This window comes from Photorhabdus akhurstii, assembly GCF_019090985.1.
GTDB classification, from domain to species: Bacteria; Pseudomonadota; Gammaproteobacteria; order Enterobacterales; family Enterobacteriaceae; genus Photorhabdus; species Photorhabdus akhurstii.
This window is the reverse complement of the sequence record NZ_CP020335.1, coordinates 1-57,671: the sequence shown is the minus strand read 5'-3', so window position 1 is coordinate 57,671 and position 57,671 is coordinate 1. Positions and strand designations below refer to the sequence as shown.

At 41.3% G+C, this 57,671-nt stretch carries 59 protein-coding genes and 2 pseudogenes (1 of these 61 running past the window's edge); 42 read left to right on the top strand and 19 right to left on the bottom strand.

Translation table 11 applies throughout. The annotated features are described in order from the left end of the window. Together B0X70_RS00295 and mdtD are read left to right on the top strand one after the other, a co-directional pair. On the top strand, positions 1-165 hold the end of the coding sequence (locus B0X70_RS00295; RefSeq protein ID WP_036814845.1) for a FadR/GntR family transcriptional regulator. The gene continues 525 nt to the left of window position 1, outside the view; 165 of the gene's 690 nt are visible here — the last part of the coding sequence; its start codon lies beyond the left edge, outside the window; the stop codon is at positions 163-165. Positions 166-234: 69 nt separating this feature from the next. Continuing rightward, positions 235-1,626 carry a multidrug transporter subunit MdtD gene (gene mdtD, locus B0X70_RS00290; protein WP_046396714.1) on the top strand — a complete coding sequence of 464 codons (1,392 nt, stop codon included), beginning with the start codon at positions 235-237 and terminating at the stop codon, positions 1,624-1,626. Here mdtD and rbsR read toward each other — a convergent pair. The 6 genes from rbsR to rbsD all read right to left on the bottom strand — a co-directional run bounded on the left by rbsR (position 1,623) and on the right by rbsD (position 7,445). Further along, entirely contained in the window at positions 1,623-2,624 is a 1,002-nt protein-coding gene (rbsR, locus tag B0X70_RS00285) for a ribose operon transcriptional repressor RbsR (RefSeq protein WP_036814841.1), read from the bottom strand. The genes mdtD and rbsR overlap by 4 nt on opposite strands. Positions 2,625-2,626: 2 nt before the next feature. Next, positions 2,627-3,556, bottom strand: coding sequence for a ribokinase (gene rbsK, locus B0X70_RS00280; protein WP_036782053.1), 930 nt, complete (start codon positions 3,554-3,556; stop codon positions 2,627-2,629). Positions 3,557-3,619: 63 nt separating this feature from the next. Continuing rightward, positions 3,620-4,510: a ribose ABC transporter substrate-binding protein RbsB gene (gene rbsB, locus B0X70_RS00275; RefSeq protein WP_217470621.1), complete on the bottom strand. Its 891-nt coding sequence runs from the start codon at positions 4,508-4,510 to the stop codon at positions 3,620-3,622. Between the two features lie 24 nt (positions 4,511-4,534). Further along, positions 4,535-5,506: a ribose ABC transporter permease gene (gene rbsC, locus B0X70_RS00270; RefSeq protein ID WP_036814838.1), complete on the bottom strand. Its 972-nt coding sequence runs from the start codon at positions 5,504-5,506 to the stop codon at positions 4,535-4,537. 6 nt (positions 5,507-5,512) lie between these two features. After that, positions 5,513-7,018 (bottom strand): ribose ABC transporter ATP-binding protein RbsA, encoded by a 1,506-nt coding sequence (rbsA, locus tag B0X70_RS00265; protein ID WP_217470620.1) that lies wholly within the window; start codon positions 7,016-7,018, stop codon positions 5,513-5,515. A 7-nt stretch (positions 7,019-7,025) separates the two neighbouring features. Continuing rightward, positions 7,026-7,445 carry a D-ribose pyranase gene (gene rbsD, locus B0X70_RS00260; protein WP_036782045.1) on the bottom strand — a complete coding sequence of 140 codons (420 nt, stop codon included), beginning with the start codon at positions 7,443-7,445 and terminating at the stop codon, positions 7,026-7,028. 264 nt (positions 7,446-7,709) lie between these two features. On the opposite strand from rbsD, the gene ravA reads away from it, so the two are divergent. After that, complete coding sequence (gene ravA, locus B0X70_RS00255) at positions 7,710-9,209, top strand: ATPase RavA (protein WP_036814832.1); 1,500 nt, start codon at positions 7,710-7,712, stop codon at positions 9,207-9,209. A gap of 4 nt (positions 9,210-9,213) precedes the next feature. After that, positions 9,214-10,671: an ATPase RavA stimulator ViaA gene (viaA, locus tag B0X70_RS00250; RefSeq protein WP_217470619.1), complete on the top strand. Its 1,458-nt coding sequence runs from the start codon at positions 9,214-9,216 to the stop codon at positions 10,669-10,671. 5 nt (positions 10,672-10,676) lie between these two features. Here viaA and asnA read toward each other — a convergent pair whose 3' ends face one another. Continuing rightward, complete coding sequence (gene asnA / locus B0X70_RS00245; protein ID WP_036782040.1) at positions 10,677-11,669, bottom strand: aspartate--ammonia ligase; 993 nt, start codon at positions 11,667-11,669, stop codon at positions 10,677-10,679. A gap of 166 nt (positions 11,670-11,835) precedes the next feature. On the opposite strand from asnA, the gene asnC reads away from it, so the two are divergent. The 19 genes from asnC to B0X70_RS00150 all read left to right on the top strand — a co-directional run bounded on the left by asnC (position 11,836) and on the right by B0X70_RS00150 (position 29,386). Further along, positions 11,836-12,297 (top strand): transcriptional regulator AsnC, encoded by a 462-nt coding sequence (gene asnC / locus B0X70_RS00240; protein WP_011144463.1) that lies wholly within the window; start codon positions 11,836-11,838, stop codon positions 12,295-12,297. Between the two features lie 91 nt (positions 12,298-12,388). Further along, positions 12,389-12,829, top strand: a complete 441-nt coding sequence (gene mioC, locus B0X70_RS00235) for an FMN-binding protein MioC (protein WP_036814828.1) — start codon at positions 12,389-12,391, stop codon at positions 12,827-12,829. A 379-nt stretch (positions 12,830-13,208) separates the two neighbouring features. Next, the gene (gene mnmG / locus B0X70_RS00230) at positions 13,209-15,098 is read left to right on the top strand and encodes a tRNA uridine-5-carboxymethylaminomethyl(34) synthesis enzyme MnmG (RefSeq protein ID WP_217470618.1); all 1,890 of its coding nucleotides are present in this window, start codon (positions 13,209-13,211) and stop codon (positions 15,096-15,098) included. Between the two features lie 13 nt (positions 15,099-15,111). Continuing rightward, positions 15,112-15,732 carry a 16S rRNA (guanine(527)-N(7))-methyltransferase RsmG gene (rsmG, locus tag B0X70_RS00225; RefSeq protein ID WP_217470617.1) on the top strand — a complete coding sequence of 207 codons (621 nt, stop codon included), beginning with the start codon at positions 15,112-15,114 and terminating at the stop codon, positions 15,730-15,732. 610 nt (positions 15,733-16,342) lie between these two features. Continuing rightward, a complete protein-coding gene (gene atpI, locus B0X70_RS00220; RefSeq protein ID WP_036814862.1) occupies positions 16,343-16,720 on the top strand; it encodes a F0F1 ATP synthase subunit I in 378 nt (125 codons plus the stop codon). 30 nt (positions 16,721-16,750) lie between these two features. Then, the gene (gene atpB, locus B0X70_RS00215) at positions 16,751-17,575 is read left to right on the top strand and encodes a F0F1 ATP synthase subunit A (protein WP_105397418.1); all 825 of its coding nucleotides are present in this window, start codon (positions 16,751-16,753) and stop codon (positions 17,573-17,575) included. A gap of 53 nt (positions 17,576-17,628) precedes the next feature. Then, positions 17,629-17,868: a F0F1 ATP synthase subunit C gene (gene atpE / locus B0X70_RS00210; protein WP_000429386.1), complete on the top strand. Its 240-nt coding sequence runs from the start codon at positions 17,629-17,631 to the stop codon at positions 17,866-17,868. Between the two features lie 58 nt (positions 17,869-17,926). Further along, positions 17,927-18,397 carry a F0F1 ATP synthase subunit B gene (atpF, locus tag B0X70_RS00205; protein ID WP_105397419.1) on the top strand — a complete coding sequence of 157 codons (471 nt, stop codon included), beginning with the start codon at positions 17,927-17,929 and terminating at the stop codon, positions 18,395-18,397. A 12-nt stretch (positions 18,398-18,409) separates the two neighbouring features. Beyond that, complete coding sequence (atpH, locus tag B0X70_RS00200) at positions 18,410-18,943, top strand: F0F1 ATP synthase subunit delta (RefSeq protein WP_046396704.1); 534 nt, start codon at positions 18,410-18,412, stop codon at positions 18,941-18,943. 14 nt (positions 18,944-18,957) lie between these two features. Then, positions 18,958-20,499, top strand: a complete 1,542-nt coding sequence (atpA, locus tag B0X70_RS00195) for a F0F1 ATP synthase subunit alpha (RefSeq protein ID WP_036814820.1) — start codon at positions 18,958-18,960, stop codon at positions 20,497-20,499. A 58-nt stretch (positions 20,500-20,557) separates the two neighbouring features. Beyond that, positions 20,558-21,421, top strand: coding sequence for a F0F1 ATP synthase subunit gamma (gene atpG / locus B0X70_RS00190; protein ID WP_036814819.1), 864 nt, complete (start codon positions 20,558-20,560; stop codon positions 21,419-21,421). A gap of 34 nt (positions 21,422-21,455) precedes the next feature. Then, positions 21,456-22,838: a F0F1 ATP synthase subunit beta gene (gene atpD, locus B0X70_RS00185; protein WP_011144453.1), complete on the top strand. Its 1,383-nt coding sequence runs from the start codon at positions 21,456-21,458 to the stop codon at positions 22,836-22,838. A 21-nt stretch (positions 22,839-22,859) separates the two neighbouring features. Next, positions 22,860-23,282: a F0F1 ATP synthase subunit epsilon gene (locus tag B0X70_RS00180; RefSeq protein ID WP_011144452.1), complete on the top strand. Its 423-nt coding sequence runs from the start codon at positions 22,860-22,862 to the stop codon at positions 23,280-23,282. Between the two features lie 128 nt (positions 23,283-23,410). Further along, positions 23,411-24,784: a bifunctional UDP-N-acetylglucosamine diphosphorylase/glucosamine-1-phosphate N-acetyltransferase GlmU gene (glmU, locus tag B0X70_RS00175; protein WP_217470616.1), complete on the top strand. Its 1,374-nt coding sequence runs from the start codon at positions 23,411-23,413 to the stop codon at positions 24,782-24,784. A gap of 107 nt (positions 24,785-24,891) precedes the next feature. Next, the gene (gene glmS / locus B0X70_RS00170) at positions 24,892-26,721 is read left to right on the top strand and encodes a glutamine--fructose-6-phosphate transaminase (isomerizing) (RefSeq protein WP_036814815.1); all 1,830 of its coding nucleotides are present in this window, start codon (positions 24,892-24,894) and stop codon (positions 26,719-26,721) included. 147 nt (positions 26,722-26,868) lie between these two features. After that, positions 26,869-27,123, top strand: a complete 255-nt coding sequence (locus B0X70_RS00165) for a type B 50S ribosomal protein L31 (RefSeq protein WP_036814814.1) — start codon at positions 26,869-26,871, stop codon at positions 27,121-27,123. An 18-nt stretch (positions 27,124-27,141) separates the two neighbouring features. Beyond that, on the top strand, positions 27,142-27,282 hold the full coding sequence (gene ykgO / locus B0X70_RS00160; RefSeq protein ID WP_012776225.1) for a type B 50S ribosomal protein L36: 141 nt from the start codon (positions 27,142-27,144) through the stop codon (positions 27,280-27,282). Positions 27,283-27,707: 425 nt separating this feature from the next. Next, positions 27,708-28,751 (top strand): phage tail protein, encoded by a 1,044-nt coding sequence (locus B0X70_RS00155; protein WP_052739508.1) that lies wholly within the window; start codon positions 27,708-27,710, stop codon positions 28,749-28,751. Further along, complete coding sequence (locus B0X70_RS00150; RefSeq protein WP_181148258.1) at positions 28,751-29,386, top strand: tail fiber assembly protein; 636 nt, start codon at positions 28,751-28,753, stop codon at positions 29,384-29,386. The genes B0X70_RS00155 and B0X70_RS00150 overlap by 1 nt, the downstream gene beginning before the upstream one ends. 430 nt (positions 29,387-29,816) lie before the next feature. On the opposite strand, the gene B0X70_RS24910 is transcribed toward B0X70_RS00150, so the two are convergent. Beyond that, positions 29,817-30,077, bottom strand: a complete 261-nt coding sequence (locus tag B0X70_RS24910) for a tail fiber assembly protein (protein ID WP_256448192.1) — start codon at positions 30,075-30,077, stop codon at positions 29,817-29,819. Between the two features lie 90 nt (positions 30,078-30,167). Further along, complete coding sequence (locus B0X70_RS24905; RefSeq protein ID WP_246593391.1) at positions 30,168-31,166, bottom strand: pyocin knob domain-containing protein; 999 nt, start codon at positions 31,164-31,166, stop codon at positions 30,168-30,170. A 91-nt stretch (positions 31,167-31,257) separates the two neighbouring features. Between B0X70_RS24905 and B0X70_RS00135 the strand changes: the two genes are divergently transcribed. Continuing rightward, positions 31,258-31,830, top strand: a complete 573-nt coding sequence (locus B0X70_RS00135) for a recombinase family protein (RefSeq protein WP_036783315.1) — start codon at positions 31,258-31,260, stop codon at positions 31,828-31,830. Between the two features lie 289 nt (positions 31,831-32,119). On the opposite strand, the gene B0X70_RS00130 is transcribed toward B0X70_RS00135, so the two are convergent. After that, positions 32,120-32,734, bottom strand: coding sequence for a phage repressor protein CI (locus B0X70_RS00130; protein ID WP_036783318.1), 615 nt, complete (start codon positions 32,732-32,734; stop codon positions 32,120-32,122). A gap of 395 nt (positions 32,735-33,129) precedes the next feature. On the opposite strand from B0X70_RS00130, the gene B0X70_RS00125 reads away from it, so the two are divergent. From B0X70_RS00125 to B0X70_RS00090, 9 genes are all read left to right on the top strand, one after another. Next, positions 33,130-33,294 carry a hypothetical protein gene (locus B0X70_RS00125; protein WP_167337845.1) on the top strand — a complete coding sequence of 55 codons (165 nt, stop codon included), beginning with the start codon at positions 33,130-33,132 and terminating at the stop codon, positions 33,292-33,294. Positions 33,295-33,576: 282 nt separating this feature from the next. Beyond that, positions 33,577-33,780 (top strand): tail protein X, encoded by a 204-nt coding sequence (locus B0X70_RS00120; RefSeq protein ID WP_036783320.1) that lies wholly within the window; start codon positions 33,577-33,579, stop codon positions 33,778-33,780. Positions 33,781-34,134: 354 nt separating this feature from the next. Next, the gene (locus tag B0X70_RS00115; RefSeq protein ID WP_036783343.1) at positions 34,135-34,911 is read left to right on the top strand and encodes a phage baseplate assembly protein V; all 777 of its coding nucleotides are present in this window, start codon (positions 34,135-34,137) and stop codon (positions 34,909-34,911) included. Further along, positions 34,911-35,252 carry a GPW/gp25 family protein gene (locus tag B0X70_RS00110; RefSeq protein ID WP_036783323.1) on the top strand — a complete coding sequence of 114 codons (342 nt, stop codon included), beginning with the start codon at positions 34,911-34,913 and terminating at the stop codon, positions 35,250-35,252. Before B0X70_RS00115 ends, B0X70_RS00110 begins: the two co-directional genes overlap by 1 nt. Before the next feature lie 4 nt (positions 35,253-35,256). Then, complete coding sequence (locus B0X70_RS00105) at positions 35,257-36,255, top strand: baseplate assembly protein (RefSeq protein WP_046397841.1); 999 nt, start codon at positions 35,257-35,259, stop codon at positions 36,253-36,255. Further along, the gene (locus B0X70_RS00100) at positions 36,248-36,862 is read left to right on the top strand and encodes a phage tail protein I (RefSeq protein ID WP_036783328.1); all 615 of its coding nucleotides are present in this window, start codon (positions 36,248-36,250) and stop codon (positions 36,860-36,862) included. The genes B0X70_RS00105 and B0X70_RS00100 overlap by 8 nt, the downstream gene beginning before the upstream one ends. Then, the gene (locus tag B0X70_RS00095) at positions 36,859-37,797 is read left to right on the top strand and encodes a phage tail-collar fiber domain-containing protein (RefSeq protein ID WP_418889048.1); all 939 of its coding nucleotides are present in this window, start codon (positions 36,859-36,861) and stop codon (positions 37,795-37,797) included. Before B0X70_RS00100 ends, B0X70_RS00095 begins: the two co-directional genes overlap by 4 nt. Continuing rightward, positions 37,721-37,981 carry a hypothetical protein gene (locus tag B0X70_RS25835; protein ID WP_418889077.1) on the top strand — a complete coding sequence of 87 codons (261 nt, stop codon included), beginning with the start codon at positions 37,721-37,723 and terminating at the stop codon, positions 37,979-37,981. The genes B0X70_RS00095 and B0X70_RS25835 overlap by 77 nt, the downstream gene beginning before the upstream one ends. A gap of 134 nt (positions 37,982-38,115) precedes the next feature. Then, positions 38,116-38,712, top strand: coding sequence for a tail fiber assembly protein (locus tag B0X70_RS00090; RefSeq protein ID WP_046397181.1), 597 nt, complete (start codon positions 38,116-38,118; stop codon positions 38,710-38,712). Between the two features lie 228 nt (positions 38,713-38,940). On the opposite strand, the gene B0X70_RS00085 is transcribed toward B0X70_RS00090, so the two are convergent. Both B0X70_RS00085 and B0X70_RS00080 read right to left on the bottom strand, forming a co-directional pair. Beyond that, positions 38,941-39,471 carry a tail fiber assembly protein gene (locus B0X70_RS00085; protein ID WP_046397180.1) on the bottom strand — a complete coding sequence of 177 codons (531 nt, stop codon included), beginning with the start codon at positions 39,469-39,471 and terminating at the stop codon, positions 38,941-38,943. A gap of 15 nt (positions 39,472-39,486) precedes the next feature. Then, positions 39,487-40,419 (bottom strand): pyocin knob domain-containing protein, encoded by a 933-nt coding sequence (locus tag B0X70_RS00080; RefSeq protein ID WP_181150222.1) that lies wholly within the window; start codon positions 40,417-40,419, stop codon positions 39,487-39,489. 434 nt (positions 40,420-40,853) lie between these two features. Here B0X70_RS00080 and B0X70_RS00075 point away from each other — a divergent pair, with 434 nt between their 5' ends. The 9 genes from B0X70_RS00075 to asd all read left to right on the top strand — a co-directional run bounded on the left by B0X70_RS00075 (position 40,854) and on the right by asd (position 48,607). Further along, positions 40,854-42,026, top strand: a complete 1,173-nt coding sequence (locus B0X70_RS00075; RefSeq protein WP_036782415.1) for a phage tail sheath protein — start codon at positions 40,854-40,856, stop codon at positions 42,024-42,026. A 10-nt stretch (positions 42,027-42,036) separates the two neighbouring features. Then, entirely contained in the window at positions 42,037-42,552 is a 516-nt protein-coding gene (locus B0X70_RS00070; RefSeq protein ID WP_105396541.1) for a phage major tail tube protein, read from the top strand. Between the two features lie 26 nt (positions 42,553-42,578). After that, positions 42,579-42,896 carry a phage tail assembly protein gene (locus B0X70_RS00065; RefSeq protein WP_036782409.1) on the top strand — a complete coding sequence of 106 codons (318 nt, stop codon included), beginning with the start codon at positions 42,579-42,581 and terminating at the stop codon, positions 42,894-42,896. 14 nt (positions 42,897-42,910) lie between these two features. Continuing rightward, complete coding sequence (locus tag B0X70_RS00060; RefSeq protein WP_200868805.1) at positions 42,911-43,030, top strand: GpE family phage tail protein; 120 nt, start codon at positions 42,911-42,913, stop codon at positions 43,028-43,030. Next, positions 43,023-45,449, top strand: a complete 2,427-nt coding sequence (locus B0X70_RS00055; RefSeq protein WP_246593390.1) for a phage tail tape measure protein — start codon at positions 43,023-43,025, stop codon at positions 45,447-45,449. Before B0X70_RS00060 ends, B0X70_RS00055 begins: the two co-directional genes overlap by 8 nt. A 2-nt stretch (positions 45,450-45,451) precedes the next feature. Then, on the top strand, positions 45,452-45,910 hold the full coding sequence (locus B0X70_RS00050) for a phage tail protein (protein WP_046396587.1): 459 nt from the start codon (positions 45,452-45,454) through the stop codon (positions 45,908-45,910). 2 nt (positions 45,911-45,912) lie between these two features. Then, complete coding sequence (locus B0X70_RS00045) at positions 45,913-46,998, top strand: phage late control D family tail protein (protein ID WP_105396539.1); 1,086 nt, start codon at positions 45,913-45,915, stop codon at positions 46,996-46,998. A 76-nt stretch (positions 46,999-47,074) separates the two neighbouring features. Next, positions 47,075-47,296: an ogr/Delta-like zinc finger family protein gene (locus B0X70_RS00040; protein WP_036782400.1), complete on the top strand. Its 222-nt coding sequence runs from the start codon at positions 47,075-47,077 to the stop codon at positions 47,294-47,296. Positions 47,297-47,500: 204 nt separating this feature from the next. Continuing rightward, complete coding sequence (asd, locus tag B0X70_RS00035) at positions 47,501-48,607, top strand: aspartate-semialdehyde dehydrogenase (RefSeq protein ID WP_105396538.1); 1,107 nt, start codon at positions 47,501-47,503, stop codon at positions 48,605-48,607. A gap of 438 nt (positions 48,608-49,045) precedes the next feature. Here asd and B0X70_RS00030 read toward each other — a convergent pair whose 3' ends face one another. From B0X70_RS00030 to dnaA, 7 genes and pseudogenes are all read right to left on the bottom strand, one after another. After that, positions 49,046-50,014: an IS30 family transposase gene (locus tag B0X70_RS00030; protein WP_217470615.1), complete on the bottom strand. Its 969-nt coding sequence runs from the start codon at positions 50,012-50,014 to the stop codon at positions 49,046-49,048. 638 nt (positions 50,015-50,652) lie between these two features. Continuing rightward, positions 50,653-51,012, bottom strand: a pseudogene (gene tssD, locus B0X70_RS00025) (type VI secretion system tube protein TssD); the annotation flags it as partial. A gap of 125 nt (positions 51,013-51,137) precedes the next feature. Beyond that, positions 51,138-51,256: pseudogene (locus tag B0X70_RS24900) on the bottom strand (type VI secretion system tube protein Hcp); the annotation flags it as partial. Between the two features lie 140 nt (positions 51,257-51,396). Then, the gene (gyrB, locus tag B0X70_RS00020; protein WP_105396450.1) at positions 51,397-53,811 is read right to left on the bottom strand and encodes a DNA topoisomerase (ATP-hydrolyzing) subunit B; all 2,415 of its coding nucleotides are present in this window, start codon (positions 53,809-53,811) and stop codon (positions 51,397-51,399) included. 19 nt (positions 53,812-53,830) lie between these two features. Then, complete coding sequence (gene recF / locus B0X70_RS00015) at positions 53,831-54,922, bottom strand: DNA replication/repair protein RecF (RefSeq protein WP_105396449.1); 1,092 nt, start codon at positions 54,920-54,922, stop codon at positions 53,831-53,833. A gap of 21 nt (positions 54,923-54,943) precedes the next feature. Further along, positions 54,944-56,044: a DNA polymerase III subunit beta gene (dnaN, locus tag B0X70_RS00010; RefSeq protein ID WP_036782381.1), complete on the bottom strand. Its 1,101-nt coding sequence runs from the start codon at positions 56,042-56,044 to the stop codon at positions 54,944-54,946. 4 nt (positions 56,045-56,048) lie between these two features. Next, complete coding sequence (gene dnaA, locus B0X70_RS00005) at positions 56,049-57,437, bottom strand: chromosomal replication initiator protein DnaA (protein ID WP_036782378.1); 1,389 nt, start codon at positions 57,435-57,437, stop codon at positions 56,049-56,051. Positions 57,438-57,671 lie beyond the last annotated feature (234 nt).

Here is a 57,671-nt window from a genome sequence, read left to right as displayed (position 1 = left end):
TTTGCCAATTTATTTCATCTAGTTTACCAGAACTACTTTGAAGCTATTATTTCCGATAAAGTTGTACAACTGGAAGCTCATAAAACAATTGTTAATTCTATCATCCAAGGTGACAGTCACAGTGCACTTCTCGCTTGCCAAAAGTTATTAACAGAGCGCGAATGATCTTATATAGTAGTGTATTAGATTAATATCTAACCAAACATTAACTAGATAAAATAAGCAGGATTATTAATGGTAAAAACCGCTCGTAATATGGCGGGGCTACCCTGGATTGCTGCAATAGCTTTCTTTATGCAAGCTTTAGATGCAACAATTCTCAACACAGCATTGCCCGCTATTGCTGAAAGCCTCAAACATTCACCTCTGGCGATGCAATCTGCTGTTGTCAGCTATACTCTGACTGTTGCTTTGCTAATTCCAGTCAGCGGCTGGTTAGCAGATCGTTTCGGTACCCGCCGGGTATTTATGTTTGCTGTATCCTTGTTTTCTTTAGGCTCTCTTGCCTGTGCTTTGTCAGGTAATTTAGCTTTCCTAGTTGCTTCCCGTGTAATTCAAGGAATTGGTGGCGCAATGATGATGCCGGTTGCTCGCCTTGCTTTATTACGTGCATACCCACGCAGCGAACTTCTACCCGTTATGAATTTTGTCACCATGCCAGGGTTAGTAGGGCCAATTCTTGGTCCCATGCTCGGTGGGTTATTAGTCACTTATGCTACCTGGCACTGGATATTTATTATCAATATCCCTATTGGTTTATTGGGGATTATTTATGCTAAAAAACATATGCCTAATTTTACAATGCCAAAACGTTCGTTTGACTTTTTCGGTTTTATACTTTTTGGCCTGAGTTTAATAATGGTTTCTGTCAGTTTAGATTTACTAGGGGAGAGTACGTTACCAGGTTATATACCTCTGACAATGATGGTCGGTGGTTTTATGATATTATTTGGTTATCTAATGCATGCCAGAAGACAGACCCAACCCCTTATTAGTCTGAAATTATTCCGTGTTCGTACATTCTCTATCGGTATTATAGGTAATATTGTTACACGCTTGGGAACTGGGTGCATTCCTTTCCTAATGCCTTTGATGCTACAAGTTGGATTTGGCTATTCAGCAGTCATTGCCGGAATGATGATGGCGCCAACAGCTATTGGTTCTGTTATAGCCAAATCTTTCGTTACTAATGTATTAACTCGCTTTGGATATCGTAAGACGCTGGTTAGCATAACAATCATTATTGGATTAATGATTTCTCAATTTTCACTGCAATCACCAGAAATGTCCGCTGTCCTTCTGTCTATTCCATTATTCTTACTGGGCATGGCTGTATCCATTCAATTTACTTCGATGAATACCATTACTCTCGCAGATCTGACCGATAATAATGCCAGTTCAGGAAATAGTTTATTAGCTGTAACTCAGCAGTTATCTATTAGCTTCGGTGTTGCGGTAAGTGCCGCTATTCTTCGTTTCTATGAATCCATACATTATGGAACAACCATTGATAGCTTCCACAACACTTTTATTACTGTAGGAATAATCACTTTACTCTCTTCGTCCACCTTCCTGCTATTACATAAGGAAGATGGAGATAACATGATCAAGAAAAAGAACACCTAAGAACGAGAAACTGAGCTACGCTCAATCAGTGTCGGAGTTAATACTAATAATTTAGGATCACTTTCTGGGTTATTCATCCGATAAAGCAAAGTATCAACAGCTAACTTTCCTAATTTATCTTTTGGCTGATGAATGGTTGTCAACGGTGGGATCATATAAGGAGCAAGGTCGATATCATCATAACCTATGATGGAAATATCATCCGGTATAGAAAGCCCCGCTTGGTACAGAGCCTGATAAGCGCCAACAGCCATTGCATCATTTCCAGCAAAAACAGCTTCTGGCGGTTCTGGATGTTGTAGTAATCTCTGCATTGATTTAAAACCACCAGCAAATTCAAAATCACTATAAATTTCATATCCGTCAGGAATAATAAGGCCAGCATTCGCCATTGCCTTTCTATATCCCTTCAATCGATGATTAGCAGGTGTTTTATCTTGTGGACCTGCAATACAAGCTATTTTTTTAAAACCACAGCTAATAAGGTGATTAGTCGCTATCTCACCCCCCAACAAGGAGTTGTCCTGAATAATATCGCTGACAATATCAAATGGAGACCAATCCATCATAACCATCGGTAAAGGAGGATAACGACGCAAAACATCACAGGAGCTGTGTTGATTTTCAGTACACATAATCAGCACCCCATCTACTCGCTTTTGCAGCAAAGTTTCCATGCTGTAATCCATTCGTTTGGCATCCCCCTCTGTATTACACAAGATAAGGCTATAACCACGCTCATAACAGCTTCGTTCAACCCCTCTTACAATTTCAGCATAAAAAGGATTATTACTGGTTGTCACCAGCATACCAATGGTTTTGGTTTGCTTGATCTTAAGACTTCGTGCAAGCGCTGATGGCGCATAATTCAATTGCTCAATTGCATCATTAACTTTCTTTTTCACACCATCACTGACATAACGATTATTATTAATAACATGAGATACAGTCGATGTAGAAACGCCTGCAAAACGAGCAACATCTTTCATTGTAGCCACAGTTAGTCCTGTTCAGTTAAAAATGCATCAATTTCATTTCGCCACGGGACGGAAGGCTGAGCGCCCTGACGTGTTACCGCTATTGCAGCAGCAGAATGAGCAAATCGTATGGCAGATAACATGGATTTTCTTTCCAACAAAGCTGTCACCAGCGCACCATTGAAAGTATCTCCTGCCGCAACAGTATCTACAACGTTAACTTTAAATCCCGGAACAATTTTTCCTTTTTGACCTCTTTCACTCAACCATACACCACGGCTACCTAATGTGATAATTACCGTTTCAATACCTTTATCATGCAGTATTTGAGCCGCATTTTCCGCATCTGAATCATTTTCTACTTTAATTCCAGTGAGATATTCCGCTTCAGTTTCATTTGGTGTAATGATATCCACCAGCGAGAGCAATTGATCAGATAATTTTCGGGCCGGCGCCGGATTGAGTATTATTTTTGTATTATTTTGTTTAGCTATTGTTGCAGCAAGTTGTACTGTTTCCAATGGAGACTCAAGTTGCATTAATAATGCATCAGCTTCTTCAATAATATTTTGATAGCGATAGAAATATTCCGGTGTCAGCGCTGCATTAGCACCAGCATTGATACCAATAACGTTTTCACCTTGCTGATTAACGAAAATCAACGCGACACCCGTTGTTTCTCCTTTAATCACTTCAATGCCAGAAGTTTTAATATTATCCTTTGCTAATTGCTGATAGATACGAAAACCAATATCGTCCTCACCAACACAAGCTATAAATGTAATGTCAGCACCACTGCGGCCTGCTGCTACCGCCTGATTAGCACCTTTACCACCAAAAGCAACCTGATATTGCTCCCCGATCACCGTTTCCCCCGGACGAGGGAATGACTTAAGATTCAAAATATGGTCAGCATTAATGCTGCCAAGCACCGCAAGTTTTGCTGTACTCATTACATTTATTCCTTTTCAATTATGCCGTCACCACCATCAATGAGTAACGGCATAAATACCGATTTATTTTTTAATAACTAACTCCAATTCCACGGGGATGACGGCTTCAACTTTTTCGCCTCTCAGCACTTTATTTGCAGTCTGAACACCAACGATACCAATTTGATCAGGCCGCTGAGCGATTGTCGCTCCTAATTTTCCACTTTGAACAGCTTTGATACCATCTCCAGTACCATCAAAACCAACAACTAATACATCGCTTTTACCTGCGGTCTGTAAAGCACGTAAGGCACCTAACGCCATCTCATCATTCTGAGCAAATACAGCTTGTACAGCCGGATGAGCCGTCAGTAAGTTCTGCATAACATTCAGTCCTTTGGTACGATCGAAATCAGCAGGCTGACTAGCCAGCACATTGAATTTATGTTCCTGTGCTACCTTATTAAATCCCTCACCACGTTCACGGGCGGCAGAAGTGCCGGCAATACCTTCTAACTGAATAATTTTGGCTTCATTCCCCAGTTTTTCGGCGATAAAATCACCCGCTATTTTACCCCCCAAGCGGTTATCAGAGGCAATATGACTGACAACAGTACCTTTATTCGCTATCCGATCTAGAGTAATGACCGGAATTTTGGCATTGTTAGTCATCATAATGGCATTACCAACAGCATCGGAGTCAGTCGGGTTAATTAGCATGAGTTTAGTACCACGTACCGTCAAATCCTGAACATTAGCTAATTCTTTCGCTGGATTATCCTGAGAATCCAACACAATTAGGTCATAGCCCAACTTATCCGCCTCCTTTTGAGCGCTATCCTTCATTGTGACAAAGAATGGATTATTCAGTGTAGAAATGACTAACGCGATAGTGTCTTTCGCCAATGCATTTACACTTACAGTCATACTTAGCGCAACAGCAGATAAAATTGTTACTAATTTCTTCACTTTCATCGTGTTATTTCCTGTAGGGTGAGGTTATTTACCACTTTTATTATCAACCAGAACTGCCAACAATATTACAATTGCTTTAACAATCATCTGATAGTTAGAAGAAATACCTAATAAGTTTAAGCCATTGTTTAAAAAACCGAGGATTAGCGCACCAATCAGAGTACCAATAATTAATCCCTTACCACCAGCCAGACGGGTTCCTCCCAGTACTACGGCAGCAATAGCATCTAATTCATAACCGCCTCCCGCCATAGGTTGAGCAGAAGAAAGACGAGCGACTTCAATAATACTTGCCAATGCCGTCAGTAAACCGCATAAGGAGTAAACGATAATTTTAATTTTATCGATATTGATACCAGATAAACGGGTAGCCGATTCATTCCCCCCCAAGGCATAAATATAACGACCTAAGCGGGTGTGATGCAGGATATACCATACGATAATAAAAACTATCAACATCAGCCATACTGGAGTAGGAATTCCCAGTGGCCGACCAATACCAAACCAGCCAAACAGATCCGCGTTATCACTGAATCCTGTATTTATTGGGCTACCATCAGTATAGACACGGGTTATTCCACGAAGTAATAACATCATGACTAGAGTGGCAATAAAAGCTTGTACTTTACCTTTAGCAATTATTATTCCTGTACAAGCACCAATTGCAGCACCTAAAGCCAAAGCACTCACGATAGCCACCAGAGCATTAACTTCCGTACCAACCAATGAAGCAGCTATTGCACCTGTTAACGCAAGCAATGAACCAACAGACAGGTCAATACCCGATGTCAGAATAACTAATGTCATCCCAACGGCCATAATGGCATTGACTGATGTTTGTTGCAGAATATTAAACAGATTATTTAAAGTGAAAAAATTTTGGCTAAGAGAAGAAACTACTACGATCAACACTAACAATGCAATCAGTGACTTTTGTTTCAGTAACCACTCTTTAGTAAACCAACGTTTAAATGTCGGTGATATATTAGAATTCATACTGAATTACCCCTGAATTGCTCCATATTGTTTGCCTACAGCCGCCGTCATCAAAACTTCTTGAGTTACCTGTTCAGCAAAAAATTCTCCGCTGATCTGGCCTTCACACATAACCAAAATACGGTCACTCATTCCCATCACTTCTGGCATTTCAGAAGAAATAAGAATAATACTTAGCCCTTCTTTCTTGAACTGATTAATTAACTGATAAATTTCTTTTTTTGCGCCAACATCTACACCACGTGTAGGTTCATCCAGAATAAGAACTTTTGGTCTGGTCATTAATCCACGGGCAATGGCTACTTTTTGCTGATTACCACCAGAAAGCAAATCAATAGTTTGTCCCATTGAAGGTGTCTTAATACTAAACAATTTAATAAAGTCACTAACTGCACTCTGTTCTTCTCTATGATTAAGACCCCCTAACCGGTTACTGAAATAACGTAAGGCAGTAAGAGACATATTCTCTTTAATTGACATTCCCAAAACTAAACCATCACGTTTACGATCTTCTGAAATATAAACAATCCCACAAGCTAACCCATCCTGAGGGTTACGAATTACAATGGGTGTTCCATCCAACGTGATTTGTCCTTGAGTTTTCGGCAACGCACCATAAATAATTTTCATCAATTCAGTGCGGCCAGCCCCCATCAGCCCTGATATACCCAAAATTTCCCCGCTATAAAGGGAAAAACTAGCATTTGTCACACCGGGACCAGAAATCTGATTAACTTCAAGTCGTTTTTTACCCCGAGGTAAATTCAGGCGAGGATATTGATCTTCCAGTTTTCGCCCAACCATCATTTCAATCAGAGCCTCTTCTTTTAACTCTTTTACCGGCTTTTCACCAATAAATTGTCCATCACGGAATACCGTCACATCATCGCAAATTTCAAAAATTTCTTTCAAACGATGGGAGATATAAACAATACCGCATCCCTGAGATTTTAGTTCATGTATTACACTAAATAATGATTCAGTTTCTGTATCGGTCAGCGCATCAGTTGGCTCATCCATAATGATAACTTTGGATTTAAAACTCAACACCTTAGCAATTTCAACCATTTGTTGATCACCGATAGAAAGTTCAGCGACTAAACGGTGACTGCTGTAATTCAGATTCAATTTTTTTAACAGGCGATCTGCTTCCTGATACATTTTTCTCCAATCAATCGCACCGAATTTATTAACAAATTCGCGTCCCAGGAAAATATTTTCAGCAATAGTCAGTTGGGGAATAAGATTTAATTCCTGATGGATAATCCCGATCCCCGCTTCCTGAGAGGATCTAGGACCAGAAAAAATCACTTCTTTTCCTAGGTAATAAACCGTGCCTGTATCTCTGGTATATATCCCAGTCAACACTTTCATCATAGTGGATTTACCTGCACCATTCTCCCCTACCAGTGCCATCACTTTACCCGAGTAAACACGTAGTGCCGCACCAGATAATGCTTTGACACCAGGAAAAGATTTACTAATTCCTTTTAGTTCCAGTACAGGCTGCATAATCACCTCAGAAAGTCACGCCAGCACAAAGGATAATATTGGCATAAGGAGAATGCTCTCCTGTGCGAATCACCGCTCGGCTATGTTCTGTTTTCTCTTTCAACATATTATGACTAATATAGTCTACAGTAATTGAATTACCTTGCTGTTTCTCAAGCTCTTTAATTTGAGTCAATATTAATTGATGTATCAAAGGATTATGGTCAATGATCTCCTCAGCTAAAAATGCAGCTTCAATTTGCATTTCGTGTGTAACAACATTAAGAACGGATATAAAACTAGGAATTCCCTGGGTTAGCGCTAAATCAATCCGCTGGGCTAAAGAAGGAATTGGTAATCCAGCATCACCAATTGTAATCTGGTCAGCATGCCCTAGCTGAGAAATTACGGCTGAAATTTCAGAATTAAGTAATACACCTTTTTTCATTTTTTTATTCCATTAGCGAAACGTTTCGCTATTTAGTAATATAGAAAGTAATATTTAAAATACAACATTAGTGATACAAAAGTGTGATCACTATCGAAACGTTTCGATAATGAAAGAAACGAAAACAAATGCTAACTTATTGAATATTTGACGCTGAATCGATTTTTAAGGTAAATATTGTCTACATCAACAAATAATGATTAAAATCTATGGAGAAGGCCAATTAGGTTTCATCTAATCCAACAGATAATATTGGTACGAATTATGTTGTTAGCAGAAAAAATAGTTTGCTTAAGTCACTATCTGGAAAGTGGTCTGTATGAAAGACAACAGACTATTCGTTTATGTTTGCTAGCGGCATTGTGTGGGGAAAGTGTTTTTCTACTCGGTCCTCCTGGTATCGCAAAAAGCCTGATAGCCCGACGATTGAAATTTGCGTTTCGTGATGCCAGAGCATTTGAATATCTGATGACTCGCTTTTCAACTCCTGAAGAAATTTTCGGTCCTCTTTCTATTCAGGCATTGAAAGAAGAAGGACGTTACCAACGTCTAACTAACGGATATTTACCTGAAACCGAAATTGTCTTCCTTGATGAAATATGGAAAGCTGGTCCAGCAATTCTGAATACCCTATTGACCGCAATTAATGAAAGAAAATTCAGAAATGGCGATACAGAAGAGAAAATTCCAATGCGATTACTTGTAACAGCATCCAATGAGCTGCCTGAAGCAGATAACAGCCTGGAAGCGCTCTATGACAGAATGTTAATTCGTATTTGGCTGGACAAAATTCAAGAAAAAAAGAATTTCCGAGCGTTACTCACTAGCCACAAAAATGAAAATGATAACCCTGTCCCGGCAGACATTCAGATAACAAGTGAAGAATTTCACCAATGGCAAAAAGAGATTGATAAGATAATTCTACCTGATAGTTGTTTTGATATTATCTACCATTTACGCCAGCAACTTGATACGACAGAACATTCACCTTACATTTCAGATCGACGCTGGAAGAAAGCCATTCATTTATTACAAGCCAGTGCTTTCTTTAATGGTAGAAAAGAGATATCCCCTATTGACTTAATATTGCTGAAAGATTGTTTGTGGCATGATCTTCACTCTTTTAAATTATTACCTCAGTACCTAAATACTCTCATGACCGAACAGGCATATCAGCAAAGAGTATTATCTCAAAAAATTGATTCGCTCTATCACCAATGGGCTCAAGTCTGTCAGAATAAAAATGATCAACAAGCGTTAAAGCTGGAAAAACAAACCAGTCTGTTTGGACATAAAATACAGTATTCGTTACCCGATCATATCAATGAAGAAAAATTGATTTTATTCCTACATACACCTCTTCATCTCCATGATATTAAAGTTAATTTCATTGAATTGGATAAAAAAGCGCTGAATAACTGGATAAACAAAGGCGGAGAACTATCAGCTCGTCTGAACGGTATTGGTTTCCCACAAAACATAGCAGCCGAAATTAATTCAACACACCAGCCAGAGATTTTTGATATCAGCCGTCGTTCATCCACGCTATATTTACCAGACCGCCAGCATCAGCAAAATGAAGAAAACAACGAGTGGCTGGAAAGATTGGAAAAAATTAATCAAGAAATCCATCACCAACACCAATTGTTTAATCACCATCAACCATGTCTGTTTATTGAAAGTCATTGGCTTGCTACGATAGAGCAAAGCTTTATCCAGTTAGCCGATAAAATTAATCAGTTGAAAATAAAAATGGGCAACTAATTAAATGATTAGTCTGACAACCCTTGATCTTTTACTGTCAATAAACGAAGGAGAGATGATAGAAGAGATCATATTAACGCTTCTAGCTTCACCTCAGTTAGCTATCTTTTTTGAAAAATATCCTCGTTTGAAACGTGCGCTACTAAAAGATATCCCTGGTTGGAAACACGATTTACAGCACAGGATTAAAGAAACGCTCATTCCTGCAACTCTGGCAGAAGAATTTCAATTATATCAACAACTACTCTCTGCCAATACAAATCATTTTTTTCTTAAACTTCCCGATATTTTAGAAACCCTGCGCCGAATTGAATCCCCTTTTAGTGAAGAAGCACAGAAACTCGCAACCAACACCATTGCCAATTCAAATACACTGCAAATCCTATTTATTCAACGATGGAGGATCAGTTTGATCCTGCAAACCACAACCCTCCATAAGAAATTGCTAGAACAAGAAAAAGAGCAATTACTGGCAGAACTACAACAAAGGCTGACACTAAACGGTAATCTTGATCCTGTTTTTAGTGAAAATGATAGGGCAGCAGGTCGGTTATGGGACATGAGTAAAAATCAGTTAAATCATTCCCAAAATAATAAACAGTTATTGATTCGTTATAGTGAATTTCTTCGCCAACAGCCGGAACTGGAAAAATTAGCTCAATTACTTGGACGCAGCCAATCTGCAAAATCAAAACCACAGGAAAATCATTTTTTCGAACCATTTACCACAATCGAACGAACACCTGACACTGTTCCTGAACAGGTAAACGGAATCGGACAAAGTGATGATATTATGCGTCTATTGCCAATAGAATTGGCGATATTAGGAATTGAAGACCTAGAATATGAATTCTATCGCAAATTAGTGGAAAAAAAACTCCTGACCTATCGATTACAAGGTGATAACTGGCGAGAAAAAACAACATTACGGCCAGTCACTCATTATAGCCAGGAAGAAAAACCACGAGGACCATTTATTATTTGTGTAGATACTTCCGGTTCTATGGGAAGATTTAATGAAAAATGCGCTAAAGCTTTTTGTCTGGCACTGTTACGCATTGCTCTAGCTGATAATCGCAACTGTCATATCATGCTATTTACGACAGAAATTGTGCACTATGAACTATCCTCACCAGATGGTCTGGAGCAAGCTATTCGTTTTCTCAGCCAGACTTTCAGAGGAGGGACAGATCTCGCTTTCTGTCTGACAAACACAATAGAAAAAATGAAAGAACATCGTTGGAAAGATGCTGATGCTGTTGTTATCTCAGATTTCATTGCCCAGCGCCTGCCGGACTCACTAATCCATCAGATAAAAAATCTGCAACTGCATCAGCAACACCGCTTCCATGCGGTCTCCATGTCCCAATATGGTAAGCCCGATATTATGCGGATATTCGATCATATCTGGCGTTTTGATACCGGACTTAAAAGCCGTTTACTGCGAAAATGGCGTCACTAATTGAATCAAAGCATATCTTCTACAGTTTCACGTATTTCTGGTGACCAGATACTGCACTGAACCTGACCGATGTGCTTCATTTGCAGCAGTAACATCACTAAACGAGATTGACCAATACCGCCACCAATCGACTGTGGCATGTCACCTTTGAGTAACGTCTGATGCCAATCATATTGTAAACGCTCTTCATCACCAGTCAGTGCTAACTGACGCTCCAGTGCATCTGCATCAACACGGATACCCATAGAAGAGATCTCAAACGCATCTTCCAAAACAGGGTTCCAAACAATGATGTCGCCGTTTAGACCAAAAAAACCATCGCAGTTTGGCGTCGTCCAGTCATCATAATCAGGCGCGCGTACATCATGAGATTGACCATCAGATAATTTCGCACCAATACCTATGAGGAAAACAGCGCCCAATTCTTTAGCAATAGCACGTTCACGACCTTTTGCGTCCAGATCCGGATAACGGCTCAGAAGCGTTTCACTATGAACAAAGTGAATTTGATCTGGCAGGAACGGCGCCAGACCAAACTCTTTGCTGACAGCTTTTTCTGTTTCTTTTATTGCTTCGTAAATTTTACCTACCGTCTGTTTAAGATAAGCAAGTGAACGTTGCCCATCTCCCATCACTTTTTCCCAATCCCATTGATCAACATAAACAGAGTGGATTGGTGTTAAGCGATCCTCATCCGGACGCAATGCTTTCATGTGAGTATAAAGCCCTTGTTCAGGCTGAAAGCCAAAACGTCCCAGTGTCTTACGTTTCCATTTAGCCAATGAATGCACTACTTCGAAAGTTGAATCAGGTAAAGTTTTTACTTTTACCTGAACAGCTTTTTCATGACCAGACAGGTTGTCCTGAATACCATCTCCCAAACAACTTAGGATTGGCCCTTGTACTTCAATCAGACCCAGTTTGCTTTCCAGCAAACGGGAAAAGTAGGATTTCACGAAACTGATTTGTTGCTGCTTTTCAATAAACGACTTTTTCATAATGTTATTCTCTAATTTTTTAGGTGGCCCTGATGTCCTGTTGGAAACATTAAGCAATAAAATGAGGGATAAATTCAATATACTTTAATAAAAATAGCCTTTATGATTCATAAAATTCACTTTTAAGATGCAAAAAATGAAAATTCATTAAAAAATGGGGCTAAAAATGGCAGAAATTTATCAGATCGACAATTTAGACCGTGACATACTTCACGCTTTAATGGACAACGCACGTACACCTTATGCCGAACTAGCAAAGAAATTTGCGGTCAGCCCAGGAACAATTCACGTTCGTGTGGAAAAAATGAAGCAAGCAGGAATCATCACCGGCACCAGAGTAGATATCAGCACGAAACAACTTGGTTATGATGTGTGTTGCTTTATTGGCATTATTCTTAAAAGTGCTAAAGATTATCCATCTGCCCTGAAAAAACTAGACAACCTGGATGAAGTAGTTGAAGTTTACTACACAACAGGCCACTACAGCATCTTTATTAAAGTTATGTGCCGCTCAATTGAATCCCTTCAAGATGTACTTATCAACAAAATACAGACTATCGATGAAATTCAATCAACAGAAACCCTAATCTCCTTACAAAACCCGATCATGCGGACAATCAAGCCATAAAATAAAATTTGTTATAACCACATTATCCACAGGTAGATCCCAACAGATTCACAGCGTACAATAGCGACTCTTGAAATCTGTTGGGATCACTATGGCCACTATTACCTTAATCAGCGGTAGCACAATGGGTAGTGCTGAATACGTAGCTGAACATATGGCTGAAATTTTGGAAGATGCTGGCTTCTCCACTGAAATGCTACATGGCCCCTCTTTAGATGAACTTCCTCAAGAAGGGATCTGGCTAGTCGTCACATCCACACATGGAGCAGGAGAATTGCCAGAAAATATACAACCATTAGCAGCAGAAATTTCTGAACAAAAACCTGATCTCCGCAAGGTAACGTTTGGCGCCGTTGGCCTTGGTAGTTCTGAATACGATACTTTTTGCGGTGCAATAAGATCATTTGACCAAATATTAATAGAAAGCGGAGCTAAACGCCTCGGTGATCGTCTGGAAATTGATATTCAACAACACGAGATCCCCGAAGATCCCGCGGAAGAATGGGTCAAAAATTGGGCAAAGTTACTCTAATAAGAACAAAAAAACAGCAAACGATTGTGGATAACTTATCTAAAAACCCGGGGTTAACCCGTAGTTATCCATAGTATAACTCTCTGACAATGATCGCCTTGTGAATAACCACCGATTTAGATCCCAGTTTATACCTCGTGGGATCACGGATCATTCACAACAAATGATCCTTTGCAGCTTTATGATCTTTCTAAGGAAAAATAACTTATCCACAAAAGATCATGATCCTAATAAAAGATCTAATAAACAGATCTTTAAATAAAAAAGATCTTCTTTTAATTACCGGTGATCTCACCTACTTGGTCTATCACTAAAACTTGAGTAGAATTCTCTTCCCTAATGCAACATTGAGCATTCTTATAACTAAAGGTTCATCACCATGTTTTATCCAGAACAATTTGACGTCATCATTATCGGTGGTGGTCATGCCGGTACTGAAGCTGCTATGGCAGCCGCTCGTATGGGCCGTCAAACCTTATTACTGACCCACAATATTGACACTTTGGGCCAAATGTCATGTAACCCAGCTATTGGCGGGATCGGTAAAGGACATCTGGTTAAAGAAATTGATGCGCTTGGTGGTTTAATGGCTAAAGCCACTGACCAAGCTGGTATTCAATTTAGAACTTTGAATGCCAGTAAAGGGCCAGCAGTTCGTGCAACACGAGCTCAAGCTGATAGAGTTCTCTATCGTCAAGCTGTGCGCATGGCATTGGAGAATCAACCTAATCTGATGATCTTCCAACAACCTGTAGAAGATCTCATTGTTGAAAATGGCACAGTTACTGGCGCAGTAACACGCATGGGGCTTAAGTTCAAAGCCAAAGCTATTGTTCTAACCGTAGGAACATTTCTTGACGGTAAGATCCACATTGGTCTGGAAAATTATAGTGGTGGAAGGGCTGGTGATCCTCCTGCAATTTCGTTAGCACAACGCTTACGTGAGTTACCCTTACGTGTAAACAGATTAAAAACAGGAACGCCACCACGTATTGATGCCAGAACTATTGATTTTAGTCAGTTAACACAACAACTAGGTGATAATCCAACACCGGTATTTTCTTTCCTTGGAAACGTGAAACAACATCCACAACAAATACCGTGTTACATCACCCATACCAATGAAAAAACTCACGATGTGATCCGCAATAATTTGGATCGTAGCCCAATGTATGCAGGGATCATTGAAGGGATCGGTCCACGCTACTGTCCTTCAATCGAAGATAAAGTGATGCGTTTTGCAGATCGTAACGCTCACCAGATCTTCCTCGAGCCTGAAGGACTGACCAGTAATGAAATCTATCCAAATGGTATTTCTACCAGCTTGCCATTTGACGTACAGATGCAAATTGTTCACTCCATGAAAGGAATGGAAAATGCTCGCATTATTCGTCCTGGTTATGCAATAGAATACGATTTTTTCGATCCAAGAGATCTGAAACAAACACTAGAAAGTAAATTTATCCACGGTCTATTCTTTGCTGGACAAATTAACGGTACCACGGGTTACGAAGAAGCTGCTGCTCAAGGACTCCTGGCTGGTCTTAACGCAGCTCGTTATGCTTCAGAAGAAGAAGGTTGGTTCCCTCGCCGTGATCAAGCTTATATTGGCGTTTTAGTTGACGATTTATGTACTTTAGGGACTAAAGAACCATACCGTATGTTTACTTCCCGAGCTGAATATCGTTTGATGCTACGTGAAGATAACGCAGACTTGCGCTTAACAGAAAAAGGCCGTGAATTAGGATTGGTAGATGATTCACGTTGGGAACATTATTGCCGTAAAGTCGAAATGGTTGAACAGGAACGTCAGCGTTTACGTAATATTTGGATTCACCCTAATTCAAATAATCTTGATGACATAAACAACATATTGAAAATGCCATTGTCGAAAGAGGCTAATGGTGAAGATCTACTGCGTCGTCCTGAGATGAACTATGAACTTTTGACCTCATTGCCCTTGTTTTCTCCAGGTCTTGAAGAACCACAAGCCGCTGATCAAGTTGAAATTCAAGTCAAATACGAGGGATATATTGCCCGCCAGCAGGAAGAAATCGAAAAACAGCTACGTAATGAAAACACATCATTACCGGTTGATCTCGATTACCGTCAAATCAGTGGTCTTTCCAATGAAGTTGTCGCTAAGCTCAATGATCATAAGCCAAGTTCAATTGGCCAGGCTTCTCGTATTTCGGGGGTAACACCCGCTGCAATTTCAATTTTACTTGTGTGGTTGAAAAAACAAGGATTATTGCGCCGCAGCGCCTGAGAGGATTTTAATTGTGCTTAACAAACTAGAATTGTTACTGACCAAAGCGGGAATAGAGTTATCACTACAGCAGAAACAGCAGCTTGTAGCCTATGTTGATATGCTCAATAAGTGGAATAAGGCTTACAATCTCACATCAGTACGTGAGCCGGAGCAAATGCTGGTACGTCATATCATGGACAGCATTGTTGTCAGTCCTTATCTGCAAGGTCATCGTTTTATCGATGTGGGAACAGGCCCGGGATTGCCTGGTATCCCGTTAGCTATCGTTTGTCCTGATTCTCACTTCACATTGCTGGATAGTTTAGGTAAAAGGGTGAGATTTTTGCGTCAGGTTCAGCATGAACTTGGTTTGGTAAATATCGAACCAGTACAAAGTAGAGTTGAAGCGTATTCTTCTGAGCCTCCTTTTGATGGTGTAGTAAGCCGTGCTTTTGCTTCGTTACAAGATATGGTCTCTTGGTGCAGTCATTTGCCAGAGCCTATTCACGGGCGTTTCTATGCACTTAAAGGTGTGCTTCCAGAAGAAGAACTGACTATGTTGCCTTTTGGAATTTCCGTTGATTCGGTTATTAAATTAGATGTTCCTGAACTGGAAGGGCAACGTCATTTGGTTATCCTTAAATCAAACTGATTTTGTTATTTGTCAATAAAGTTATAAATAATTAGTGATGTTGAGCACAATTATACTGTAATCAGCATCGTTAATTATGGTTTACCTCGTTTCAGCTTTAATTTACCGAGTTATTACACAAAAATAACGTTATCTTGATATTAAGATAGTTGAACCTTTTAAAATCAAATAAAGCATTTTTTCATCAGATTCACTTTTTTAAACTAGCCAGAAGTTAACTGGGTGATTTAAATCAATAATATAATCACTCTTTTATATGAAATTAAATTAACGAATTGATTTTATTATTAATTTGTTTTATTTTTATCACCTGTGAATGTTAAAGATAATTAACAAACGAAAAAAATTATGTGACTTAAATCACATTTAAGTCCGAAATGTATGAAATTATTAAAAACAAGAGATCAGCACAATCATTAGCTTGCAATCTGGCGCCAAAATAAAAAATTTAAATAATTGTTCACCTTTTCGCTACTTATGGATTGAATTCATTTTGGCGGCCCGTATAATTTGCACGTTTTTGTCACTTGACACTCTTAAGCAAAGGCAGTTTTATACAACATTTAGCAAAACCTGATATGCAAGACGTGCAAGGGGAGAAACAAAAGTCATGTCTGTATCCCTTTACAGCGGTAAAATTGCACTGAAGCTGCTTTTTTTGCAGTTAATGACTTTTGTTGTTCTCAGTGTGGCTTTTTGTACCAAAAGTATAGAATGGGGCGCTTCTGCTTTTGCTGGTGGGCTAGCATGCTGGTTACCTAATGCCATATTTATGCTGTTTGCCAGTTTTCAAAAAGCAAAAGAAGAAGAGGTTCCTGTACGTATTGCATGGTCTTTCGCTGTTGGCGAAGGGTTGAAAGTTATTATTACAATAGCTGTGCTGGTTGTTGCTTTAGGCGTGTTTAAAGCGGCGTTTGCACCACTAGGTTTAACTTATTTAGCGGTGCTGATTGTGCAAATCATCGCACCTGCTGTGATAAACGGTTAGGTTTTCAACAATAAAAGGGTAAGAGGCATCATGTCTGCATCAGGAGAAGTTTCAACTGCAAGGGACTACATAGGCCACCACCTGAATAACCTTCAGTTGGACCTACGTACCTTTGAGTTGGTCGATCCCAACTCTGGTGGTTCTGCAACGTTCTGGACGTTGAACATTGACTCGCTTTTTTTCTCAGTCGTATTAGGGATTTTATTTCTGTATGTATTCAGAAAGGTTGCGGTTAATGCCACCAGTGGCGTACCTGGCAAACTTCAGACTGCTATAGAATTGATCATGGGTTTTGTTGATAACAGCGTTCGTGATATGTATCACGGGAAGAGCAAAGTTATTGCCCCTTTGGCACTGACAGTGTTCGTTTGGGTGTTATTAATGAACGTGATGGACTTATTGCCAATCGATTTTCTCCCTTATATCGGTGAACATTTCTTTGGTTTACCGGCTCTGCGTGTCGTGCCAACAGCAGATGTCAGTATTACCTTGTCGATGGCTATTGGTGTCTTTGTCCTCATCCTCTACTACAGCATTAAGATGAAAGGGATTGGTGGTTTTACAAAAGAGCTGACTTTACAGCCTTTTAATCATCCACTGTTTATTCCAATTAACTTAATTCTGGAAGGAGTCAGCCTGCTTTCAAAACCGGTATCACTCGGTCTGCGACTGTTTGGTAACATGTATGCGGGTGAATTGATCTTTATTCTTATAGCTGGTCTGTTACCGTGGTGGTCGCAGTGGTTACTCAGTCTGCCTTGGGCTATTTTCCACATACTGATTATTACGTTACAAGCCTTTATTTTCATGGTTCTGACGATTGTTTATCTGTCGATGGCGTCTGAAGAACATTAATTTTTTACCACAATAACTAACTGTGTTTTAACTGAAACAAACTGGAGACTGTCATGGAAAACCTGAATATGGATCTGCTGTACATGGCTGCCGCTGTAATGATGGGTCTAGCGGCAATCGGTGCTGCGATCGGTATCGGCATCCTCGGAGGTAAATTTTTGGAAGGCGCTGCTCGTCAGCCGGATTTAATCCCTCTGCTGCGTACACAGTTCTTTATCGTTATGGGTCTGGTTGACGCCATCCCAATGATTGCTGTGGGCCTTGGCTTGTACGTAATGTTTGCTGTCGCGTAGTTTGTAGAAATAATCTGAAACTACGTCAACTCATTAATTTTAAAAGAGGTATTGTGCTGTGAATCTTAATGCATCAATCCTCGGCCAGGCCATTGCGTTTGTCCTGTTTGTTATGTTCTGTATGAAGTTCGTATGGCCACCGATCATGGCGGCCATAGAAAAACGTCAAAAAGAAATTGCTGACGGTTTAGCTTCTGCGGAGCGTGCCAAAAAGGACCTGGACTTAGCGCAAGCCAATGCGACCGACCAAATGAAGAAAGCGAAAGCCGAAGCTCAGGTCATCATTGAACAGGCTAATAAACAAAAAGCCCAGATCCTTGATGATGCAAAAGCGGAAGCTGAGCAGGAACGTAACAGAATCGTAACGCAAGCTCAGGCGGAAATTGATGCCGAATGTAAGCGTGCTCGGGAAGAGTTGCGTAAGCAGGTCGCTATGTTGGCTATCGCAGGTGCCGAGAAAATCATCGAACGTTCCGTGGATGAAGCTGCTAATAGCGACATCGTTGATAAACTGGTCGCTGAACTGTAAGGAGGGAGGGGCATGTCTGAATTCGCTACTGTAGCTCGCCCCTACGCCAAAGCAGCTTTTGACTTTGCTGTGGAAAAACAATCGCTTGAACAATGGCAGAATATGCTGGCGTTCACGGCTGAGGTAACTCGTAATGAGCAAGTTGGCGAGCTGCTTTCCGGTTCATTGGCATCGGAAACATTAGCTAATACCTTTATCGCAATTTGCGGTGAACAGGTCGATGAACATGCTCAGAACTTTATTCGTGTTATGGCAGAGAATGGTCGCTTACTAGCGTTACCGGAAGTTTTGCAGCAATTTATTCAATTGCGTGCATCACTTGAATCAACCGTTGATGTTGAAGTGATTTCTGCCGCCGAACTGAGAGAACAACAGCTGGCTAAAATTTCTGTAGCGATGGAAAAACGTCTGTCACGCAAAGTTAAGCTGAATTGCAAAATTGATAAGTCTGTTATTGCTGGTGTGGTTGTCCGCGCAGGTGATTTGGTGATCGATGGTAGTATTCGTGGCCGTTTAGATCGCTTAACAGACGTCTTGCAGTCTTAAGGGGACTGGAGCATATGCAACTGAATTCCACCGAAATCAGCGAACTGATCAAGCAGCGCATTGCTCAGTTCAATGTAGTGAGTGAAGCTCACAATGAAGGTACGATTGTATCCGTTAATGACGGTATCATTCGTATTCACGGTTTAGCCGAAGTTATGCAGGGTGAGATGATCGCACTGCCTGGCAATCGTTATGCAATCGCATTGAACTTGGAGCGTGACTCCGTAGGTGCGGTTGTGATGGGTCCGTATGCTGACTTAGCGGAAGGCATGAAGGTCAAATGTACAGGCCGTATTCTTGAAGTACCTGTTGGTCGTGGTCTGCTTGGTCGAGTAGTAAACACGCTGGGTGAGCCAATTGATGGTAAAGGCCCTGTTGAGCATGATGGTTTCTCTGCTGTTGAAATGATCGCTCCAGGTGTTATCGACCGTCAATCTGTTGATCAGCCGGTACAAACTGGTTATAAATCCGTTGACGCAATGATCCCTATCGGTCGTGGTCAACGTGAACTGATTATCGGTGACCGTCAGACGGGTAAAACAGCACTGGCTATTGACGCAATCATTAACCAGCGTGACTCAGGCATAAAATGTGTTTATGTCGCAGTTGGTCAGAAAGCTTCTACTATTGCGAACGTTGTTCGTAAATTAGAGGAGCATGGTGCTCTTGCCAATACTATTGTGGTTGTTGCGACTGCTTCAGAATCTGCGGCATTACAATACCTGGCGCCATATTCGGGTTGTGCAATGGGCGAATACTTCCGTGATCGCGGTGAAGATGCGCTGATTGTTTACGATGATTTGTCTAAGCAGGCTGTAGCTTATCGTCAAATTTCTCTGTTGCTCCGTCGTCCGCCAGGACGTGAAGCATTCCCAGGTGACGTTTTCTATCTGCACTCTCGTTTGCTGGAACGTGCGGCACGTGTTAACGCTGAATATGTGGAAAAATTCACCAATGGTGAAGTGAAAGGTAAAACCGGTTCTCTGACGGCCCTGCCTATCATTGAAACTCAGGCAGGCGACGTATCAGCATTCGTACCGACAAACGTTATTTCAATTACTGATGGTCAGATTTTCTTGGAATCTAGTTTGTTCAATGCGGGTATTCGTCCAGCAGTTAACCCAGGGATTTCCGTATCCCGTGTGGGTGGTGCTGCTCAGACTAAAATCGTTAAGAAATTGTCTGGGGGCATTCGTACTGCTCTGGCTCAATATCGCGAACTGGCAGCGTTTTCTCAGTTTGCTTCTGACCTTGATGATGCAACCCGTAAGCAGTTGGATCATGGTCAAAAAGTAACTGAATTGCTGAAACAGAAACAGTATGCGCCAATGTCTGTTGCACAGCAGTCATTGTCTCTGTTTTCTGCGGAACGTGGTTATCTGGAAGATATCGAAATTGCTAAGGTTATTGATTTCGAATCTGCGTTGCTTGCATATGCCAACCGTGAACATGCTGATCTGCTAAAAGAGATTGACCAGTCTGGTGGTTACAATGAAGAGATCGAAGCAAAGCTAAAAGCTCTGCTGGATTCCTTCAAGGCAACTCAGTCCTGGTAACACTATTCGGCCCGGTTTAATTAAACATGGGCCGTCTGGTTAATGAGGAGAATCAGGAATGGCCGGCGCAAAAGAGATACGTACCAAGATCGCCAGCGTGCAAAACACGCAAAAAATCACTAAAGCGATGGAGATGGTTGCTGCGTCCAAAATGCGTAAAACGCAGGATCGCATGGCGGCCAGCCGTCCTTATGCAGAAACCATACGCAATGTGATTGGTCACCTTGCGTTAGGTAATCTGGAATATAAACATCCATACCTTGAAGAACGTGAAACCAAACGTGTTGGGTATCTGGTTGTTTCTACCGATCGTGGCTTGTGCGGTGGTTTGAACACTAATCTGTTCAAAAAACTGCTTTCAGAAATGAAAGACTGGTCTGATAAAGGTGTCCAGTGTGATCTGGCGCTTATCGGCTCTAAGGCTACCTCTTTCTTTGCTTCTGTTGGGGGCAACGTTGTTGCTCAGGTAACAGGCATGGGAGATAACCCTTCACTATCCGAATTGATCGGGCCAGTGAATATCATGCTGCGGGCATACGATGAGGGGCGTCTGGATAAATTGTATGTGGTGACAAACAAGTTCATCAATACAATGTCCCAGGAACCGACTATTACTCAGTTATTGCCTCTGCCAGCCGGAGATGATGAGACACTGAAGAAGAAATCCTGGGATTATTTATACGAACCTGATCCTAAGGCGTTGCTGGATATACTGCTGCGTCGTTATGTAGAATCGCAGGTTTATCAGGGCGTCGTTGAAAACCTGGCTAGTGAACAGGCCGCACGAATGGTGGCGATGAAAGCCGCAACTGATAATGGTGGCAGCCTGATCAAAGAGTTGCAGTTGGTTTATAACAAAGCTCGTCAGGCCAGCATAACTCAGGAGCTGACCGAGATTGTCTCGGGCGCTTCCGCGGTTTAACAGCTAGGTTTATGAATTACGTAGAGGATTCAAGATGGCTACTGGAAAGATTATCCAGGTAATCGGCGCCGTGGTGGACGTCGAATTCCCTCAAGATACCGTACCAAAAGTATACGATGCTCTTGAGGTTCAAAACGGCGAAGCTAAGCTGGTGCTGGAAGTTCAGCAGCAGTTGGGCGGCGGCGTTGTTCGTTGTATTGCAATGGGTACTTCTGATGGCTTAAGCCGTGGTTTAAGTGTCACTGATTTAGGCCACCCAATTGAAGTTCCGGTTGGTAAAGCGACATTGGGCCGTATCATGAACGTGTTGGGTGAACCAATCGACATGAAAGGCGATATCGGTGAAGAAGAGCGTTGGGCTATTCATCGTCCGGCTCCAAGCTATGAAGAGTTATCTAACTCTCAAGAACTACTGGAAACCGGTATTAAGGTAATGGACCTAATTTGCCCATTCGCTAAGGGTGGTAAAGTTGGTCTGTTTGGTGGTGCGGGTGTAGGTAAAACCGTAAACATGATGGAGTTGATCCGTAACATTGCGATTGAGCATTCGGGTTACTCTGTATTTGCCGGTGTAGGTGAGCGTACCCGTGAAGGTAACGACTTCTACCACGAAATGACGGACTCTAACGTACTGGATAAAGTATCTCTGGTATATGGTCAGATGAACGAGCCGCCAGGAAACCGTCTACGTGTTGCGTTGACTGGTCTGACAATGGCTGAAAAGTTCCGTGATGAAGGCCGCGATGTTCTGCTATTTGTTGATAACATCTATCGTTATACTTTGGCAGGTACTGAAGTATCCGCACTGCTTGGTCGTATGCCATCTGCGGTGGGTTATCAGCCAACTCTGGCGGAAGAAATGGGTGTTCTGCAAGAACGTATTACTTCTACCAAAACCGGCTCTATTACCTCCGTACAGGCTGTTTATGTACCTGCGGATGACTTAACTGACCCATCTCCGGCGACGACTTTCGCCCACTTGGACGCGACCGTAGTACTTAGCCGCCAGATCGCTTCTTTGGGTATTTACCCTGCGGTTGATCCGTTGGATTCGACCAGTCGTCAGCTCGATCCATTGGTTGTTGGTCAAGAGCACTATAATGTTGCTCGTGGCGTTCAATCTATCCTGCAACGTTATCAGGAGCTGAAAGATATTATCGCTATCCTGGGTATGGATGAACTGTCAGAAGACGATAAGCTGGTAGTTGCGCGTGCTCGTAAGATCCAGCGCTTCCTGTCTCAGCCGTTCTTCGTTGCGGAAGTCTTTACTGGTTCACCAGGTAAGTTCGTTTCCCTGAAAGATACTATCCGTGGCTTTAAAGGTATCTTAGACGGCGACTATGACCACCTACCAGAACAGGCATTCTACATGGTAGGTACCATCGAAGAAGCTGTGGAAAAAGCGAAGAAACTTTAATACGGCTGACCGGAGGTTGACATGGCTGCAATGACTTACCATCTGAATGTTGTCAGTGCTGAAAGCCGGATGTTTGAAGGTTTGGTACAGAAAATTCAGGTGACAGGTAGTGAAGGTGAACTGGGTATTTATCCAGGGCATGCTCCGCTACTGACTGCCATAAAACCTGGCATGGTACGTATTGTTAAGCAGTTCGGTGAAGAAGAGGTCATTTACCTTTCTGGGGGTATCCTTGAGGTACAACCGAGCGGCGTTATCGTACTGGCTGACACTGCGATCCGTGGTAAAGATTTGGATGAAGCTAAGGCGTTGGAATCTAAGCGTAAAGCTGAAGAACACATCCGTAATTCTCACGGTGATGTTGACTATGCTCAGGCATCTGCTGAATTGTCTAAAGCGATTGCAAAACTTCGTGTAATCGAACTGACAAAAAAAGCGATGTAATACAGGCGGTTAAATAAAAAAGCCAGTTGGTGAGAACTAACTGGCTTTTTTGTATTGCGAAATATGTAGTAATTTATCTCGCAAACAGGTTTACTTTTTTATCTTAAATTGGAGCTATCAGGTTTCTTATGTCTAACAGTGCAAAAAGTGTTGTAATCCTTGCCGCAGGTAAAGGAACTCGCATGTACTCTGATCTCCCTAAAGTTCTGCACTTGCTGGCTGGTAAACCAATGGTTCAGCATGTGATTGATACTGCAATGGCATTGGGCGCTAAAAATGTTCACCTAGTTTATGGACATGGTGGTGACCTGATGAAGCAAACCCTTTCTAATCAGACACTGAATTGGGTATTACAAGCAGAGCAATTAGGAACTGGCCATGCGATGCAGCAGGCAGCACCACATTTCGCTGATGATGAAGATATTTTAATATTGTATGGCGACGTACCTCTTATTGGTACAGATACCCTTGAACGCTTACTAGCGGTTAAACCTGAGGGTGGTATAGGTTTATTAACAGCAATTTTGGATAATCCAACGGGTTATGGTCGTATTGTTCGTGAAAACGGGGAAGTAACTGGCATCATTGAGCAAAAAGACGCGACTGAAGATCAACGTAAAATCAATGAAATAAATACAGGAATTCTGGTTGCTAATGGTGGTGATTTAAAACGTTGGTTGTCCCAATTGGATAACAACAATGTTCAGGGTGAATATTACCTTACTGATGTGATTGCGTTAGCTTATAAAGAAGGTAGGAAAATTGAAGTGGTGCATCCAACTCGCTTGAGTGAAATGGAAGGTGTAAATAACCGCCTTCAACTTTCTGCTCTTGAACGGATTTATCAATCTGAGCAAGCGGAACAATTATTACTAGCGGGCGTTATGTTGTTGGATCCTGCCCGTTTTGATTTACGTGGCACATTAATTCATGGCCGTGATGTGGTTATTGATACTAATGTCATTATTGAGGGTAATGTAACCCTTGGTAATAACGTACAGATTGGTACCGGTTGTGTGTTGAAGAATTGCATCATTGGTGATGATTCTATTATTAGCCCCTATACAATAGTTGAAGATTCTGAAATGGAGATGGGTTGTACTGTTGGGCCTTTTGCACGTTTGCGTCCCGGTTCTAAACTCGCTGAAAAAGCCCATGTAGGGAATTTCGTTGAGATGAAGAAATCTTATCTGGGTAAAGGTTCTAAAGCTGGACATTTGACTTATCTTGGCGACGCAGACATTGGTCGTAATGTAAATATTGGTGCAGGTACTATTACCTGCAACTATGACGGTGCTAATAAATTTAAAACCATTATTGGTGACGATGTTTTTGTTGGTTCTGATACTCAGCTTGTTGCGCCGGTGACTGTTGCTAAAGGCGCTACAATCGGAGCAGGAACAACAGTGACAAAAAACATAGCTGAAAATGAACTGGTAGTAAGTAGAACTAAACAAACGCATATTCAGGGGTGGAAACGCCCTGTGAAGGAAAAAAAATAAAATAATAATCCCCACTCTACAGGCTCGGGGACCGGAAAAACCGGAAAACAATCAGGCTCTTGACATATAAAGGGCTTTCATCAGCCCTATTTTTAGGAATAAAACTGATGTGTGGAATTGTTGGTGCAGTAGCACAACGAGATATTGCAGAAATCCTGATTGAAGGATTGCGTCGTTTGGAATACCGTGGTTACGACTCCGCCGGCTTGGCGGTTGTTGATAACGAAAAAAATATGCTCCGTCTGCGAGAAGTCGGCAAGGTACAAGTACTTGCTGATAAAGTTGATAAGCAGCCGGTCCTTGGTGGGACAGGTATTGCTCATACCCGCTGGGCTACACACGGTGAACCAAACGAGAAAAATGCTCACCCGCATGTATCTGATTATATTGCCGTTGTTCACAACGGTATTATTGAAAACTATGAAGAGTTGCGAGTTCAATTAATTGAACTCGGTTATCAATTTATCTCGGATACTGATACAGAAGTTATTGCCCACCTTGTTCATTGGGAACAAAAACAGGGTGGTACTTTGTTAGAAGCTATTCAACGAGTTATTCCTCGGCTGCGAGGTGCCTATGGCGCAGTCATCATGGATAGCCGTGATCCTGGAACAATAATTGCTGCAAGATCGGGTAGTCCTTTGGTTATAGGCTTGGGTGTTGGAGAAAACTTTCTGGCGTCTGATCAGTTGGCGCTATTGCCTGTTACTCGTCGTTTTATCTTCCTTGAGGAAGGGGATATTGCTGAAGTAACTCGTCGTACTGTGCGCATTTTCAATGCTCAGGGCGAACCGGTTGAACGGGAACAGATAGAATCCAATGTCCAGTATGATGCTGGTGACAAAGGTGTCTACCGTCATTACATGCAAAAAGAGATCTATGAACAGCCAATGGCGATTAAAAGCACTCTGGAAAGACGCTTGAGTCATGGGCAGGTAGATCTATCTGAACTTGGTCCTAACGCAGCTAAATTATTAGCTCAAGTAGAGCATATTCAGATAGTTGCTTGTGGTACATCCTATAACGCAGGTATGGTTTCCCGTTATTGGTTTGAAGCATTGGCAGGTATTCCTTGTGATGTGGAAATTGCTTCAGAATTCCGTTACCGCAAATCAGCACGCCGTTCAGGAAGCTTACTGATCACCTTGTCTCAATCGGGTGAAACCGCAGATACATTAGCAGCGCTGCGTTTATCCAAAGAACTTGGCTATCTCACATCATTGACAGTCTGTAACGTAGCGGGTTCTTCTTTAGTACGTGAATCTGATTTTGCTCTGATGACCAAAGCTGGTGCGGAAATTGGTGTTGCTTCAACTAAGGCGTTTACAACTCAGTTGACAGTATTACTGATGCTGGTGGCCTACCTTGGACGCTTGAAAGGTGTTGATGCAGAGCAGGAGCAAGAAATTGTCCATGCATTACATGCACTGCCAAGCCGCATCGAAAGTATGCTGTCGAAGGATAAAATTATCGAAGCGTTGGCGGAAGATTTTTCTGACAAACACCATGCTTTGTTCCTTGGCCGTGGTGATCAATATCCGATTGCGGTTGAAGGCGCTCTAAAATTAAAAGAGATTTCTTATATTCATGCTGAGGCTTATGCTGCTGGTGAATTAAAACATGGACCACTGGCACTGATTGATGCAGATATGCCGGTTATCATTGTAGCTCCGAACAATGAACTGCTAGAAAAACTGAAATCTAATATCGAAGAAGTCCGTGCCCGTGGTGGATTGCTATATGTGTTTGCTGATCAGGACGCGGGTTTTACCGATAGTGAAGGAATGAAGATTATTCCGTTGCCACATGTTGAAGAGTTGACTGCACCAATATTTTATACCGTGCCACTGCAACTGCTTTCCTATCATGTTGCTCTGATTAAAGGAACTGATGTTGATCAGCCTCGTAATTTGGCTAAATCAGTGACCGTAGAATAATCGTTTTATAATAAGAAGTTCAAATAAGCCTCTGTACATTAAAAATACAGAGGCTTTTTTTGAACTGAGAAAATTTATCATTATTTTCTTGCCGATAAAAATAAATCACGCTATTGTAATGTTATATTATTACATTTCGGCGAAATTATGAAACCAGATATCCATCCAAACTACCGGGTAGTTGTATTTCACGATACCAGTGCTAATGCTTATTTCACAATTGGCTCTACGATTCGCACAGAACGGACAATTACCTTGAATGGGGAGGAGTATCCATATGTCACTGTTGATGTGTCATCGGAATCACACCCTTTCTATACGGGTAAGCAGAAAATTTTATCTCAGGAAGGCAGTACTGCGCGATTCCAGAAAAAATTCGGGCGTTTTATTGGTAATAAATAATATTGAGAGATTATAAAAATGCAGGTGTTAAGTTCACTTAAAACAGCAAAAACTCGCCACCCGGATTGCAAAATCGTAAGTCGTCGTGGTCGATTATATGTTATTTGTAAATCTAATCCACGTTTTAAGGCGGTTCAAGGGAAGAAAAAGAAACGCTGATGCTCAATTGCTAATGGTAGAACTCGCAGCTTATAACTGCGGGTTTATTGTCCATATTTAATTTTACTTCTGATTATCTTGAAAATAACTGACCTAAACTTTGTTTGGGAATGAAGTTAGAGTAATTAAGTTTAAGATAAATTAAATTTATATTTTATGCAAAATGAAACCTCATTAGTGCTTGTTGTATGGCATAAAATTAAACCTTCAATTAGTTATTTTTACTACAAATTTATCCTGAAAAATAGTTCATAATTTACTCTTATCAACACATTTTTTCATAAACCACAGTTCTGGTTATTTATTAACACCTGAATATAACCAATCTTCGCCATATATCCCCCTACTTAGAACCAATACGAGACTATTCTGTCGGAAATGTCACGGATTAGTGAGTTTTTAAAAATCTTGGTTTGATGGAAACGGTGAATTTGGCGAAAAATGCTCTTCCTAAAGACTCAGCTGAATCATTCACATCAGGCAATCACAATATTAAAACAGGTGGAAATTATTCCAGTTTGTCACTAACAAAGGGAGATGGCCGATATGTTTTAGTAGAAACCACTTCTCATGAAGAAAGTTCTTTTTGTGCAATAGGATATCGTGAGCCCGACTCCTCAAATATAAATGTTGTTCACTTCCCTAGAAAGAACGGCTATGTTGCAATAGCGAATGAGCACTATTCTAAATCAGAGTCTGACAGTCGATTTATTCAGTTAAATACCAATACAAAAACATCAGGTTATATATTAGCTAAAACCGCAAACTATTATGATGATCCTAATTCACGTCATTTGGGGCGTTCGGGATTTTTGAGGCCCAATGGAATTGATAATCTGGGGGCATTAGCAATTCATATCGCTCATCCTGACGTTGATAGCTCTCAGCACGCTCGCGGGCTTTCTTTCGGGTATGGGGGTTATTCAGAAGCATTCAGTATTTCTACTTACGCTTTTGATGAAAGTGGTAACTTCAGGGGAAAACGTAAGATATTAACAGAGGACGATATTCTTGTTGGTATTCCGCTACCGTGGTCTAAGTCAACTGCACCAGCAGGTTATCTTATTTGTAGTGGTCAGCAGTTTGACAAATCTGTATACCCTAAATTAGGGGAAGCATATCCCTCTGGTACACTCCCTGATTTACGTGGTGAGTTTATTCGAGGTTGGGATAATGGGAGAAGTATTGATTCTGGGCGGGAGATATTATCTCATCAGAATTCAACAAAGTTACCTAATCTTTACACCCATGCAACCTCTGAAAATATAGGACTACTGGTATCTCCTCCTATTAATCGTTTTTCAAATAATTATCCATCAGAAATTATGGCTAGTGATTTTGAGGAAATAGAACTCGGGAGCGGACAATATTTTTCGACCCCATTAAATCCTACTGGTACAGTTTCATTATCTACATTTAGAGTACGTCCCCGTAATATCGCATTTAACTACATAGTGAGAGCAGCGTAATGACAACACAGAAACAAAAATATTCCCTAGAACCAGAAACTGCAATATTGGGAAATAACGGATTAGCAACCAAGGCTGGCTGGTTGATAATCTACCATGCAGAACCTTATTCCAGAGAATTTATTGGTGCCAGACCAGAATATTTAATGGAAGGAGTGGGACTTCCTGCCAATTCTTATCCAGATGCCCCAAAACTTCCAGATTCTGATAGTATGGCTGTTTGCCGCAGCGAAGATAAAAGTTGTTGGCAAATTGTACCTGATTACCGAGGAAAAATAGTTTATAACACGCAAACCTTAGCACAATATGAAATTACTTCGTTAGGTGAACTACCAGAATATCTGACATTCAAACAACCTGTCACTGATTTTGATAAATGGGATGGTAAACAGTGGGTAACTGACAAATATGCTATAAAGGATAGCCAGATTAAACAGGCAGATCAGCAGCGGGTAGCACTATTACGACAAGCGAATGAAAAAATTACATTATTACAACATGCTGTAGATATTAAATTGGCCTCAGAAAAAGAAAAGTTATTGTTGTTAGATTGGAAGAAGTATTTAGTATTACTGAGTCGTGTTGACATTTCATCAGCGCCAGATAATATTAATTGGCCTGAAAAACCAGAATAAATAATAACGGCCTGTTTTTCAGGCCGTAGATTTAAGGCTTATAAACTAATTTGCAAGTATTTATTATTTCTGAAACAATTTTTTACATTAAATTCATTAATGGCTTTTTCAGAAAACGTTTTTAATTATTGAAATAAGGAACTTACAATTAATTTAAGAACAATATGTATTTATATTTAATTACATATTGTTGTAATTAAACCAGTAGTACTCAATGTCTCTTGGTAGTTCACAAAAATCACTAATAATGACAATAAAATCATAAACAATCATTTTTCTGCAATAATAATTGATGACCATACAATCAGCGATATTATTTAGAGTATAGAATGGAAAAATTTAAATTATATAAATAGCCAACTCAACATATCTGGCTATTTATATATGGGAATATTAAATTAACAAATTATCACCATGAAAATGATTCGTTTTATTCTGGTTGCTCTGGCCATTCAATATCTTGTGCCGTGGTATTCATTCGATTTAACGCGACGCGATATTTTTTCCACTCCATCAACATTGTTATTTCGTTATCAGTAGCAATGCCTAAATCAATAGCATCTTGTAATGGTGCCATTTTAATTGTCGCTTGTTCCAATAAATAATATTGTTGGCGGTGATAGGCTTTATTTTTCTGTTCGATAATGGCCTTCTGATATAATGATTGAGCCTCTTGAGCACTGAACCCCATAGAGATTAATTGATGGGGTTCAGCTGGCACATTAACATATTCATAGCCATTTTTATCTATTAACTTATTTAATGTTATCATATATCCTCATTATGGTTTCTTTTGATAACGTGAATCATATTCTAGAGAATAAGGTGTTGTATTATCATTATATTCTTCGCCTAATAATGGATCGTTAATAGCTAACGATTTCACCATCCACTTCATTTCACGCTTAAGATCTGCATTTGACCACTGATATATTTCAACCTCTCCTTCTTCACGTGAATAATGAATTGGTTGGAAATTACTGGTCGTAAAATAGGTTAAACCACCACGTAAATAACAACCACTATAAACGTAACAATCTACAACATCACCAGATTTAACATCACCATAGATAGGATATTTACCATCAACGGGTCTAGCGATGCTTATCATGGCGTAGCGGATCGCTTTTATTGTTTTACGATAGGTTTGATTTATGCGTTTAATATTTAAATATTGTGCATCACCACCCCACCGATGCTCTCCCCCCTCTATTTGTGCAAGTAATCCAGCAACATGTGTCACACCTTCACCGAATGGTTTTTTTTCTGCATCATATGGATAGGGCCTATGAAGAGTTAACCAAGAATTCGCTCCAACATTAGGTGGGAAATCCCACCAAACCGGATAATAGCGGTCAGTACTTAGGCCAGTAAGATCAATCGTAGTGGTGTAGCGTGGTTCACTCAGAATATCCGACATAGTGGGTTTATTTAGCGTATTATATTCTTGGGCCCAAGGTGTCCAGGATAAATTGTGATATTGGCTGCGTGTATATATTCGACTACTGTTATAAACAAAATAACGCTGAATGATCCCAGCAGCCTGTAAAACGACAAGTGAACCAGCAAGCGATTCAGGGTAGTTAGCACCATTTTGGGCATAAATATTGTAATCTTGGTAATAAATCCCTGGCATTTTGTAGTTATCCAAATTTGCCTTATCACCCAAATAAACTGCCTGCCCATGAAAAATATCCTGAGACGTAATATTGATATCTTCAGTCAGAACTTTGCCATTCACTTTTCGGCTATTCGGTACTGCTCCCTGAGCCAAATTCACCGTTTCTATCAAACCAAGGTTTTTAAAAACTCGCTAATCCGTGATAGTTTCTATAATAATAGTCTCATATTGGTATTAGGTAGGGTTACATATGGCAAAGATTGGCTATGTTAGGGTGTCAACAAATGACCAAAACAGTGATTTACAACGAAACGCATTGATAAGTATAAATTGTGAGCAAATTTTTGAGGATAAAATTAGCGGAAAAACATCCAACAGACCAGGTTTAAAGCGAGCTTTAAAACAACTTAAAAAAGGTGACACTCTAGTTGTTTGGAAACTGGATAGATTGGGGCGTAGCGTAAAAAATATGGTAACTTTAATTTCTGATTTAAGTGAACGTGGTATTCATTTTCAAAGCTTGACTGATAGCATTGATACCAGCACTTCTATGGGGAGATTTTTCTTTCATGTTATGAGTGCACTGGCTGAAATGGAACGGGAATTAATCGTTGAAAGAACAAATGCAGGATTAATAGCAGCTCGTGCCCAAGGGAGAATTGGTGGCAGGCCAGTGTCACTTTCATTCGTTGAACAACAACAAGCAGCAAGATTGTTAGCAAAAGGCCACACACGGAAACAGTTATCATTAATTTACAACACATCGTTATCTACAATATATAAATATTTTCCAGTAAATAAAGAAAATTGTCGATCAAATTAATATTTGCAGTGCGGCTAGTTAAACGTTTAATTTTGTATTCGTAATATCCAAGTAATTGGTTCTTAATTTATGCAAAATATATCAAGTTTATTTATCTATGCAAAAAACTTCCGCCGCACTATACATACTATAAAGGAACAACGGAATAAGTTAACAATTAGCTATTACTGGCAAGAGAACTTATTGTGTATGAAATCCACTATATCTGGAAGTTTTTGGGTAACGAATTACCATCAATGTAGGATTTACACATCTAAGTAAATTAATTTACTTACAATTGAAAAGTGTGTCAGTACCTGGAAATCACTAGGTAAACGCGACCAATAAAATTAATTTCATTAATTGCACAGTCAAAAATTACGTCGTTATCACAAACCCGGATTTTACTAACTGGGATTTTTGTGATCTTTTTAATACTATGCATCCCTTCAATATCAATTAACCATAAACCATCCTGAACATCAGGTTCTTCTGTATCCAACAAATACCAGGTGTTATTATTATCTACAATGAGAGGTTTTCTTATTTCTCTGGCAATAAGTTGAGTATCTAAAGTCACAGGGTTATCAGCGTTCAACTTTCCACCAACCAATTTAACGCGCTGTATTGTCGGAGTAATAATGTTTTTTAAAGATTCCCTTTTTTTTTCTCCGTCAGGGAACATTTCTCCTTGTCCTGTGCTTAGCCATAACAATGAAGCATTGGTTTCAAGGTTGCACTGGATAACCCAGTCTGCTGGAAAGCTGTCCCTTAAATAACGGTTCGCCATTGTACTTTTAGACACGCCTAAATGGTCGCTCAATGCTTGACGTGATTTAAACCCATATGCACTAACAAGGCGTTCGATAGCTTGTTTTCCTCCACTATCTGCACCCATTTTTATCTCAGTTATGTTTTTTTTCATTGAAAGTACAGTTTAGTGAGTTTGCCGTCTCCACAAAGCCCTCTGATTAAGAGCTATAGTGATCCCAAATAAATTCATTAGATCCGATAAGGGATATTGCATCATAGGCATATAAATTTCAATCTATATACTTTGTGAAACTATATCATCTAAATAAAAGAAGAAATCTTCTAAGCAATAAAATAAGAAAAATTTATTAATTACAACGAATTGTGATCGAAAAGAAACCTTTTTAATCATTAATTATTTCAGTAAAAACAATAATTAATATATTAACACTATCAAATATAGTTCCCAAAAAAGATAAAAAACCACTTTAAATTTTTCTAATCAAAGTGTACTGTTCTTATATACAGTTATGTTATGCGGAGGTAAGTTTGTCAGTGGACTTTCTTATGGAATCAGTAATAGCGCAACGTATTAATTTTATAGCTAGAATGGCAACGAGCTGTGAATGTAATCATGCTGAGGATAAAGAACTTGCTTTGGTTTGGATTGCTGAGTTGTCGACACCACTTGCAAAACAACTTATTAACTACCACGAAACGCTTGAAGAATAAATACGGTAGATAAATGTGGAAATTCTGTATGATAAATAATCTAAAGTTTCTAAGTTGATTATGATTGCATTGGAAAATGAGCTGAAAAATAGATTTTCCCTATGAATTCAGCAAATTTTGGAAAATATGATTAATTATTAAATTAGCCACTGAAAAGTGGCTTCTTGCTTCTCATTTGTACTGTTTCCTTAACAATATTGTTTCACTGGTTCTCTCCCACTATTCAGCGCACCATAACACTTTAACTTAACAATATTGACTAAATTAGAGAGGGTATACCTAATGAAAATAATTGCACAGCAGAATGATACTGTTGATGCTTTATGCTGGCGTCATTATGGTCGGACTCAAAGCATGACAGAACAGGTACTGTTAGTTAACCCAGGTTTGGCTGAATACGGTGTAATCCTGCCACATGGCACAGAAGTTGAGATGCCGGAAATTATGACAGCTACAACGAAACCTATTTTGCAACTATGGGATTAAATATATCCATACTAAGTTTATGTTTTTTAAACAGAATTATCACTCTATATCAGGAAATTAAACTTATCTATTCTTCTGGCTAGATAAATAAACAGTTGAACTCGAACGTTATACTTAATATATAGTCAAGCCACGCAAATTTGAATTTTTTGAACTATTAGAGTCAAAATAGCACAGATTACATAAAGGCCCTTCTCGATTATGGGAAGGGCTTTTTAATTTATGTTGTTACATTTTCTCTTTTCAAAAAACTTGTTTTGTCTTTCTTACAATTCCTCTTTGATGTTGGCAACTGCCATTGCTGGCATTCTTTCATACATAAATCCACAACCACCAAATGGCATTTTTCCAAACATGGATACACAACTAACAGAACTTTTGCGCTTATTGCGTAACCTGATCAGAACTGGTGTTGTTACCGAGGTAGATACCACCCGGGGAGTGTGCCGGATTGCAACAGGCAATCTCGAAACTGACTGGCGGCCTTGGTTGACAATGCGGGCAGGCAAATCCCGTACTTGGTGGGCTCCCAGCCGTGGTGAACAAGTTTTGCTGTTATCTGTTGGCGGTGAATTGACCACCTCCTTTGTATTGCCAGCTGTTTATTCTAATCAATTTCCGGAGCCATTGGCTGTTTCTGGAAAAACTGTTGATACTGCTTTTGCTGATCAATTTCCATCAGCGTTGCCTGCTTCTGCGGAAGCTGTCCATATTGTCTTTCCTGATGGAGCAATAATGGAGTATGAGCCAGCATTTAGTGCCTTAAAGGTAACAGGTATTAAGACTGCTGTAGTGCAGGCTTCAGATTCCATAACACTTGAAGCAACAAATATCTCACTCAAAGCACTTAATTCAATCAAACTTGAGGCAATCAACTCTATCGAACTGACTTCAGTCAACAAAATCGATATGAAAACACTACAAGTCGGGATAAATGCATTGGAGGTAAAAGCTGGGGCAGCCAAAGGCATCACACTGCAAACACCAGAATTTGCTGTAAAAGGAAAAACTAAGCTGGAAGGTGATGTTGAAAACACAGGTGGAAAACTCAGTTCTAACGGCGTAACCCTACATTCGCACCAGCACACCGGCGTCATGGCAGGCGGTGCGACAACAGGAGGTCCAGTATAATGATGTACCTTGGAATGAATCGACAAACTGGTCGTAGCCTGACGGATCTGGATCATGTACGCCAGTCTGTCAGCGACATCTTACTAACCCCTGTTGGTAGTCGTTTGGAACGGCGCACTTATGGCTCTCTGTTACCCGAATTAATTGACTGGCCACAGAACGCGGCTCTACGCCTGCAAATTATGGCAGCCACCTATACCGCTATTAGCCGCTGGGAACCGCGAATTAATCTGACAGCTATCACCATAAATACCCAACAAGACGGCAAAATGACAGTAGATATATCTGGTCATTATCAGCTGTCCCCTGGGGGGTTTTCTCTATCTATCCCTGTGAGGTAAAACAATGCCGACCATTGATCTAAGCCAGTTGCCGCCACCTGATGTAGTTGAGCCACTGGATTATGAAAGCCTGTTGGCTGAACGTAAAGCCAAATTAATATCCCTTTATCCTGAAGAACAACGGGATGCTATTACTCGAACATTGGAATTGGAATCCGAACCTCTGGTTAAGTTACTTGAGGAAAACGCGTACCGGGAATTGATATTGCGCCAGCGGGTTAATGAAGCTGCTCGTGCAGTAATGTTGGCCTATGCAACCAATAGAGATTTAGACCAGCTAGGAGCGAACTATAACGTTACCCGGGCAGTTATGGAGCCTGATAGTACCTTCCGTGATCGCATCCAAAGAGCCTTCGAAGGGTTAAGTGTTGCAGGGCCAATAGGTGCGTATGAATATCATGCTCTTAAGGTTAATGAAAGTATTCATGCTAATAGAAATGAATACAAAGGTGAATATCAAACTGTTTCAGATGTTTCCGTCATTAGCCCATCACCAGCCAATGTGACTGTGACTATTTTGTCGCGGAAATGGAAATGGGAAAAAGATAAACAAGACGAAGAAGATAAAGAGCACAAAGGTGTAGCTTCACAAGAGTTACTGGATAAAGTGATTGCGGCACTTAATGACGAAAACGTCAGACCAGTTGCCGATCGGGTAAAAGTGCAGTCAGCTAACATAGTGGAATATCAAATTGATGCTGTGCTTTATCTCTACCCGACACCTGAATCTGAACCTATCCGTAAATTGGCTCAACAAAATATGGATAAGTACGTGCTAGATCAACATAAATTGGGGAGAGATATTCGGTTATCTGCCATTTATGCTGCGTTGCATGTCGCAGGAGTACAGCAGGTAGAGCTGAGAGCTCCAACTAAAGACATAACTCTGTGTAAAGATCAAGCTCCTTATTGTACTGGCGCAAAACTGGAAATAGGGAAAACACAAACTGCTGATTGTTCCAAACCAAATCCAGGTTTGATAGTGGGAGGTTCTGATGAATGACCGCCTGTTACCAACAGGTTCTACGGTTTTGGAGTTGGCTGCTGCTAAGGCGTGTTCGCAATTGCAGAATATTCCAGTACCACTTCGCCAACTCTGGAATCCTGATACTTGCCCTGAGGAGTTATTACCCTATCTGGCGTGGGCGTGGTCGGTTGATCGCTGGGACGAAAAGTGGTCGGTAAGCACTAAGCGTGACGTGATAAAAAACTCGCTGTTTCTGCACAAACATAAGGGAACCATTGGCGCCGTCCGTCGTGTAGTAGAACCGCTTGGCTATCTCATTCAAATAAAGGAATGGTGGCTGAACAACGAAACACCGGGCACATTCCGGTTAGCGATAGGGGTACAGGAAAACGGGATCACCGAAGAAACTTTTTTAGAGCTGGAACGGCTAATTTCTGATGCCAAGCCTGTAAGTCGTCATTTGATAGGTTTGTCAATCAATCTGGATGTTAAAGGCGAATTTTATTGCGCTGCGACGAGTTATAGTGGAGATGACCTCACTGTTTACCAATATCTCCCTGACGTCATCACAACTAGCGACAATGCTCCCTTAGGGGCTGCAATTCATTTGATCGAGACAGATACATTGAGGGTTTCACCATGAAATACTTTGCAATTTTAACCAACCTGGGAGCGGCGAAACTGGCGAACGCCGCTGCTTTGGGGACAAAAGTCGATATTACTCACATGGCTGTTGGTGACGGTGGCGGTAAATTACCAGATCCTGACGTCAATCAGACAAAATTAGTTAATGAAAAGCGTCGTGCTGCAATTAATACATTAGGCGTTGACCCGGTAAACACCAACCAAATTATTGCCGAACAAATTATCCCTGAAAGTGAGGGTGGTTGGTGGATGCGTGAAATTGGTCTGTTTGACAGTGAAGGTAACTTGATTGCAGTAGCAAACTGCCCGGAAACCTATAAACCACAATTACAGGAAGGTTCGGGCAGAACACAAACTATCAGAATGATCTTGATTGTTAGCAATACGGATTCGGTAACGCTGAAAATCGATCCCTCTGTCGTTCTGGCAACTCGTGATTATGTAGATAGCTCTATTCAGAAACATGAAAAAAGCCGCAATCATCCAGATGCCACGCTGACAGAGAAAGGTTTTACAAAACTTAATAGTGCCATTAACAGTAGTGATGAAACTACAGCAGCAACCCCCAAAGCAGTAAAAGCAGCTTATGATAATGCTAATAGTAAATTGGCAAAAAACCAAAATGGCGCAGATATCCCAGATAAAAATGCTTTTGTGAAAAACCTTGGTTTATTGGAAAAGCTAATTCCGATAGGGGTGCCACTTCCTTGGCCGACGGCCACACTACCGGATGGGTGGTTGCAATGCAATGGTGCGGCCTTTGATAAAGCGAAATTTCCGGAATTAGCTAAGGCTTACCCTGGTGGTAATTTGCCCGATTTGCGAGGAGAATTTATTCGCGGTTGGGATGACAAACGTGGCGTTGATTCCGGATCGTACATTATTGGTATGGCAAGAAGGGTCTTATTTAGTACAGGAAGTTGGTCAAGTTGATAATGTTGTTAACTTCTCACTCAACGAGCGTACGAAATTACAATGGGATACTCCCCAAAATAAAGATATTCCACTGAGAGCTAGAGCTGTCGGTACGGCAACAACTTGGAATACCAGTGCAACTTATATAGGGGTATCAAGGCCACGTAACGTAGCGTTTAACTACATTGTAAGGGCAGCATAATGCTCACGTCTGTACTTGAAGAGATCCCAGTAGGAATACCTCTGCCTTGGCCGACTGACATACCACCAAACGGGTGGGTGAATAGAAACACGTCCACGAAACGTGGCATTTAATTATATTGTGAGGATTGCCTGATGAATAAGGCTGTACTGGATAAAAATAATATTGCCATCAGTACCGGAAGTATCGTTGTGTTTAATTACGATGCGATTACGCTGGAATATTTACACAGTTCTGATGAGTATCTTCCTATTGGTGTCGGTCTTCCTGCTAATTCTTGCACAGACGCGCCACCTGATACCCAAGAAGGGTATGTCGCCTGCCGTTCATCTGATTTAACCGGTTGGCAAATTGTACCAGATTATCGAGGAAAAATAGCTTACGACACCCAAACTGGGGAACAGAAGGAAATCATTAAACCGGGCGAATTACCAGAAACACTGACGTGCAAACAACCAAACACTGATTTTGATAAGTGGGATGGTGAAAAATGGGTAACGGACATTGAAGCTCAAAAAAACAGTCAGATTGAACAGGCAGAACAACACCGTGTCATTCTTCGCCAACAGGCTGATGAAGCCATGACTTTATTACAATATGCTATTGAGACTGAGATGGCCTCGGACACAGAGAAAGCATTATTGCTTGCCTGGAAGAAGTATGTGGTATTACTGAGCCGTGTAGATACTTCAATGGCTTCAGATATTGAGTGGCCACAAATACCGGAATAATACAATTATCAAGACCGGGTGTTATTCTGTCCCCGGTCTTTTTTCAGTTATGATAGGTTATGTTGACCAATCGATTTCCGATGCCTTTGAAATATCAACCCAGTTAAGTATGACTTGGTATTTTCTTCATTCCAGTAAGGTCTGACGCATTAGGTAAGCACTTATTGATTGCTCTAAAAACCAGAATAAAAAAGGCCCGAGGTTTGTGAACTGCGGGCCTATATTTATTTATGCGGGTTGTGCAGGCCACTCAATATCTGGTGCTATGGTGGGATCAATGCGGTTTGCTTGCATTCGGTATTTTTTCCAAGCTTTGAGCCGTTCTATCTCTTCCAGAGTTGCTTCATCTAGATCAACGGCATCTTGTAAGGGAGCAATATTATTGCTGGCAAGGACTAGCAATTCTTCTTTACGTCTCTCCGCTTGAACAACTAACTCGCCCTTTGTGTACTCACGCGAAACAATAGCACCGTTTATATATTGCCATTTGCCAGAAATATCGCAAGAATCAGGCAGATGATTTACCTCAGCTACACTCATTCCATCTGGGTTAAAAGCTGATACATCTCCTGATATAGAACGGATTACATTATTAAAATCATACATTACTTTGATTGTGCCAGAATTAAAGCTTTTCTGGCATTCATACCAGTCCTGACCGTCTTCTGATTTCAAATAAATGACATTAAAATCTTCAATGATTTTTCTGGCTTGTTTTGAGTCAGGTATATATTGGGAAAATTTTTTAATGTTTTGCATATATTTATCACCTTACTAAATATTGGGTATATTCATCCACATGCCGTTAACCTTCTTCTGTATTGGCCTGCGGTTTACGGTGTCAACTAACTCATCTCTATTTCCATTTATTACAGCAGTAATGGCATATCCATTTGTGTCTGTATCCCCAGAGCTTTTCCGTACTTGCGCGAGTTCTTTGGCACCAAAGCGAATGTCTTGAATATAACGCGTGTCTGATTCTGATTTTGTATAAGCGCCAATAATTGCAGCGGTTGGTCTATATCCTTCATGATAGACCTGATGCCCTCTAATTCGGAGGTTATCAGGTTTAAGACTCATCCATTCATTAGTTGGCCCTCCAGAGAGGGCATGCTGCCATTTGAAATATTCGTTACCATTATCTCCTGTTCTAAACCACATATAGGAGTCTGTATCTTCATCTGCGGTGTCTTTAAAACCGATAGAGGCGAAGTCGGTGAGTCTGCTCCAACTCAGCATAGAGTCAGTAGTAATAATTATGTCGCCTGTTACATTGCCACCACTGCGTTGCAACGCATCCGCAGCTTTAGTAACGGTTTCCATTAAACCGAGCTCACTCGCAGTGGGTTTATTCAGGGTATTATATTCTCGTGCCCAAGGTGACCATATTGCATCAGGTCTATTCCAAGAATATAAAGAACGTGTATATATTCGACTGCTGTTATAAACAAAATAACGCTGAATGATCCCAGCAGCCTGTAAAACGACAAGTGAACCTGCAAGTGGTTCAGGATAGTTATTACCGGTTCCCGCTTGTACATCCAAACCCTGATAATAAAGCCCTGGTGTTTGATAATCATTTAAATCGGCTTTGTCGGGTATGGATATTGATTGCCCATTAAAGATATCCTGAGACGTAATATTGATATCTTCAGTCAGAACTTTGCCATTCACTTTTCGGCTATTCGGTACTGCTCCCTTAGCCAAATTCACCGTTTCCATCAAACCAAGATTTTTAAAAACTCACTTATCGGTGAAATTTCCGAAAGAATAGTTTCGTATTGGTACTAAGCGGGACTATATATGCCGAAGATTGGCTATATTCGGGTGTTAATAAATGACCAGAACTGTGGTTTACAGAGAAATGCGTTGATATGTATAAATTATAATCTATTTTGGTCGGTGAAATCTGTGAAAAAATAATCAATGAACAGAGCTAAAAGTTCACTCCAGAAGAAACAGATATTGATTTATAGAGGTTTCTTTTTCCACTCTCTATGAAGTACAAATAATTAAATAATTAGAAAAAATAATAAATTAAGCGACCTGATTTGTATCATCTCCCACACATTTCCCATCGAATGATTTAATAATTTGGATACTTCAACATAGCGGGACACCTTAACAGGAGAACCGCTAATATGGCACAAGATTATCATCACGGCGTCCGTGTACAGGAAATTAACGAAGGCACACGTACCATCACCACAGTTAGCACCGCTATTGTTGGTATGGTGTGTACTGGTCCTGAAGCAGACGAAAAAACTTTTCCACTAAACACTCCGGTCTTGATTACTGATGTTTCACTCGCCATTGGCAAAGCTGGTAAAACCGGTACATTGCCTCAGGCACTCAAAGCTATCTCAGACCAGTCTAAACCCGTTACTGTTGTTGTCCGTGTAGCACAAGGTGAAACGGAAGAGCAAACTACCAGCAACATCATTGGTACTACAACTAATGAAGGTAAGAAAACCGGTATACAGGCACTGTTGGCAGCACAAAGCCAATTAGGTGTGAAGCCACGTATTCTGGGCGTCCCTGGGCTGGATACGAAGGCTGTTGCTGTTGAGTTGGCGAGTATCGCGCAGAAACTGAGAGCAATGGCTTATATCAGCGCCTATGGTAGTAAGACTATCTCAGAAGTTATCGAATATCGCAAAAACTTCAGTCAGCGCGAATTAATGCTGATTTGGCCTGATTTCCTGAGTTGGGATACTGTTTCTAATAAAGAAACTATCGCCTACGCTACTGCTCGTGCATTGGGTTTGCGTGCAAAAATTGATGAAGAAACAGGTTGGCACAAAACACTGTCCAACATCGGTGTCAATGGTGTGACCGGTCTTTCAGCAGATGTATTCTGGGATCTTCAAGATCCAGCAACAGATTCAGGTCTGCTAAACCAAAATGGTATCACGACACTTATCCGTAAAAATGGCTTCCGTTTCTGGGGGTCCCGTACCTGCGCTGATGACCCATTGTTCCAGTTCGAAAGTTACACTCGTACTGCCCAAGTCTTAGCTGACACTATGGCGGAAGCACATATGTGGGCAATCGATAAGCCACTAACTCCTTCACTCGTACGGGACATTATCGAAGGTATCAATGCTAAGTTCCGTGAACTGAAATCTGGGGGCTACATTATTGACGGTCAATGCTGGTATGACGAAAACGCCAATGATAAAGACACCTTGAAAGCGGGTAAATTGACCCTCGATTACGACTATACACCTGTACCACCACTGGAAAACATGATGTTACGCCAGCGTATTACAGATCGTTACCTGATGGATTTCGCGAAAAGCATAAACGGCTAAGGGGACACAGATGGCATTACCTCGCAAACTTAAATTCCTGAACTTGTTTAATGATGGCAATAGTTATCAGGGAATAGTAGAAGAACTTACTCTGCCTAAGCTGAGTCGTAAACTGGAAACCTATCGTGGCGCTGGCATGAACGGTAGCGCAACCGTGGACTTAGGCTTGGATGAAGGTGCATTGGACGTTGAATTTACTCTAGGAGGTATGGAAGCTCAACATTATCGGCAATGGGGACTGACCAAAGCCGACGGCGTAATGTTGCGCTTTGCGGGCTCCTACCAGCGCGATGATACCAGCGATGTGATTGCTGTTGAAATCGTGATGCGTGGCCGTTTCCATGAGTTTGACCACGGTACTTATAAGCAGGGAGATAATACTCAGACCAAAATCAGCGCTAAAAATACCTATTTCAAATTGACATGGGATGGTGAAGTTCTGATCGAAGTGGATACCGTTAACATGGTTGAAGTCGTTAATGGTGAAGATCGCTTGGCAGATCACCGCCGCGCTATGGGTCTTTAATCTAATCGGATAAACAAGGTTGAACCATGACAGAAACACTAATTACTCAAAACGACGAGCAGCGCACAATCGTATTAGAAGAACCGCTTGCACGTGGTAGTAGCAACATCACTGAAGTGGTGGTGCGCAAACCGAACAGTGGCGCGCTGCGTGGTGCTCGGCTACAGGCTTTGCTGGAAATGGATGTGGACTCAATGATATTGGTTTTGCCACGCGTTACCATACCTGCGCTCACTAAAAGCGATCTGTTGTCAATGACGCCCGGCGATCTGATTAATCTCAGTGTTGAGGTGGTCAATTTTTTGTTACCGAAGTCGGCGAAGTCCGGTTTCCAGACCGACTAACCGTAGATGAATTGGTGGCAGATATTGCCACCGTTTTCCACTGGTCTCCGGCAGTGACAAATGAAATGTCACTACCGGAATTACTGGACTGGCGACATCGGGCCATCTTACGAAGTGGTGCAGAAAATGAGTAATACACAGTCACAGCTTAAATTGGTAATACAGTCCGTTAATAAGCTGACCAGCGCCTTGAAATCTGCCCAGCGAAATAATAAAAGGTTGGCGGATTCTCTCCGGCAAAATCGTGATGAATTTAAGCGATTAAATCAGACTTATGAAGCAATTAAACCTTATTCTGCTCCTGAATATGCGCAGGAAACTGCGCATACCAGTAACAAAAAGGAAGAAAATCGCGGTGAAGGTCGTTATAGCAAAATCAAAGAGCTTCGTGACCGCGTTAGCCAATATGGTGCTAGTGCAAAATCAGCCGGTAGCAAAATACTGACAACCAGTAAAAACTTTTTGATGCCGGGTTATGATCTCAGTGCTCAAATGTCCAAAATTCAGGCACAAACTAATATTGAAAAAAATTCTCCTGAATACACTATGTTACTCAATCAAAGTCGTGAGTTGAGTAAAAGTACAGGGATTCCTGCCAGCCAGATTGCACAGGGACAGAGCTTGTATGCTTCCAAGGGGTATTCTCCTGACCAGATAAAGAATGTGATGCCAGGCGCGGTATTAATGTCGCAGGCAAGCGGTACAGATTTCGCCAATGTGGTTGATATTAGTACTAATGTACTGGAAGGGTTTAAATTACAATCCGAAGAGATGGGGCATGTTAGTGATGTTTTGACGGCAACGCTTATTGGTTCAAAAACAACGTTGGCGGGATTGGGTGACACCATGAAATCTGTCGCCCCAGCGGCTACTTCTTTGGGGATTGACATTGAAACCGTTGCGGCTGCCACAAGAAAGCTAAGTGATGCCAATATTAAGGGAAGTGAAGCTGGAGAGGCTTTGAGCAATGTACTAAGCCGATTGGCTGAACCGCCTAAAGCTGCTGCTGCCGCATTGAAACAACTAGATATTAAAACTCGTGATGCTAAAGGTAATTTACGGCAATTACCTGATATTCTCGTTGAACTAGATGATAAAACCCGTTCAATGAGCGGTAAACAACGTACAAGTTATTTCACAGCAATTGGTGGTGAAAATGCTGCTCCTGCTTTGGATGTATTGGTAAATCAGGCAGGGCAGGGAGGATTGCAAACGTTTATCGCTGAGCTGAAAAATGTTCAAGGTGAATCCCAAAAAGTTGCCTCTGTAGTGACGAATAATCTCACTGGTGATATCCAAAAACTCAATGCCGCTTGGAGTAATCTAGGCGTTCAGATGTTTTCTGGCGTAGAAGGTCCTGCAAGAGAAGTCACTCAGCAAGTAACCAATGTAGTCAATAAAGTCAGTGAGTGGATGGAAGCCAATCCACGTTTGGCTGCAACGCTTGCGACTATTACGGTGGTAGTCGGAGGCATGTTAACTGTGTTTGGCGCATTGGCACAGGCGATCGCTTCGATATTGCTTCCATTAGCTGTAGCGAAGTATAGTCTTACTTTCTTTGGTAGTACTGGTGTGAGAGCGCTCGGATTAGTCGGGAATGCTCTGAAGATGTTGGGTAGCACCATGATGATCGTCGGTCGTTTGATGATGGCTAACCCAATCCTCGCCATTATTGGTGTAATTGCGATGGCTGCTGTTTATATTTGGCAAAATTGGGAAACATTGGGGCCGAGATTTTCTCATCTTTGGGAAAATATTAAAATTAACCTCATTGAGAAATGGGAATCTATTAAACAGAGTGTTCTGCAAACTTGGGAAAGTATTAAAACTAATATTAGTAATGCCTGGGAATTAGTTAAACAGAATACATTGGATATCTGGGAGAATATTAAAATATCGATCTCGGATAAATGGAATGAAATTATTACTGACGTAATGAATCTACCTAGTAAATTTAAAGAGGTTGGCACAGCGATAATTAACAGTTTATTGGAGGGGATTAATGAAAAATGGGAAGCCCTGAAACAGAAACTGACTTCATTGTCTGAGTATCTCCCTGACTGGATGCGGTCAAAGGAAGATATTTCAAGAGATGCCAGTAATAATGTGAGTCCTAATGTTAATTCGGTTCTGCCCAAACATGACAAAGGGGGCATTATTCCGGCTGGTCGAGTTGGTATTGTTGGTGAATATGGACCAGAGATTGTCACTGGCCCTGTTAATGTTATTAGCCGACGACAGACTGCTAAACTTGCTGCTGCTGCGGTATTTTCTTTAAGCGTAATGGCGCCTTCTACCGCCGCCAGAACCGCACCATTGCATGTTCAGAGTTTACCGGTTCATGCTTATCCTCAGATTCAGGAAAAGAAAACGGACAAACGTCAGGTGGTTGAATACCGCAGTGAATCGCCGGTCTATCATATAAATATCTATGGTGCGCCGGGGCAATCTGCGCAGGACATTGCAGCAGCAGTTAGGCGCGAATTGGATGATCGGGAACGTAAACAGCAGGCTCGTTTACGTAGTTCATTCTCTGATAGAGGAGAATTCTAATTATGATGGCTGCACTGGGTTTATTTGTTTTTATGTTGAAAACCACACCATACCAGAGTATGCAATATACTCAGTCATGGCGACATGCTTTTAATAGCCGTATCGGGGTGCGGCCTGCCTGGCAATTTCTGGGGCCGGATAACGACACAATGACACTTTCCGGTTCGTTATATCCAGAAATTACTGGTGGCCGTTTATCATTGACGGTACTACAAGTTATGGCTGACAGCGGTAAGGCTTGGTCTTTTATAGATGGCAGCGGCACGGTTTACGGTATGTTTGTCATTGAGAGTATCGACCAGACAAAAACTGAATTTATGTCGAATGGTTCTGCCCGCAAAATTGATTTCACGTTGACATTGAAGCGAGTAGATAGTTCTCTAATTGAAATGTTCGGTGATCTTCAGGGACAATTCTCTATGCTTACAGACAATTTGTCAGATAGAGTCAAAGAGGTATGATCATGACGTCTAAATTTGGCAGAGGTTCCGAAAAAGGTGGTGCACCGGCATTTCTTTTGGAAATTGATAATAAAGATATCAGCGGGCGCATTCAATCGCGCCTGATGTCACTAACGATGACAGATAATCGAGGCTTTGAAGCCGACCAGCTTGATATTGAACTGGATGATGCAGATGGAAGTTTGGTGTTACCTTCCAGAGGTAATGTGATTTCATTGGCGTTGGGATGGCGTGATCAGCCACTGATTAGTAAAGGACGTTTTACTGTGGATGAAATTGGCCACAGTGGAGCTCCGGACAAATTAACGATTCGTGCCCGTAGTGCTGATTTCCGTGAATCTCTCAATATGAGACGTGAAGAGTCTTATCATAAGAAAACGATAGGTGATATTGTTCGCACTATTGCTGCAAGGAATAGGCTTACCGCCGATTTACATCAAGATATAGCGAAAATATTGATTAACCATATTGATCAGACGAATGAGTCTGATGGTAGTTTTCTCACTCGCTTGGCAAGGCAGGAAGGGGCGATTGCTTCAGTAAAAAATGGTAAGTTGATATTTATTCGGCAAGGACAGAACAAAACAGCCAGTGGTGCGGTTATCCCTGCATTAGTGATTACACGTCGGTCAGGTGACAACCACAATTTTACTCTGTCCGATCGTGAGGCTTATACCGGCGTGGTAGCAAACTGGTTGGATGTCCGTAAACCGGAGAAAAAACATACCTTAACCGTTGAACGAAAAAATCAGGAAAATGCTGATAAATTAAAATCTTATTTGATCGGTAGCAAAGATAACGTATTAGAGCTTTCTCGTACTTATGCTGATGAGGCTAGTGCTAAACGTGCAGCCAAGGTTGCCTGGGAAAAAATGCAACGTGGAGCAGCGACGTTTTCGATTCAACTGGCTCAGGGGCGTGCAGATCTCTACCCTGAAATACCAATCAAGGTTACCGGTTTTAAACCAGAAATAGATGCTGCCGAATGGACATTAACGACAGTCACTCACACGGTGAATGGATCTGGTGGTGGTTTTACAACAGCACTGACTCTGGAATTAAAAATTGATGATCTCGATATGAAATAATTGTTCTTTAAGTGAGATCTCATTGCTATATTGTTCACATTATGAGAGTTCATGTTTTAGTTAAGGGTAAGAAAATATGATCAAGTGTCCTCTTTGTGGTAAAGCGGCTCATGCACGCAGTAGCTTTGAGCATTCCAGCCATACAAAAGAACGTTATAATCAATGTCAAAACATCAATTGTGGTGCAACTTTCGTTAGCCATGAAACGTTTGTCCGCTTTATTTCCAAACCTGGTGAAGTAATAAGTGTTAAGCCGCATCCCAAAGAAAAAACTAAAACTCAATTGAATGTGACTTGAAATTAAAAGTTAATTGTAAATATTTGCCACCAGCCGGTGGCTTCTTACTCAGATGCCAGATTTGTTATATATCTTGCTGCTAGCTACGTTGCTAAATATCTTGTGAATTAGTTAATAAATTCACTTGCGTCCTTGGTCATATTTTGTCAGCTTTGGTGTAATCAGAATCACTGAATCAACACTCACCGAAGTAGGACAATAATGATGAAAAATGTGGGCTTTATCGGCTGGCGCGGGATGGTCGGCTCAGTATTAATGCAGCGTATGATTGAAGAGCGGGATTTTGATGTTATTCGTCCGGTATTCTTCTCGACATCACAACACGGACAGCCAGCACCTGATTTTACTGGTCGGCAAGGTACGTTACAGAATGCTTTCGATATCGAAGCTCTTGGTGCTTTGGATATTATTATTAGCTGTCAGGGGGGAGATTATACTAATGAGATTTATCCAAAGTTAAGAGCAACGGGTTGGCAGGGATATTGGATTGATGCGGCGTCAGCACTGCGTATGAATGATGATTCCATCATTATTCTTGATCCAGTTAACCATGCGCATATTCAGCAAGGTCTTAATGAAGGCATAAAAACTTTTGTTGGTGGTAATTGTACCGTTAGCCTAATGCTGATGTCTTTGGGCGGTTTGTTTGCTAATAATTTGGTTGAATGGGCTTCTGTTGCAACTTATCAGGCAGCTTCTGGTGCGGGCGCTCGTCATATGCGTGAACTTCTGGTTCAGATGGGAGCTCTACATACTCAGGTAGCAAAAGAGCTGCAAGATCCGGCATCGGCTATTCTGGATATTGAAAGAAAAGTAACGGATTTCACCCGTAGTGGAGTTATGTCAACTGAGCAATTTGGCGTACCGTTGGCAGGTAGTTTGATTCCGTGGATTGATAAACAACTTGATAATGGCCAAAGCCGTGAAGAGTGGAAAGGTCAGGCAGAAACCAACAAGATTCTGAATACCGGTAATAACATCATTACCGTGGATGGCTTGTGTGTACGTATTGGGGCGCTGCGTTGCCATAGTCAGGCATTTACTCTGAAATTGAAAAAAGATATTTCGATTCCTGAAATTGAGCAATTACTGGCCGCGCATAATGACTGGGTTCGTGTTATTCCAAATGATCGCGAATTGAGTATGCGCGAATTAACCCCGGCGGCGGTAACGGGAACTTTGAATACTCCTGTAGGGCGTTTACGTAAACTGAATATAGGTCCAGAGTATTTATCTGCTTTTACTGTCGGTGACCAATTGCTGTGGGGAGCAGCAGAGCCTTTGCGTCGTATGCTGCGTATCTTGGTTTAATTATTTTAATACATTTATTTATGTAAAAATCCACTCGTTGTTCGGGTGGATTTATCCATATAGTTCTGTTCATTGTTTCTTTATTGGTTTATTTTTGTTATATTCATAATCTATATTTATGATCTTCTATCCAAATGTATAGTGAATCGTTTTTATGGAGATGGTAGGAATGGAACAAGATAAACTACTAGCTTTAGAGGTTAGAGAATTAAGGGAGTTGGCAAGGACGTTATCTTCTCGTTATATGAGCCAAATAATATGGGTCAGGAACTAATTATATCTACTCAATCATCTGATATGGATCTTTTATTATATTTTTTATTTATAATAATTTTTTCTATGTTTTTTTTATTTATTAAAAAATACACGAAAAGTAAAAAGAGTATTTCTCTATTTATAATTAATCTTTCTTGGATTCACATAATAAGTGCAACATCGTTAATCCGGAAGTAAACATGTTCGTATTCCTTTAAATAATTCATTCGGTGTTTTCCCTCCCCGTGTTTTTCGGGGGCGATTATTTAATCGGTTTACCACAAAATTTATTTCCTGATCAGAGACTTCATTAAAATCAGTTCCCTTTGGAAAGTATTGTCTGATTAGTCCATTGATATTCTCATTTATCCCTCTTTCCCAAGGCGAGTAAGGGTGAGCAAAATAAATTTGGGTTTCTAATTTTTTACTCATGATTTCATGCTCTGCGAACTCCAAACCGTTATCGAATGTGATGGTCTTAACCCTTTGTTTTAACGGGTATAATACTTTCACTACCGCTTTTGCGACTTCTAATGCCCGCTTGCTATCAAGTTTAACAATTATGGTATACAACGTTTTGCGGTCAACCAGGGTTAATAAGACACTTTTTTTATCTTTCCCTATTATCGTATCACCTTCCCAGTCGCCAATACGTTCTTTTTTATCAACGAATTCCGGGCGCTCATCAATACTGGCCCGATTTTTAATTTTGCCTCTTTTTTCATAGCAGCCATAGCGTTTACGATAGGGTTTTCTGGCAATTCGCAGATGTTGCCATAAATCACCCCCCTCTATTTTATCTTGATAAATCAGCCTATAAATCGTCTCATGATGCAAAAATATCCCTTTATGCCGCTTCAAATAATCAACCGCCTGTTCAGGACTTAAATCTTGCCAAATTAACCGTTTTATCCATTTTTTGACTTCCGGCGTTATTTTTACGGCTTTTTTAGCAAAATGACGACGAGCCAATCCCTTCAAATGAGCCTGTTCAGGGCAATAGGTTTGAACTTCTTGATTTCTCTTCAATTCTCTGCTGATGGTCGACGGACTTCGCTTAAGTGACTCAGCAATGAAAAGCTGTGAAAAACCCGCTGTTTTTAAACTGGAAATCTGATATCTTTCTGTCTCGGTCAGTTGTGTATAGGCCATAGCGCATTCTCCTGTGGCGGGAAAGATGCCTACTATAGCAACTGACCGCCTTTCTGAAAAATTGCGCTTATTAGTCGAATCCGCCTTTTGTTTTTATTTTCTTTTTGTACAGATCAATTAATTATATCTAAATTTAGTTATTCCTTGATTCCACCATTTATATTTTTGAATTTAAATGATGAGGTAATAAGAGTAAGTGCGGTGATATTTTCAATTTTAGTCATGATGATGTTCCCAAGGAAGTTTAAATGTTGACAATAAATTACTGGTGAAAAAGAATAATGGACTATATAGATGTTACAATTTCCACTCAATCTACTTGGCAGGATATTTTTCTGTACTATCTTTTATCGTTAACGCTTTTGTTTTTTCTTCTTTTCATGAAAATTACTATAGAGAAAAGACTAAGTTATATTCTCTCTGTTATTGGGTTTTTTATTATAGTAATGTTGGGTTCAATTCAATTGTTTATTGTGAAATATGGTGGTTATCATGAAATTATATCAATGTTTATTAATTTAAATAGTGAGGTAATTAGAGTAGGTAGTGTGATGTTTTCTATTTTATATGCTTTGGTTCTACCAAGAAAGTTCGTCAATGAAACAAGGCGTTAAATTAAAACGCCTTGTTTTGCTCTTTTAATAAATTCTATCATCCCAAATACTATAACCGCCAGTACCTGCGATAAGGTGATTCCAGGTAATGTTTGTATATTTTAACGAGATACTTTCCTGTGGTGGAAGCTCATTATGATTCAATGAATGTGGATGTAAGACACTTATTTCAGTGATTGTGGCGCCAGTGATTTTTATATTGTAATAACGTTCTTGAGCACCATTTGAGTTAGTTCGGTAAAAATCAATAGAGCATTCAAGAGACTCATTCTCAGAAATAGCAACACCGAGTAATGGTGATGATTTGTCGATAGGTTTTTGGATAATAATGGGTTGATGATCGACATTTTGAGTTTGTGTTATCGCATGGCTTAAGCTATATACCCGTCATCTTTCAAGCTGCCTCTTTGTTGGCTGCACTCGCTCACCCCGGTCACATAGTTTGCTATGCTCCCGGGGATTCACTCCCTTGCCGCCGCGATGCAACTTGAAATCCATAGGGTATAAACTAATATCTGGTCAAGATGGTTTGCTTGATATTTATTACCAATAGAATCAACAGAAGAACATCCAGCCGATATTAATCCCTGTTTTTTCCCTTTATTGTCATGTAAATCATGTCAGCCATATTATACCCTTAGATTATATTTAAGTGATGTTTTACATAAACATTAAATAAATTACACTTTATTGGTCGTAAATAACAGATAAAAAAAGCGCTCATAGAGAATCAATATGAGCGCTTTTTTAAATTGATAATAATATCAATTAGATATCAATATTGGCTGCTTTCAGGGCATTCTCTTCAATAAATGCTCGGCGAGGTTCAACAGCATCACCCATCAGAGTTGTAAACAGTTGGTCAGTTGCAATGGCATCTTTTACTGTCACACGCATCATGCGGCGAGTTTCCGGGTTCATGGTCGTTTCCCATAACTGCTCAGGGTTCATTTCTCCCAAGCCCTTATAGCGCTGTATAGACAACCCGCGGCGAGACTCTTTAGTCAACCAGTTTAGCGCTTGCTCAAAACTGCTAACCGGTTGGCGTCGTTCACCGCGTTCGATATAAGCGCTTTCTTCGATCAAGTTGCGAAGTTTATCGCCTAGCTGAGTGATTCGGTGATATTCACCGCCGTGGACAAAATCGAAGTCCAATAGGTAATCAGTATCGACACCGTGTGTACGAACACACAGCACCGGTTCGTACATTTGGCGCTCACGATTTTCATGGAGGCGATAACTGTAGCTACTGCCGTTCTGTTCACTGTCATTCAGACGAGTGGCCAGCATTTCAATCCATTCTTCAACTTTCGCCTTATCAGACAATGCTTCTTCGGTCAGCTTCGGATGATAAATTAGGCTATTCAATAAACTTAGCGGATACAGACGTTCCATGCGTTTAATGATTTTTTGAACACCATTAAATTCGGTCACCAGTTTTTCCAGTGGTTCACCTTTTAGGGCTGGCGCGTGCTCATTGGTGTAAAGTGAAGCGCCATCCAGTGCAATGGATAGTTGGTACTCATCCATTGCCTCATCATCTTTAATGTATTGTTCTTGTTTACCTTTTTTGACTTTATACAACGGTGGTTGAGCAATAAACACATGACCGCGTTCAATGATTTCTGGCATTTGACGATAGAAGAAAGTCAGCAATAGAGTACGAATATGAGAACCATCGACGTCCGCATCCGTCATGATAATAATGCTATGGTAACGCAGCTTATCTGGATTGTATTCGTCACGGCCAATACCGCAGCCCAATGCGGTGATCAGGGTTGCTACTTCCTGAGAAGAGAGCATTTTATCGAAACGCGCTTTTTCGACGTTCAGGATTTTACCTTTTAGCGGCAAAATTGCCTGATTTTTGCGGTTGCGGCCCTGTTTTGCCGAGCCACCCGCAGAGTCCCCTTCCACTAGGTAGAGCTCAGAGAGTGCCGGATCACGCTCCTGACAATCAGCCAATTTGCCTGGCAGTCCAGCTAGATCCAGTGCCCCTTTACGGCGTGTCATTTCACGCGCTTTGCGAGCTGCCTCACGAGCGCGAGCAGCATCAATAATTTTACTGACGACAGTTTTAGCGTCGTTTGGATTTTCCAGTAGATATTCCACCAGCTTCTCATTCATCAACGTTTCAACCGCAGTTTTCACTTCGGAGGAGACGAGTTTGTCTTTAGTCTGAGAAGAGAATTTTGGATCAGGTACTTTAACGGAAATAACAGCAACTAAACCTTCACGAGCATCATCACCCGTAGCGCTGACTTTGGATTTCTTGTTGTACCCTTCTTTGTCCATGTAACTATTAAGGGTACGTGTCATCGCAGTACGGAAGCCAACTAAGTGAGTTCCCCCATCGCGTTGTGGGATGTTATTGGTGAAGCAGTAAATATTTTCCTGGAAACCATCATTCCATTGCATTGAAATTTCAACGCCGATGCCGTCTTTTTCTGTAGAGAAATAGAAAACATTTGGATGAATGGGGGTTTTGTTTTTATTTAGAAACTCAACAAACGCTTTAATGCCACCTTCATAATGGAAGTGGTCTTCCGTATTAGTGCGTTTATCAATAAGGCGGATGGATACACCGGAATTCAGGAAGGATAATTCACGCAAGCGTTTAGCCAGAATGTCGTGCTGGAATTCTGTGTTATTACGGAAAGTATCCATGCTCGGCCAGAAACGGACACGGGTACCTGTCTGTTCTGTTTCTCCAACGACTTTCAGTGGGCTTTGTGGTACGCCAAGGTGATAAGTCTGTTCATGAACTTTGCCGTCACGGCGGATAACCAATTCCAGCTTTTCAGACAAGGCGTTAACAACAGAAACCCCTACGCCGTGCAAACCGCCGGAGACTTTATAAGAGTTATCATCGAATTTACCCCCCGCATGCAGCACGGTCATAATAACTTCGGCTGCTGAAACACCTTCTTCTTCGTGTATGCCGGTAGGAATACCGCGGCCATCATCCTGTACGGAGACTGAGTTATCAGCATGGATAGTGACGATAACTTCATTACAATGACCTGCGAGGGCTTCGTCGATAGCGTTGTCGACAACCTCGAAGACCATGTGGTGTAAGCCGGTACCATCGTCTGTATCACCGATATACATGCCCGGACGTTTACGCACCGCATCCAGCCCTTTTAATACCTTGATACTTGAGGAGTCATATGTATTCGACATCAACGTTTCTCGCTCATTTTTAATCCTGTGGTTGAACCTCTATTTTGCCATTTTCCACGCGAAACATCTTGCTGTTTCCATCAAGCATGTCTGTTATTTGATCGGAATTTATCGCACTGACAAATACCTGAGCTTGCGTGGATTTTAGACGAGCGGCCAGCAACTGACGGCGGCCGGTATCCAGTTCGGAGGCAAAATCATCAAGCAGATACAGACATTGTTGTCCGCTCTGTCGGGTGAAATATTCACCCTGTGCTAGCCGCAGTGCGCACATCAGTAACTTTAATTGACCGCGGGATAGCATATCTTCTACTGGCGTTCCTTCCGCACGAATGCGCAGATCTGCCTTATGTGGGCCGGAAGCTGTATAGGTTAACGTTCTGTCGCGCTCAAATTGGCGTTCCAGTAATTCAGCATAATCACTCTCTTTGTCCCATCCCTGTTGAAAAGAGAAACTTAATGTAAATTCGGGTAAGAATTGCTTACAGGTATCCGTAATATCCTGAGTGATGTTTGCAACATATTCACCACGCCACTGATTTATTTGGTTAGCGAGTGGCGCCAATTCCTGATCCCAGGGCCGTATCTGGCTGTAGCGGGTAACTTGTCGTAGTGCTGCATTGCGTTGTTTGAGTAGCCGTTTTAAGTTTACCCATGCAGAAAAAAAGCGTGGCTCATTGTGAAAGCAACCCCAGTCAATAAAGGCCCGTCGATACTTTGGCCCGCCATTTAACAGGGTAAACCCTTCTGGGGTAATAAGCTGCATAGGTAACATCTTAGCCAGTTCGGCAATTTTACAGCCATCACTACCATCAATTCTGACTTTACTGTCGCCATGACGGTTTTTACTCAGACCGATAGACCGTTCTCGCTCGTTCTCTTGTTGTCTTAACCGCCCATGCAGAACAAATTCATCACAGTCGTGACGAATTATCCGCCCTGTCTGAATGCTACGAAAAGCGCGTCCGTGACCCAGCGTATAAATCGCTTCCAATACGCTGGTTTTGCCGCTGCCATTAGATCCAACCAGAAAATTAAATCCGGTAGCTAGAGGCAAATCAGCGGCGGCGATATTACGAAAATCGCGGATAAGTAAACGCGTGAGAGTCATATACCTGAAATATAAATCCGGTTACAGGCGCATTGGCATCACGACATAAGCCGCATTGTGGCTGGCACAGTCTTCTATCTGAACACTGGAAATAGCATCAGTCAGTAATAAACGAACCTCTTCACATCTTAATGTATTAAGTACATCTAGCACGTAACTGACATTAAAGCCTATTTCCATTTCAGTACCTTGGTAGCTGACATCGACAATCTCTTCGGCTTCTTCCTGCTCAGGGTTATTAGCTGTGATTTTTAGCTGGTTTTCACTGAAATAGAGGCGAACTCCGCGGAATTTCTCGTTAGAGAGAATTGCTGCGCGTGAAAAAGCTTGTTTCAGCATATCGCAATTAGCTTCCAGGGTTTTATCCGGGTTCTTTGGCAATACGCGGCGATAATCAGGGAAACGCCCATCCACCAATTTAGAAGTAAAAATAAAGTCGCCAACGTGGGCACGGATATTGTTACTGCCGATTTGTAACTGTAGCGGAGTATCGCCGCCATCCAGCAATCTCATGAGTTCAATCACGCCTTTACGTGGCACGATAACCGAATGGGAAGGCAACTTTTGACCAATTCCCATGGAACAGACTGCCAGACGGTGACCATCGGTTGCAACTGTACGCAATTCTTCTCCTTCGGTTTCAAACAACATACCGTTGAGATAATAGCGGACATCCTGGTGAGCCATTGAGAATTGAGTTGATTCAATAAGGCGTTTCAGTGTGGCCTGTGGCAGTGAAAACTCCACTTCACTTTGCCAGTCATCAAGATTTGGAAAATCAGAAGCGGGCAATGTGGAGAGCGAGAAACGGCTGCGGCCAGAACGCACCAATAAGCGGTCGCCATCCAGTTCTACACTGATTTCGGCTCCGTCTGGCAGACCTCGCCAGATATCAAAGAATTTACGTGCCGGTACCGTGGTTGCACCTTCTGCGTGTGGCAATGAAAGCGTGACTCTTGCCATCATTTCCATTTCTAAATCTGTGCCGGTCAGCAACAGGGAACCTTCTGTAACCTGTAGTAATAAATTACCAAGAATAGGCAGAGTAGGGCGCCCACTCAGCGGGCTACTGACCTGTTGCAGTGGTTTTAACAATTGCTCACGTTCAATGATAAATTTCATAGCACTAGGAAGACAATGTTCTGATTAAGTTAGAAAAATCCTCTTTGATGTCGTGACTTTCTTCACGCAGTTGTTCGATCTTACGACAAGCATGCAACACAGTTGTGTGGTCACGTCCACCAAAGGCATCCCCGATTTCAGGCAAGCTGTGGTTGGTTAACTCTTTTGCCAGCGCCATTGCCATTTGCCTTGGACGGGCAACGGAACGGGAGCGCCGTTTGGAAAGTAAATCGGCCACCTTGATTTTATAATACTCAGCGACTGTTTTCTGAATATTATCAATGGTAACCAGTTTTTCTTGCAGTGCTAATAAGTCACGTAATGCTTCACGTACAAAATCAATAGTAATCGCTCGACCGGTAAAATTGGCATTCGCTATTACCCTGTTCAATGCCCCTTCAAGTTCACGGACGTTAGAACGCAGACGTTTGGCTATAAAGAAAGCAACTTCTCCAGGCAACTGGATTTCGTTTTCGTCTGCCTTTTTCATCAAGATAGCGACACGAGTTTCGAGTTCCGGTGGTTCAATGGCAACGGTTAGTCCCCAGCCAAAGCGAGATTTTAACCGATCTTCTACCCCATTGATCTCTTTTGGATAGCGATCTGATGTCAGAATAATCTGTTGATTACCTTCCAGTAATGCGTTGAATGTATGGAAGAACTCTTCTTGAGAGCGTTCTTTATTGGCAAAAAACTGAATATCATCGATCAGCAATGCGTCGACAGAGCGGTAATAGCGTTTGAACTCTTCTATTGCATTATTTTGTAATGCTTTGACCATATCCTGAACGAAACGTTCAGAATGCATATAAACCACCTTGGCATTTGCCTTACGTGCCATAATGCTGTTGCCTACGGCATGTAATAGATGGGTTTTACCTAAACCCGTACCACCATAAAGAAATAGTGGATTATAAGCACCGCCGGGATTATCAGCGACCTGTCTTGCCGCAGCGCGAGCAAGTTGGTTGGATTTACCTTCAACGAAGTTATCGAAAGTATGTTTCGGGTTAACGTTAGAGCGATAAGATAGCTCTGGTTGTACCGCGGTGTTATCCCAACTGGGGCGTACTGATGTGTTTTGTGGTGCGGGTGCAACCGGCGCGTGAGCAACAACCCTTTGTGGCGGGCTATCATTTTGGGAAATGGGTTTATTGCCAACTTCAAAACGTAATAATGGTACTTCTGCTCCACAGAAGTCATTCAACAACCCATTGATGTTGTTGATATACTTCTCTCTTACCCAATCCAGAACGAATCGATTTGGGGCATAAAGCGCCAGAGTGTTACCACTTAGCTCTGCCTGAAGGGGGCGTATCCACATACTGAATTCTGTGGCAGGTAATTCATCCTGCAATCGGGCAAGACATTGCTGCCAAAGCGAAAGTGACACGGTGGACTCCCCTAAAACAAGGCCAATTAACAATTAAAGAAATCGGAGTGGTTAGCTCATTATATTGGGTACAAAACAACGACTCCTCTAAGGTGAGGATGGATCAGTTGTCATGTGTATGGCGATTTTTAATGTCATCGCTCCCCCCATGATCCGAGGATAAGATCCAAATCATGGCTGGGGATCATAGCGCAAAAGACGATATAGATCTTCATTCTTTTACACAGTTTAAGC

Bases quoted from the DNA above. Each gene is read 5' to 3' on its own strand.
- mdtD (WP_046396714.1), top strand. From the start codon at position 235: ATGGTAAAAACCGCTCGTAATATGGCGGGGCTACCCTGGATTGCTGCA.
- rbsK (WP_036782053.1), bottom strand. From the start codon at position 3,556: ATGAGTACAGCAAAACTTGCGGTGCTTGGCAGCATTAATGCTGACCAT.
- rbsB (WP_217470621.1), bottom strand. From the start codon at position 4,510: ATGAAAGTGAAGAAATTAGTAACAATTTTATCTGCTGTTGCGCTAAGT.
- rbsC (WP_036814838.1), bottom strand. From the start codon at position 5,506: ATGAATTCTAATATATCACCGACATTTAAACGTTGGTTTACTAAAGAG.
- rbsA (WP_217470620.1), bottom strand. From the start codon at position 7,018: ATGCAGCCTGTACTGGAACTAAAAGGAATTAGTAAATCTTTTCCTGGT.
- rbsD (WP_036782045.1), bottom strand. From the start codon at position 7,445: ATGAAAAAAGGTGTATTACTTAATTCTGAAATTTCAGCCGTAATTTCT.
- ravA (WP_036814832.1), top strand. From the start codon at position 7,710: ATGTTGTTAGCAGAAAAAATAGTTTGCTTAAGTCACTATCTGGAAAGT.
- viaA (WP_217470619.1), top strand. From the start codon at position 9,214: ATGATTAGTCTGACAACCCTTGATCTTTTACTGTCAATAAACGAAGGA.
- asnA (WP_036782040.1), bottom strand. From the start codon at position 11,669: ATGAAAAAGTCGTTTATTGAAAAGCAGCAACAAATCAGTTTCGTGAAA.
- asnC (WP_011144463.1), top strand. From the start codon at position 11,836: ATGGCAGAAATTTATCAGATCGACAATTTAGACCGTGACATACTTCAC.
- mioC (WP_036814828.1), top strand. From the start codon at position 12,389: ATGGCCACTATTACCTTAATCAGCGGTAGCACAATGGGTAGTGCTGAA.
- mnmG (WP_217470618.1), top strand. From the start codon at position 13,209: ATGTTTTATCCAGAACAATTTGACGTCATCATTATCGGTGGTGGTCAT.
- atpI (WP_036814862.1), top strand. From the start codon at position 16,343: ATGTCTGTATCCCTTTACAGCGGTAAAATTGCACTGAAGCTGCTTTTT.
- atpB (WP_105397418.1), top strand. From the start codon at position 16,751: ATGTCTGCATCAGGAGAAGTTTCAACTGCAAGGGACTACATAGGCCAC.
- atpE (WP_000429386.1), top strand. From the start codon at position 17,629: ATGGAAAACCTGAATATGGATCTGCTGTACATGGCTGCCGCTGTAATG.
- atpH (WP_046396704.1), top strand. From the start codon at position 18,410: ATGTCTGAATTCGCTACTGTAGCTCGCCCCTACGCCAAAGCAGCTTTT.
- atpA (WP_036814820.1), top strand. From the start codon at position 18,958: ATGCAACTGAATTCCACCGAAATCAGCGAACTGATCAAGCAGCGCATT.
- atpG (WP_036814819.1), top strand. From the start codon at position 20,558: ATGGCCGGCGCAAAAGAGATACGTACCAAGATCGCCAGCGTGCAAAAC.
- atpD (WP_011144453.1), top strand. From the start codon at position 21,456: ATGGCTACTGGAAAGATTATCCAGGTAATCGGCGCCGTGGTGGACGTC.
- B0X70_RS00180 (WP_011144452.1), top strand. From the start codon at position 22,860: ATGGCTGCAATGACTTACCATCTGAATGTTGTCAGTGCTGAAAGCCGG.
- glmU (WP_217470616.1), top strand. From the start codon at position 23,411: ATGTCTAACAGTGCAAAAAGTGTTGTAATCCTTGCCGCAGGTAAAGGA.
- glmS (WP_036814815.1), top strand. From the start codon at position 24,892: ATGTGTGGAATTGTTGGTGCAGTAGCACAACGAGATATTGCAGAAATC.
- B0X70_RS00165 (WP_036814814.1), top strand. From the start codon at position 26,869: ATGAAACCAGATATCCATCCAAACTACCGGGTAGTTGTATTTCACGAT.
- ykgO (WP_012776225.1), top strand. From the start codon at position 27,142: ATGCAGGTGTTAAGTTCACTTAAAACAGCAAAAACTCGCCACCCGGAT.
- B0X70_RS00150 (WP_181148258.1), top strand. From the start codon at position 28,751: ATGACAACACAGAAACAAAAATATTCCCTAGAACCAGAAACTGCAATA.
- B0X70_RS24910 (WP_256448192.1), bottom strand. From the start codon at position 30,077: ATGGGGTTCAGTGCTCAAGAGGCTCAATCATTATATCAGAAGGCCATT.
- B0X70_RS00135 (WP_036783315.1), top strand. From the start codon at position 31,258: ATGGCAAAGATTGGCTATGTTAGGGTGTCAACAAATGACCAAAACAGT.
- B0X70_RS00130 (WP_036783318.1), bottom strand. From the start codon at position 32,734: ATGAAAAAAAACATAACTGAGATAAAAATGGGTGCAGATAGTGGAGGA.
- B0X70_RS00125 (WP_167337845.1), top strand. From the start codon at position 33,130: ATGGAATCAGTAATAGCGCAACGTATTAATTTTATAGCTAGAATGGCA.
- B0X70_RS00120 (WP_036783320.1), top strand. From the start codon at position 33,577: ATGAAAATAATTGCACAGCAGAATGATACTGTTGATGCTTTATGCTGG.
- B0X70_RS00115 (WP_036783343.1), top strand. From the start codon at position 34,135: ATGGATACACAACTAACAGAACTTTTGCGCTTATTGCGTAACCTGATC.
- B0X70_RS00110 (WP_036783323.1), top strand. From the start codon at position 34,911: ATGATGTACCTTGGAATGAATCGACAAACTGGTCGTAGCCTGACGGAT.
- B0X70_RS00105 (WP_046397841.1), top strand. From the start codon at position 35,257: ATGCCGACCATTGATCTAAGCCAGTTGCCGCCACCTGATGTAGTTGAG.
- B0X70_RS00100 (WP_036783328.1), top strand. From the start codon at position 36,248: ATGAATGACCGCCTGTTACCAACAGGTTCTACGGTTTTGGAGTTGGCT.
- B0X70_RS00095 (WP_418889048.1), top strand. From the start codon at position 36,859: ATGAAATACTTTGCAATTTTAACCAACCTGGGAGCGGCGAAACTGGCG.
- B0X70_RS00090 (WP_046397181.1), top strand. From the start codon at position 38,116: ATGAATAAGGCTGTACTGGATAAAAATAATATTGCCATCAGTACCGGA.
- B0X70_RS00085 (WP_046397180.1), bottom strand. From the start codon at position 39,471: ATGCAAAACATTAAAAAATTTTCCCAATATATACCTGACTCAAAACAA.
- B0X70_RS00075 (WP_036782415.1), top strand. From the start codon at position 40,854: ATGGCACAAGATTATCATCACGGCGTCCGTGTACAGGAAATTAACGAA.
- B0X70_RS00070 (WP_105396541.1), top strand. From the start codon at position 42,037: ATGGCATTACCTCGCAAACTTAAATTCCTGAACTTGTTTAATGATGGC.
- B0X70_RS00065 (WP_036782409.1), top strand. From the start codon at position 42,579: ATGACAGAAACACTAATTACTCAAAACGACGAGCAGCGCACAATCGTA.
- B0X70_RS00055 (WP_246593390.1), top strand. From the start codon at position 43,023: ATGAGTAATACACAGTCACAGCTTAAATTGGTAATACAGTCCGTTAAT.
- B0X70_RS00050 (WP_046396587.1), top strand. From the start codon at position 45,452: ATGATGGCTGCACTGGGTTTATTTGTTTTTATGTTGAAAACCACACCA.
- B0X70_RS00045 (WP_105396539.1), top strand. From the start codon at position 45,913: ATGACGTCTAAATTTGGCAGAGGTTCCGAAAAAGGTGGTGCACCGGCA.
- B0X70_RS00040 (WP_036782400.1), top strand. From the start codon at position 47,075: ATGATCAAGTGTCCTCTTTGTGGTAAAGCGGCTCATGCACGCAGTAGC.
- asd (WP_105396538.1), top strand. From the start codon at position 47,501: ATGAAAAATGTGGGCTTTATCGGCTGGCGCGGGATGGTCGGCTCAGTA.
- B0X70_RS00030 (WP_217470615.1), bottom strand. From the start codon at position 50,014: ATGGCCTATACACAACTGACCGAGACAGAAAGATATCAGATTTCCAGT.
- gyrB (WP_105396450.1), bottom strand. From the start codon at position 53,811: ATGTCGAATACATATGACTCCTCAAGTATCAAGGTATTAAAAGGGCTG.
- recF (WP_105396449.1), bottom strand. From the start codon at position 54,922: ATGACTCTCACGCGTTTACTTATCCGCGATTTTCGTAATATCGCCGCC.
- dnaN (WP_036782381.1), bottom strand. From the start codon at position 56,044: ATGAAATTTATCATTGAACGTGAGCAATTGTTAAAACCACTGCAACAG.